This window comes from Micromonospora marina (genome assembly GCF_900091565.1).
Taxonomy (GTDB): Bacteria; Actinomycetota; Actinomycetes; order Mycobacteriales; family Micromonosporaceae; genus Micromonospora; species Micromonospora marina.
In genome coordinates this window covers 342,711-398,409 of record NZ_FMCV01000003.1, presented here as the reverse complement: position 1 = coordinate 398,409, position 55,699 = coordinate 342,711, and the positions used below count along the sequence as shown (strand labels likewise).

The 55,699-nt window shown below is 74.3% G+C and carries 55 protein-coding genes and 1 pseudogene (2 of these 56 only partly in view); 38 read left to right on the top strand and 18 right to left on the bottom strand.

From position 1 onward, the window contains the following. The 4 genes from GA0070215_RS06290 to GA0070215_RS06275 all read left to right on the top strand — a co-directional run. Window positions 1-345 carry the 3' end of a helix-hairpin-helix domain-containing protein gene (locus tag GA0070215_RS06290; protein ID WP_091042813.1) on the top strand. 660 nt of this gene lie to the left of the window's left edge, so 345 of the gene's 1,005 nt are visible here — the last part of the coding sequence; its start codon lies off the left edge, out of view; the stop codon is at window positions 343-345. A 184-nt stretch (window positions 346-529) separates the two neighbouring features. Beyond that, window positions 530-1,732 (top strand): low temperature requirement protein A, encoded by a 1,203-nt coding sequence (locus tag GA0070215_RS06285; protein ID WP_091042810.1) that lies wholly within the window; start codon window positions 530-532, stop codon window positions 1,730-1,732. Between the two features lie 109 nt (window positions 1,733-1,841). Continuing rightward, window positions 1,842-2,048, top strand: a complete 207-nt coding sequence (locus GA0070215_RS06280; RefSeq protein ID WP_018784070.1) for a hypothetical protein — start codon at window positions 1,842-1,844, stop codon at window positions 2,046-2,048. 176 nt (window positions 2,049-2,224) lie between these two features. Further along, on the top strand, window positions 2,225-3,184 hold the full coding sequence (locus GA0070215_RS06275) for a TIGR03557 family F420-dependent LLM class oxidoreductase (RefSeq protein ID WP_091042806.1): 960 nt from the start codon (window positions 2,225-2,227) through the stop codon (window positions 3,182-3,184). 25 nt (window positions 3,185-3,209) lie between these two features. Here GA0070215_RS06275 and GA0070215_RS06270 read toward each other — a convergent pair whose 3' ends face one another. From GA0070215_RS06270 to GA0070215_RS06255, 4 genes are all read right to left on the bottom strand, one after another. Beyond that, the gene (locus GA0070215_RS06270) at window positions 3,210-5,306 is read right to left on the bottom strand and encodes an APC family permease (protein WP_091042803.1); all 2,097 of its coding nucleotides are present in this window, start codon (window positions 5,304-5,306) and stop codon (window positions 3,210-3,212) included. Window positions 5,307-5,369: 63 nt separating this feature from the next. Further along, window positions 5,370-5,807, bottom strand: a complete 438-nt coding sequence (locus tag GA0070215_RS06265; RefSeq protein ID WP_091042799.1) for a hypothetical protein — start codon at window positions 5,805-5,807, stop codon at window positions 5,370-5,372. 96 nt (window positions 5,808-5,903) lie between these two features. Continuing rightward, on the bottom strand, window positions 5,904-6,674 hold the full coding sequence (locus GA0070215_RS06260; protein ID WP_018784066.1) for a DUF5995 family protein: 771 nt from the start codon (window positions 6,672-6,674) through the stop codon (window positions 5,904-5,906). 116 nt (window positions 6,675-6,790) lie between these two features. Further along, window positions 6,791-9,730 carry a helix-turn-helix transcriptional regulator gene (locus GA0070215_RS06255; protein WP_091042795.1) on the bottom strand — a complete coding sequence of 980 codons (2,940 nt, stop codon included), beginning with the start codon at window positions 9,728-9,730 and terminating at the stop codon, window positions 6,791-6,793. A 189-nt stretch (window positions 9,731-9,919) separates the two neighbouring features. Here GA0070215_RS06255 and GA0070215_RS06250 point away from each other — a divergent pair, with 189 nt between their 5' ends. Next, a complete protein-coding gene (locus tag GA0070215_RS06250; RefSeq protein WP_091042909.1) occupies window positions 9,920-11,932 on the top strand; it encodes an adenylate/guanylate cyclase domain-containing protein in 2,013 nt (670 codons plus the stop codon). Window positions 11,933-12,016: 84 nt separating this feature from the next. Here the strand turns inward: GA0070215_RS06250 and paaI are convergent, their stop codons facing one another. Continuing rightward, complete coding sequence (gene paaI, locus GA0070215_RS06245; RefSeq protein WP_091042790.1) at window positions 12,017-12,424, bottom strand: hydroxyphenylacetyl-CoA thioesterase PaaI; 408 nt, start codon at window positions 12,422-12,424, stop codon at window positions 12,017-12,019. 1 nt (window position 12,425) lies between these two features. Further along, window positions 12,426-12,632 (bottom strand): hypothetical protein, encoded by a 207-nt coding sequence (locus GA0070215_RS06240; RefSeq protein ID WP_018784062.1) that lies wholly within the window; start codon window positions 12,630-12,632, stop codon window positions 12,426-12,428. 227 nt (window positions 12,633-12,859) lie between these two features. Here GA0070215_RS06240 and GA0070215_RS06235 point away from each other — a divergent pair, with 227 nt between their 5' ends. Beyond that, the gene (locus tag GA0070215_RS06235) at window positions 12,860-13,330 is read left to right on the top strand and encodes a FluC/FEX family fluoride channel (protein ID WP_091042907.1); all 471 of its coding nucleotides are present in this window, start codon (window positions 12,860-12,862) and stop codon (window positions 13,328-13,330) included. Further along, complete coding sequence (locus tag GA0070215_RS06230) at window positions 13,327-13,689, top strand: fluoride efflux transporter FluC (protein ID WP_091042786.1); 363 nt, start codon at window positions 13,327-13,329, stop codon at window positions 13,687-13,689. Before GA0070215_RS06235 ends, GA0070215_RS06230 begins: the two co-directional genes overlap by 4 nt. Before the next feature lie 17 nt (window positions 13,690-13,706). Here the strand turns inward: GA0070215_RS06230 and GA0070215_RS06225 are convergent, their stop codons facing one another. Both GA0070215_RS06225 and GA0070215_RS06220 read right to left on the bottom strand, forming a co-directional pair. Further along, window positions 13,707-14,039, bottom strand: coding sequence for a hypothetical protein (locus GA0070215_RS06225; protein ID WP_013476546.1), 333 nt, complete (start codon window positions 14,037-14,039; stop codon window positions 13,707-13,709). Between the two features lie 87 nt (window positions 14,040-14,126). Continuing rightward, window positions 14,127-15,377, bottom strand: coding sequence for an MFS transporter (locus tag GA0070215_RS06220; RefSeq protein ID WP_018784059.1), 1,251 nt, complete (start codon window positions 15,375-15,377; stop codon window positions 14,127-14,129). A gap of 118 nt (window positions 15,378-15,495) precedes the next feature. Between GA0070215_RS06220 and GA0070215_RS06215 the strand changes: the two genes are divergently transcribed. The 18 genes from GA0070215_RS06215 to GA0070215_RS06120 all read left to right on the top strand — a co-directional run bounded on the left by GA0070215_RS06215 (window position 15,496) and on the right by GA0070215_RS06120 (window position 33,006). Then, complete coding sequence (locus GA0070215_RS06215) at window positions 15,496-16,485, top strand: LacI family DNA-binding transcriptional regulator (RefSeq protein ID WP_091042782.1); 990 nt, start codon at window positions 15,496-15,498, stop codon at window positions 16,483-16,485. Between the two features lie 580 nt (window positions 16,486-17,065). Then, on the top strand, window positions 17,066-17,908 hold the full coding sequence (locus GA0070215_RS06210) for an LppM family (lipo)protein (RefSeq protein ID WP_244166886.1): 843 nt from the start codon (window positions 17,066-17,068) through the stop codon (window positions 17,906-17,908). A gap of 134 nt (window positions 17,909-18,042) precedes the next feature. Continuing rightward, window positions 18,043-18,387 (top strand): hypothetical protein, encoded by a 345-nt coding sequence (locus GA0070215_RS06205; protein ID WP_091042776.1) that lies wholly within the window; start codon window positions 18,043-18,045, stop codon window positions 18,385-18,387. An 11-nt stretch (window positions 18,388-18,398) separates the two neighbouring features. Next, window positions 18,399-19,007: a glycine zipper family protein gene (locus tag GA0070215_RS06200; RefSeq protein WP_091042773.1), complete on the top strand. Its 609-nt coding sequence runs from the start codon at window positions 18,399-18,401 to the stop codon at window positions 19,005-19,007. Next, on the top strand, window positions 19,004-19,684 hold the full coding sequence (locus GA0070215_RS06195; RefSeq protein ID WP_091042769.1) for a carboxypeptidase-like regulatory domain-containing protein: 681 nt from the start codon (window positions 19,004-19,006) through the stop codon (window positions 19,682-19,684). Before GA0070215_RS06200 ends, GA0070215_RS06195 begins: the two co-directional genes overlap by 4 nt. A 17-nt stretch (window positions 19,685-19,701) precedes the next feature. Beyond that, a complete protein-coding gene (locus tag GA0070215_RS06190; protein WP_091042763.1) occupies window positions 19,702-20,934 on the top strand; it encodes a phage tail sheath family protein in 1,233 nt (410 codons plus the stop codon). 1 nt (window position 20,935) lies between these two features. Beyond that, window positions 20,936-21,418, top strand: coding sequence for a phage tail protein (locus GA0070215_RS06185; RefSeq protein WP_091042760.1), 483 nt, complete (start codon window positions 20,936-20,938; stop codon window positions 21,416-21,418). A gap of 1,353 nt (window positions 21,419-22,771) precedes the next feature. Next, on the top strand, window positions 22,772-23,530 hold the full coding sequence (locus tag GA0070215_RS29505; RefSeq protein WP_091042756.1) for a CIS tube protein: 759 nt from the start codon (window positions 22,772-22,774) through the stop codon (window positions 23,528-23,530). Between the two features lie 49 nt (window positions 23,531-23,579). Continuing rightward, complete coding sequence (locus GA0070215_RS06170) at window positions 23,580-25,151, top strand: phage baseplate assembly protein V (RefSeq protein WP_091042753.1); 1,572 nt, start codon at window positions 23,580-23,582, stop codon at window positions 25,149-25,151. Beyond that, window positions 25,151-25,489, top strand: coding sequence for a hypothetical protein (locus GA0070215_RS06165; RefSeq protein ID WP_018784045.1), 339 nt, complete (start codon window positions 25,151-25,153; stop codon window positions 25,487-25,489). Before GA0070215_RS06170 ends, GA0070215_RS06165 begins: the two co-directional genes overlap by 1 nt. Then, entirely contained in the window at window positions 25,486-25,926 is a 441-nt protein-coding gene (locus GA0070215_RS06160) for a GPW/gp25 family protein (RefSeq protein ID WP_091042750.1), read from the top strand. Before GA0070215_RS06165 ends, GA0070215_RS06160 begins: the two co-directional genes overlap by 4 nt. Then, a complete protein-coding gene (locus GA0070215_RS06155) occupies window positions 25,923-28,544 on the top strand; it encodes a putative baseplate assembly protein (RefSeq protein WP_091042747.1) in 2,622 nt (873 codons plus the stop codon). Before GA0070215_RS06160 ends, GA0070215_RS06155 begins: the two co-directional genes overlap by 4 nt. Next, window positions 28,525-29,232 (top strand): phage tail protein, encoded by a 708-nt coding sequence (locus GA0070215_RS06150; protein ID WP_091042746.1) that lies wholly within the window; start codon window positions 28,525-28,527, stop codon window positions 29,230-29,232. The genes GA0070215_RS06155 and GA0070215_RS06150 overlap by 20 nt, the downstream gene beginning before the upstream one ends. Beyond that, window positions 29,229-30,149: a carbohydrate-binding protein gene (locus GA0070215_RS06145; RefSeq protein ID WP_018784041.1), complete on the top strand. Its 921-nt coding sequence runs from the start codon at window positions 29,229-29,231 to the stop codon at window positions 30,147-30,149. The genes GA0070215_RS06150 and GA0070215_RS06145 overlap by 4 nt, the downstream gene beginning before the upstream one ends. After that, window positions 30,146-30,622 carry a hypothetical protein gene (locus GA0070215_RS06140; protein ID WP_091042743.1) on the top strand — a complete coding sequence of 159 codons (477 nt, stop codon included), beginning with the start codon at window positions 30,146-30,148 and terminating at the stop codon, window positions 30,620-30,622. The genes GA0070215_RS06145 and GA0070215_RS06140 overlap by 4 nt, the downstream gene beginning before the upstream one ends. Before the next feature lie 18 nt (window positions 30,623-30,640). Continuing rightward, window positions 30,641-31,405, top strand: a complete 765-nt coding sequence (locus GA0070215_RS06135; RefSeq protein WP_018784039.1) for a hypothetical protein — start codon at window positions 30,641-30,643, stop codon at window positions 31,403-31,405. Between the two features lie 409 nt (window positions 31,406-31,814). Beyond that, complete coding sequence (locus GA0070215_RS06125; RefSeq protein WP_091042741.1) at window positions 31,815-32,273, top strand: ATP-binding protein; 459 nt, start codon at window positions 31,815-31,817, stop codon at window positions 32,271-32,273. Between the two features lie 7 nt (window positions 32,274-32,280). Continuing rightward, a complete protein-coding gene (locus GA0070215_RS06120) occupies window positions 32,281-33,006 on the top strand; it encodes an HD domain-containing protein (protein ID WP_018784037.1) in 726 nt (241 codons plus the stop codon). A 232-nt stretch (window positions 33,007-33,238) separates the two neighbouring features. Here GA0070215_RS06120 and GA0070215_RS06115 read toward each other — a convergent pair whose 3' ends face one another. The 3 genes from GA0070215_RS06115 to GA0070215_RS06105 all read right to left on the bottom strand — a co-directional run bounded on the left by GA0070215_RS06115 (window position 33,239) and on the right by GA0070215_RS06105 (window position 37,341). Continuing rightward, on the bottom strand, window positions 33,239-33,721 hold the full coding sequence (locus GA0070215_RS06115) for a barstar family protein (RefSeq protein WP_018784036.1): 483 nt from the start codon (window positions 33,719-33,721) through the stop codon (window positions 33,239-33,241). Window positions 33,722-33,783: 62 nt separating this feature from the next. Next, entirely contained in the window at window positions 33,784-34,224 is a 441-nt protein-coding gene (locus GA0070215_RS06110; protein ID WP_091042904.1) for a ribonuclease domain-containing protein, read from the bottom strand. 186 nt (window positions 34,225-34,410) lie between these two features. After that, window positions 34,411-37,341, bottom strand: a complete 2,931-nt coding sequence (locus GA0070215_RS06105) for a M36 family metallopeptidase (protein WP_091042737.1) — start codon at window positions 37,339-37,341, stop codon at window positions 34,411-34,413. Window positions 37,342-38,041: 700 nt separating this feature from the next. On the opposite strand from GA0070215_RS06105, the gene GA0070215_RS06095 reads away from it, so the two are divergent. Further along, entirely contained in the window at window positions 38,042-38,812 is a 771-nt protein-coding gene (locus GA0070215_RS06095; RefSeq protein ID WP_091042732.1) for a phosphotransferase, read from the top strand. A gap of 6 nt (window positions 38,813-38,818) precedes the next feature. Here GA0070215_RS06095 and GA0070215_RS06090 read toward each other — a convergent pair whose 3' ends face one another. After that, a complete protein-coding gene (locus GA0070215_RS06090) occupies window positions 38,819-39,058 on the bottom strand; it encodes a winged helix-turn-helix domain-containing protein (RefSeq protein ID WP_018784030.1) in 240 nt (79 codons plus the stop codon). A 307-nt stretch (window positions 39,059-39,365) separates the two neighbouring features. Here GA0070215_RS06090 and GA0070215_RS06085 point away from each other — a divergent pair, with 307 nt between their 5' ends. Together GA0070215_RS06085 and GA0070215_RS06080 are read left to right on the top strand one after the other, a co-directional pair. Continuing rightward, on the top strand, window positions 39,366-39,641 hold the full coding sequence (locus tag GA0070215_RS06085; protein WP_018784029.1) for a DivIVA domain-containing protein: 276 nt from the start codon (window positions 39,366-39,368) through the stop codon (window positions 39,639-39,641). A 2-nt stretch (window positions 39,642-39,643) separates the two neighbouring features. Then, window positions 39,644-39,958, top strand: a complete 315-nt coding sequence (locus tag GA0070215_RS06080) for a hypothetical protein (RefSeq protein ID WP_036344945.1) — start codon at window positions 39,644-39,646, stop codon at window positions 39,956-39,958. Here the strand turns inward: GA0070215_RS06080 and GA0070215_RS06075 are convergent. Beyond that, window positions 39,886-40,431 (bottom strand): hypothetical protein, encoded by a 546-nt coding sequence (locus GA0070215_RS06075; RefSeq protein WP_091042728.1) that lies wholly within the window; start codon window positions 40,429-40,431, stop codon window positions 39,886-39,888. The two genes, GA0070215_RS06080 and GA0070215_RS06075, sit on opposite strands and share 73 nt — an antisense overlap. Before the next feature lie 317 nt (window positions 40,432-40,748). Between GA0070215_RS06075 and GA0070215_RS06070 the strand changes: the two genes are divergently transcribed. After that, window positions 40,749-41,561 carry a hypothetical protein gene (locus GA0070215_RS06070; RefSeq protein ID WP_091042724.1) on the top strand — a complete coding sequence of 271 codons (813 nt, stop codon included), beginning with the start codon at window positions 40,749-40,751 and terminating at the stop codon, window positions 41,559-41,561. 105 nt (window positions 41,562-41,666) lie between these two features. On the opposite strand, the gene GA0070215_RS06065 is transcribed toward GA0070215_RS06070, so the two are convergent. Beyond that, window positions 41,667-43,457: an ABC transporter ATP-binding protein gene (locus GA0070215_RS06065; protein ID WP_091042720.1), complete on the bottom strand. Its 1,791-nt coding sequence runs from the start codon at window positions 43,455-43,457 to the stop codon at window positions 41,667-41,669. 80 nt (window positions 43,458-43,537) lie between these two features. On the opposite strand from GA0070215_RS06065, the gene GA0070215_RS29500 reads away from it, so the two are divergent. The 7 genes and pseudogenes from GA0070215_RS29500 (at window position 43,538) to GA0070215_RS06030 (ending at window position 49,475) form a co-directional block, all read left to right on the top strand. Continuing rightward, entirely contained in the window at window positions 43,538-43,954 is a 417-nt protein-coding gene (locus GA0070215_RS29500) for a MarR family winged helix-turn-helix transcriptional regulator (protein ID WP_091042717.1), read from the top strand. A gap of 75 nt (window positions 43,955-44,029) precedes the next feature. Then, window positions 44,030-44,398, top strand: coding sequence for an SCP2 sterol-binding domain-containing protein (locus GA0070215_RS06055; protein ID WP_091042712.1), 369 nt, complete (start codon window positions 44,030-44,032; stop codon window positions 44,396-44,398). Beyond that, window positions 44,391-46,478 (top strand): amylo-alpha-1,6-glucosidase, encoded by a 2,088-nt coding sequence (locus GA0070215_RS06050; RefSeq protein WP_091042708.1) that lies wholly within the window; start codon window positions 44,391-44,393, stop codon window positions 46,476-46,478. The genes GA0070215_RS06055 and GA0070215_RS06050 overlap by 8 nt, the downstream gene beginning before the upstream one ends. A gap of 10 nt (window positions 46,479-46,488) precedes the next feature. After that, the gene (locus tag GA0070215_RS06045; RefSeq protein WP_018784022.1) at window positions 46,489-47,076 is read left to right on the top strand and encodes a cysteine hydrolase family protein; all 588 of its coding nucleotides are present in this window, start codon (window positions 46,489-46,491) and stop codon (window positions 47,074-47,076) included. Between the two features lie 68 nt (window positions 47,077-47,144). After that, window positions 47,145-47,515: pseudogene (locus tag GA0070215_RS06040) on the top strand (NADAR family protein); the annotation flags it as partial. A 34-nt stretch (window positions 47,516-47,549) separates the two neighbouring features. After that, window positions 47,550-48,059, top strand: a complete 510-nt coding sequence (locus GA0070215_RS06035) for an NUDIX domain-containing protein (protein ID WP_091042705.1) — start codon at window positions 47,550-47,552, stop codon at window positions 48,057-48,059. Between the two features lie 132 nt (window positions 48,060-48,191). Beyond that, window positions 48,192-49,475, top strand: a complete 1,284-nt coding sequence (locus tag GA0070215_RS06030) for a sulfite oxidase (protein ID WP_091042703.1) — start codon at window positions 48,192-48,194, stop codon at window positions 49,473-49,475. An 8-nt stretch (window positions 49,476-49,483) separates the two neighbouring features. On the opposite strand, the gene GA0070215_RS06025 is transcribed toward GA0070215_RS06030, so the two are convergent. Both GA0070215_RS06025 and GA0070215_RS06020 read right to left on the bottom strand, forming a co-directional pair. Then, a complete protein-coding gene (locus GA0070215_RS06025; protein ID WP_036344942.1) occupies window positions 49,484-50,026 on the bottom strand; it encodes an RNA 2'-phosphotransferase in 543 nt (180 codons plus the stop codon). 337 nt (window positions 50,027-50,363) lie between these two features. Next, on the bottom strand, window positions 50,364-52,322 hold the full coding sequence (locus GA0070215_RS06020) for an ABC transporter ATP-binding protein (RefSeq protein WP_091042700.1): 1,959 nt from the start codon (window positions 52,320-52,322) through the stop codon (window positions 50,364-50,366). A 245-nt stretch (window positions 52,323-52,567) separates the two neighbouring features. Here GA0070215_RS06020 and pgi point away from each other — a divergent pair, with 245 nt between their 5' ends. Next, window positions 52,568-54,202, top strand: a complete 1,635-nt coding sequence (gene pgi, locus GA0070215_RS06015; protein WP_091042902.1) for a glucose-6-phosphate isomerase — start codon at window positions 52,568-52,570, stop codon at window positions 54,200-54,202. A gap of 46 nt (window positions 54,203-54,248) precedes the next feature. Here the strand turns inward: pgi and GA0070215_RS06010 are convergent, their stop codons facing one another. Further along, window positions 54,249-54,659 (bottom strand): hypothetical protein, encoded by a 411-nt coding sequence (locus GA0070215_RS06010; protein WP_091042698.1) that lies wholly within the window; start codon window positions 54,657-54,659, stop codon window positions 54,249-54,251. A 38-nt stretch (window positions 54,660-54,697) separates the two neighbouring features. Next, window positions 54,698-55,240, bottom strand: coding sequence for a GNAT family N-acetyltransferase (locus GA0070215_RS06005; protein ID WP_018784014.1), 543 nt, complete (start codon window positions 55,238-55,240; stop codon window positions 54,698-54,700). Window positions 55,241-55,299: 59 nt separating this feature from the next. On the opposite strand from GA0070215_RS06005, the gene GA0070215_RS06000 reads away from it, so the two are divergent. Then, window positions 55,300-55,699: the 5' end (the start) of an SWIM zinc finger family protein gene (locus tag GA0070215_RS06000; protein ID WP_091042696.1), read on the top strand. 935 nt of this gene lie beyond the right edge of the window; only the first 400 of its 1,335 coding nucleotides appear in the window; its start codon is at window positions 55,300-55,302; the stop codon falls past the right edge of the window.

Genomic DNA, 55,699 nt, shown 5'->3' with positions numbered 1-55,699 from the left:
GCCGAGCCGGTCGAGCCGGTCGAGCCCGTAGCCGCCGAGCCGGCCGTCGTGCCCGCGCCGCGGGCCTCGGTCGAGAACGACGCGGCTGCGGACGCGGCCGGGGACACGCCGGACGACTTCCGGCGGATCCAGGGCATCGGGCCGAAGATGGCCGCCGCGCTCCAGGACGCCGGTATCCGGACCTACCGGCAGCTCGCCGAGCTGGACGAGGCCGCGCTGCGGCAGACCGTGAAGGCCGCCGGCCTGCGCGCCGCACCCGGGCTGGCCACCTGGCCGCAGCAGGCCAAGGTGCTGGCGGGTGCCCCCGCCGACGCCGACCGGGCGCTCCCGGCCAGCACCGAGTAGACATTCCGCCACATTCCGGGCCGGTGGTGACGATCGTCGCCACCGGCCCGGCGCCCTTCCCCACCCCGTCACCCCCGCCCGGGTCGGTATGGCGGAAAAGTGACCGTGCGCGGGCGAGCATGACTACGGTCGGTGAAGGGCCGGGACGGCCCGCCGCGCGTACCGCCACCCGCAGGAGCGTCTCGTGCCCACCGCAGCGCCGGAGCCCGCCGGCCGGCGACCGCCGGTTCGCGATCCGGAGGCGCCGCGCCGGGTCACGCTGCTGGAACTCTTCTTCGACCTGGTCTACGTGGTCGCGCTCGCGTTGATCTCGCGCAACCTGGTCGGGTCGGTGACCTGGGAACGGGCCGCCGAGTCGCTGGTCATGCTGATGGCGCTCTGGTGGACCTGGGCGATCACCACGCTGGTCACCGACGTCTACGATCCCGGGCGCACCGAGATCAAGCTGCTGATCGTGGCGGTGATGTTCGGCGCGCTGCTGATGACCACCGCCATCCCGGAGGCGTTCGGCTCCCGGGGGCTGGTGTTCGCCGGCACGTACGTGGCGATCCATCTCGGACGCGGGGTGTTCCTGATGCCCACCGTGCGCCGGGACGTGCAGACGAACCGCCGGGCCGTGCGCATCTTCGTCTGGTTCGCCCTGTCGGCGGTGCCCTGGCTGGTCGGCGCGCTGGCCGCGCACGGCACCGCCCGGTTGTGGTTCTGGGCCGGTGCCCTGGCCATCGACTATCTGGGGTTCCGGCTGGCGTACCCGGTGCCCGGGCTGGGCGCGGTGCCCGACGCTCAGCGCCGGGTCACCGCCGAGCATCTGTCCGAGCGGTACCAGCAGTTCTTCATCATCGCGCTCGGCGACGCCGTGCTGGTCGCCGGCACCGTTTTCAGCCTGCACCACGCCAAGGCGGAGAACCTGGCCGCCTTCACCGTCGCGTTCGCCACCACGCTGCTGCTCTGGCGCATCTACGTGCACAAGTCCGGTGAGCTGCTGCCGGACGCCATCGCCCGGTCGGCGCAGCCGAGCCGGTTCCTCAACACCGCCCCGTACACCCATCTGCTGATGGTGGCCGGGGTGGTGACCACCGCGGCGGGTTTCGACCTGGTCCTGCTGGAGCCGGCCGGCCACACGCCGCCGGCCTGGCTGGCGGTGATCCTCGGCGGGCCGGCGTTGTTCCTGGTCGGCCGGGGCGCCTTCGAGTACGAGGTGTTCAGCCGGGTGTCGACGTCGCGGCCCGGCGGGGTGCTGGCGCTGCTCACGATCGCCCCGGCCGGGTTGTTCCTCGCGCCGGTCTACGTCTGCGCCGGGGCGATGCTGGTGCTGGGCGGGGTGGCGTGCGCCGACTATCGCCGCAGCCGCGGCCGTCCGCCGGAGGAGCCGGTGCCACCGCACTGACGTAATCGGAATCGGCCGTGCCGGCACCGCTGCGCCGTTTGGCGGATCACCCGCACGGGGTACATGGCCTCCACCTCGAAATCCACCACGACCCCAGTGGAGGCAACTGATGCGCGGCACCTCGATAGTCGGCGTCCTGGTCGTCATCTGGCTCATCATCGGCGCCATCGCCGCCGGTCAGCGCGGCTACTACGGCAACGACGACACCAACTGCGCGGAGGCGGGCACGATCCTGGTCACCATCGTGGCCGGCCCGCTGAACTACATCGGCGCCAACCCGAAGGTGGACTGCAAGCTCCCCGAACCGTCGAAGTAGGCGTCCGCTCCCGTACCTCCGGCCCGCGCCCGCCCGGCGAGCGCGGGCCGTTCCGTGTCCGCGGTGCGGACCGCCACCACCCCTACGGCATCCTAGGAGGCTGGGTTTCGCGGAGTTTGCCCGCCGCAGCGGTGGGAACGGCAGCGGTTCGCCGACGACGGAACGGAGAACCGGGCATGCGGATCGGCTACAAGCTCGCCTCGGAGGCGTTCGGGCCCCAGGAACTCATCCGGCAGGCGGTCCGGGCCGAGGAGGCCGGGTTCGACTTCGTCGAGATGAGCGACCACTACCATCCCTGGCTGGAGGTGCAGGGCCACTCCTGCTTCACCTGGAGCGCGCTCGGCGCGATCGCCGCCCGCACCACCACCCTCGGCCTCGCCACCGGCGTCACCTGCCCGTCGGTCCGCTACCACCCGGCGATCGTCGCGCAGGCCGCCGCCACCATGGCGCTGATCTCCGACGGGCGGTTCACGCTCGGGGTGGGCGCCGGCGAGCGGCTCAACGAGCACGTCGTCGGGCAGGGGTTCCCCAGCGTCCGGGGGCGGCACGAGCGGCTGCGCGAGGCGTTGGAGATCATCCGGCTGCTCTGGCAGGGCGGCTACCGCTCCTACGACGGCCGGCACCTGCAGCTGGAGGACGCCCGGGTCTGGGACCTGCCCGAACAGCCGCCGGTGATCGCCGTGGCGGCGAGCGGCCGGCAATCGGCCGGTCTCGCCGCCGAGCTGGGCACCGGCCTGTTCGCCACCGAACCGAAGACGTCGATCGTCGACCAGTACCGCAACGCCGGCGGCCAGGGCCCGTGCTACGCCGAGGTGCCGATGGCCTGGGCCACCGACGAGGAGGCGGCGGTACGCGCGGCCCGGGAGACCAGCCGCTGGGCGGTCACCGGCTGGAAGGTGATGAGCGAACTGCCGAACCCGGTGAACTTCGACGCCGCCACCGCCTGGGTCGAGGACCACCACATCCGGCAGCAGTTCTCCGTCGGCCCGGACGCCGCGCCGCACGTGGAGCAGGCCCGGACGTACGTCGAGGCGGGCTTCGACCACATCGTGCTCCAGAACGCCGGACCGGACCCGGACGGCTTCCTGGACTTCTGCGCCCGCGACCTGCTCGCCCGCGTCCGCGCGCTCGGTTAGTCGCGCTGCCCGGCCGGACCCGCGCTCAGCCGCCCACGTGGATGCCGGGGCGGCGGGTCGGGTCCGGCTCGGACTTGCGGATGATCTCCCGCACCACGGGCGGGGTGTCGCCCCGGCCGAGGATGAGGTAGCGCAGCAGGTGCGCGATCGGGTTCCCCTCCGACCACTCGAAGTGGCAGTGCGGGCGCACGCCCGTCGCGTCGCGCAGCGCCAGCAGGATCGCGGCTATCGCGTTCGGTGCGGCCGAACTGCTCGCGCGCAGGATCCGGTGGCCGCCGGACTCCGTCCCGCGCACCCGCAGCACCTGGCTGAACTGGGACGGGTCACTCACGTCGATCTCCAGGAACAGCACGTCGGCGGCGCCCGGCACCGGGTTCATCGACCGTTGCGCTCGTTCCTTGACCCGGTACTCCTTAACCGACCCGCGCTGCCGTTTGTTGGCGATCAGGTGTAGCCGCCCGTCCCGGGCGACCGATTCGTCGACGAAGCGGCGGGCCGCCTCGTCGAACTCGATCCGCTCGGCGCGAAGCTCGGTGGTCCGGGTGACGCGGGAGATCAGCGACACCGCGATGATCCCGGCGATGAAGAACCCGGAGATGGTGATGCCGTCCGGCTTCGCCACCACGTTCTCCACCAGCGCGTACAGCAGCACGGCGGTGAGGAGCGCGAACCCGGCCGCGGCGGCGCGGCTGCGGGCACGCAGCGCCGCGATGGTCACCGCTATCGCGCCCGAGACCATCATGGCGAGGATGCCGGTGGCGTACGCCCCGGCCTGGGCGTTCACGTCGGCGGAGAAGGCGATCGTGATGGCGATGCTGATCGCGGTGTAGACCAGCACCACCGGGCGCACCGCCCGCCCCCACTCCGGCGCCATGCCGTACGACGGCAGGTAGCGGGGCACGATGTTGATCAGCCCGGCCATCGCCGACGCGCCCGCGAACCAGAGGATCAGGATGCTGCTGATGTCGTAGACGGTGCCGAACACCTCGCCCAGGTGCTCGTGGGCGAGGAACGCCAGCGCCCGGCCGTCCGCCGGGCCGCCGGGGTCGAACGCCTCGGGCGGGATCAGCAGCGTGGTGACGAACGTGGTCGCGATCAGGTAGACCGACATGATCAATGCGGCGGCGGCGAGCAGCCGGCGGGTGTTGCGGATCCGGGCGTCCAGCCGCCGTTGCGCGTCCTCGCCCTCGCCGCGCACCAGCGGCATCATGCTCACCCCGGTCTCGAACCCGGACAGGCCGAGCACCAGGAGCGGGAACGCGAGCACGCTCGTGGCCAGGACGTCGCCGGCGCCGCCGGTGTCGGCCAGCCGGCCGGTCCAGTCGCCGAGCAGACCCGGGTCGGCGGCGACCTCGGCCACGCCGGCGGCCACCACCACCGCGTTCAGCGCCAGGAACGCCGCCACCAGCGGGATGGCGACCTGCACGGCCTCGCTGAACCCGAGCAGGAACACGCCGCCGAGCACGAGCAGCAGCGCCACGGTGACCAGCACCGCCGCCGTGTCGCCGTGCGGGAACGACGCGGGCAGGACCGGGTTCTCCAGCAGGTGCACGCTGGCGTCGGCGGCGGAGAGCGTGATCGTAATGATCCACGAGGTGGCGACGAAGCCGAGCAGCACCAGCACGAAGACCTTGCCGCGCCAGAACGGCAGCAGCCGCTCCAGCATGGCCACCGACCCCTGCCCGTGCGGGCTCTCCCGGGCCACCCGGCGGTACATCGGCAGCATCCCGAGCAGCGTCAGCGCCACGATCAGCAGCGTGGCCAGCGGGCTGAGCGCGCCCGCCGCCACGGCGGCGATGCCGGGCAGGTAGGACAGCGTGGAGAAGTAGTCGACGCCGGTCAGGCACATCACCTGCCACCACGGGTGGGACCGGGTCTGGTGCTCGCGGACCTCCGGGCCGACCGGCTCGACCCGGTGCGCGAACAACCACCGGTGCAGCCGGCCCGCCGGCGGCCTCGGCCGCGCCGGCGCCGCCACCCGTTCCGGCAGCTCCGGCACGGCTCGGCCGGACCGCTCGGCGTGATCGCCGTGCCGGCCGGCCCGGGCCGCCGCGGCCGCGTGCGCCTCCCGGCGCCGCTCCCGCGTGCGCCTGGGCTGTTCCGGCCCGCCCGCCTGCCCCATCTGCTCCCCTTCGTCCCTATGAAGACGGTAGGGGTTGTCCCCGCCCCGACCCGGCCGAACCGGTCAAAGATCCGGTCCGCGGGCCAGCGCGTCGCGCACCGCCGCCGGGTCGGCCACCGTCACGGTGACCGCCGGGTGCCGCGGCCTGGGGCCGGGGGCCAGCGCCGGCACCGGATCGGCGAAACGCAGGCAGAGGCCGCCGGCCACGCTGGTGCCGAAGGTCACCCCGCCGTCGGCCGCCGACAGGTGCGGGCCGATCGCCCGCCACCAGCGGTACGGCCCGCTCAGCTCGGCCCCGGTCACGTTGCCCGGGGTGGTACGCAGCAGCCACGGCCCGAACCGGACGACGAGCGCGTCCGGGCCCCAGCCGAGCCAGGCCGTGGCGGGCCGCACCCCGAGCAGCGCCAGCGGCAGCCGGAACGCCGGGTCGAAGCGGAACGGGAAGCGGCGGACCGGGCCCGGCGGGAGCGCTCCGGGGCCGGCCGATTCGTCTGGCGGCACGACGGCGACGTACCCGGTGCGGCGGGCTCGACACCCGTGGGCGGCGTTCCCGCGTCCCGCGCCCGAACGGCGGGACGCGGGAACCCCCCGTCCCGGCTACTGCAGGAACGCCCCGAGGGGCGACAACAGCAGCCGGCCGAGCAGCGCGGCGTTGTCGTCCAGCCGCGTCCGCTCACACTCACGGGCGTCCGGGTCGTGCCGGCAGCGCCAGATCTTCTGCGCGTTGCGCCAGGCCACGTTCCGGGTGTACTCCACCAGTTCGCCCTGGTACCAGTCGTCGATGTCGCCGTTCACCATGTCGATCATGAGCTGCCAGTTGTCCAGGTAGCCACGGCGCAGCTCCGGGATCCGCTCGGCGAAGATCTTGTTGATCTCCAGGTAGTCGCGGTGCTGGTCGCTGCCGTCGATCGGCTCGGACTCCAGGCTGTCGAACGTGGTCACCAGCGCGAACGGCAGGTCGTAGTTGATGTGCGCGTTGACGCCCGCGGCGGCCGACGGCAACGGCCGGGCGTCCGGGCCGCGCATCCGCTTGAACAGGCACGACCACGCCTTCGGGGTGCTCGGGCTGGAGTCGGTCCAGAACCGCAGCGCCTCGAAGTAGCGGGCCGCGAACTCCACGTCCAGCCGCGCCAGGAAGGCCGGGTCGCAGAACCGGTCGTCGTACAGGCCGTCGAGCACCGTGCTGGTGATGACCAGGTAGAGCTTGTTGAAGTCGGCGAGCGGGCAGCTCTGCTCCAGCGGCGGCAGCCGGACCAGCAGATCCTGCAACTTCGTCAGATGGTCCACGACCGCCGGCACGTCGGCGGGATGGTCGGCGAGCAGGCCGACGATGTCCTGGTGCACAGGACCCCAGACCGGTTCGGTCATCTCTCCTCCACAACGGCCGGCGCCCCCCACGACGCCACCACCGGCGTTCCGCGGGACAGCCTGCCAGCCGCCGTCCACATCGCGGATCCGTCGAACGACGTATTGCCGGCGTACGTCTACTCCGCGCCGTTGCGCAGGAAGATGGCGCTGGCCTGCACCCGCGTGCGGACCTGGAGCTTGTCGAAGATGTGCGAGACGTGGACGCCGATGGTCCGCTCGCTGATGAACAGCCGCTGCCCGATCTCCCGGTTGGTCAGCCCCTCGGCGACGGCGGCGAGCACCTCCCGCTCCCGCGCGGTGAGCGTCGCCAGCTCGTCCACCGCCGGCCCGGCGGGCGCCGCCGCCCGCGGCCGGGGCACCGGCGCGGGATCCGGCGCGGCGTCCAGGGCCACCCGGGCCCGCGAGGCGATGGTACGGATCTCCGCGGTCAGCGGCACCGCACCGAGCGACTGGGCCATCGCGTACGCCCGGTGCAGCAGCTTGCCGGCGGTGGCCACCCGGCTGCGGCGGGCCAGCAGCGCCTCGGCCTGCCGCAACCGCGAGTACGCGGCCGGGTAGGGGTGGTTGCGCCGGTCCCACTCGAGCGCGGAGCGCTCCCACAGCGCGGGGTCGCCCCGGCCGTCGTCGAGCCGGCTCAGCTCGGCGTCGCAGAGCGCCAGGAACCCCTCGGCGACATAGCGCACCGGTGCGCCCGCCTTGGCGCTCTTGCCGGCCAACCGGTCGACCACCTCGCGCAGCCGGCGTACCGCGTTCGGGTCCACCTCGATCGTCCGGCCGGCCGCCGCCTCGGCCTCCGCCCGCAGTCCGTGCCAGGCCAGGGTGGCCAGCACGATCACGTCGTCGGAGCGGCTCTCGGTCAGGCCCCGCTGCACCGCCTGCCGGGCCAGGTCGTGTCGGCCCTGCCACATGGCCAGGCCGGCGCGCAGGATGAGCATCGGCAGCACGTGCCGGGCGCCGCCGCCGGCCAGCACCGTCGCGACCGCCTCCAGGTCGCGGTCGGACGCCTCGACGTCCCCGTACCCGACCGAGAGCCGGCACCGGGCCAGCAGCAGCTCGACCGCGTCGGCCCCGGACGGGCGGTGCCGCAGCGCCGCCGCGACGACCTTCTCCGCCTCGGCCCACTGCCCGACCCGGAACAGCCCGTTCGTCGCCACCGCCAGCAACCGGGTCTCCCAGGTGCGGCCGAGCCCCAGCTCGGCGACCCGGTCGGCGCCCCGGCGGGCCACCACCACCCCCTCCTCGAGGATGTTCAGCGGACCGGTGAGCAGCTCGGCCAGGTGCAGGTAGGCGCAGGCCACGTCCTCCGGCCGGCCGGACCGCTCGGCGGTGTCCAGCGCCCGGCGCATCACCGCCAGCCCGGCGGCCGGATCCTCCAGGAACGCCTCGCTGAACCCGAGCGCGGCGCTGGCCGTCACCACCTCGGAGGTGGTACCCGGAACGTCGGCGGCGAGCGCGAGGGCCTCCCGGGCCTGGTCGCCGGCCTCGGCGTAGCGGCCCAGGTGCAGCAGCAGCTCGGCCAGCCGGGCGGCGGCCGTGCACCGCTCCCGCGGTGTGCAGTCGGGCGCGTCCAGCACCCCCCGGTACTCCTGCTCGGCGGGGGCCGACCGACCGGCCGCGGCCAGGTAGCGGGCCCGGCGGATGCGCAGCGCGCAGACCGGCGGGCCGGACGGGTCGTCGGTCAGCTCCTCCAGCAGGGTCAGGGCGCGCGCGTGCTCCCCGCTGTGGTGCGCGGCCTCGGCGGCGTGGCTGAGCAGCTCGGCCCGGTCCACCTCGACCGGCTCGGGGCGCGCCCCGTCGGGCAGGACGGCGGCCGGCTCGGTGGCCAGGGTCAGCGCGGCGGACCAGTGGCGGTGCGCCTCGGCGTACCCGTGCAGCCGCTCCGCCTCGCGGGCGGCGGCCATCGCGGCGGGCAGCGCCCGGCCCGGCTCGCCGGCGTGCCGCCAGTGGTGGGCCAGCCGGGCCTGGTGCAGCTCGGCCGGTACGGCGGTGAGCGCCTCGGCGTAGCGGCGGTGCAGCGCGGCCCGCTCGGCGGGCAGCAGTTCGTGGGCCAGTACCTCGGCGGCCAGCCGGTGCCTCAGCCGGTAGCCGTCGTCGGCACCGACCAGCAGGCGGTGCGCGACCGCCTCGCGGACCGCGTCGAGCAGTTCCTCCTCGGGCAGCCGCACCACCTGGGCCAGCAGCCAGTGCTCGACCGGCTCGACGCCGACCGCCACCGCGTGCACCACCGCGTGCGCCGGCTGCGGCAGCGCGTCGACCCGGTCGAGGAACACCTCGCGCAGCGTGTCGGAAAGTCCGTCGCGGCCGTCACGCCGGTCGCGGGCCAGTTCCTCCACCACGAACGGGTTGCCGCCGCTGCGCTGCCAGAGCTGGTCGGCGGCCTCCGGGGGCAGCGGCGCGCCGACCACGGCGGCGGCCAGCTCGTCGGTGGCGGACCGGTCCAGCGGCAGCAGGTCGATCACCCGCACCGAGCGCAGCCGGCGCAGCTCGGTGAGCACCCGGCGCAGCGGGTGCGCACCGCGCAGCGACTCGGCCCGGATCGCGGCCAGCACGGAGAGCTGGAGGTCGCCGAGCCCGGCCAGCAGGTAGAGCAGGAGTTGCCGGGTGCTGCGGTCGACCCACTGTAGATCGTCGAGGACGAGCACCAGCGGCCGTCCACCGGCCACCACGTGCAGGCCCTGGGCGACGCGTTCCAGCAGCGCGCCGGCGCCGTCCGGGCCGGGGGTCTCCTCGTCGAAGACCTGCAGCACCCCGCGGATCGCCGACGTGGTGCGCGCCTGCGCCTGCTCGGCGTCGAGCCGGCGCAGCGCCTGCCGTACCGGGTGCAGCGGCGAGGCGTCTCCGATGTCGAGGCAGGCGCCGGTGAGCACCAGCGCGCCGGTCTGCCGCAGCTGCTCGCCGACCTCGGTCAGCAGGCGGGTCTTGCCCACCCCGCTCTCTCCGGTGAGGAACACCGCGCCGGTCTGCCCGGGCCGCAGGTCGTCGTAGAGCGCCGACCGCAGCGTCGCCATGGTCCCGGTACGGCCGACGAGAGGTGCCGTGTCCACGTCGCTGGCCATGGGACGCAGCCTAGTCACAGGTCCCCGCACCGTTCTACGGCCTCGGGGCCGGACTCGTACCTCTCGCGTCGACTACACGACTAATGGTTGCGGGTGCCCGACATACGTCGTCCTACAGATCCGCCGAGAACCCGGTGGTGAAAGTCTGCTGAGGTCATCGGGCACCACGATCGCGAAAGGGTGGGTGCGATGTTGATCACCACGCCCGCAGGGAGTCGGGAAGCCGTCGTCGCGGCGTGCCGGCCGGTGCCCGAGGAACGACGTACCGCGACCGTCCTCTTCGTCGACATCGTCGGCTCGACGCGACTGGTCGAGCGGCTCGACCCGGAGGACGTACGGGCGTTGCAGCGCGCCTACTTCGGCACCGTCGCCTCGGTGCTGCGCCGCTGGCGGGGCGTGGTGGAGAAGTACGTCGGCGACGCGGTGATGGCGCTGTTCGGCGCGTCCGGTTCGGACGGTTTCGACGCGTACCGGGCGGTGCGGGCCGGGCTGGACATCCAGGCCGCGCTCCAGCGGCGGCGACCGGCCGGCGTCCGGCTGCGTGTGCGGGTCGGTGTGGCGACCGGCGAGGTGCTGCTGGACCTGACCGGGTTCCGCGACGGCGGCCACGGCGCGGCCAGCGGCGCGGTGATCACCACGGCGGCCCGCCTCCAGGAGCACGCGCCGCCCGGCGGGGTCGTGGTCTGCCCGGTGACCCGCGCGGCGGTGGCGGGACTGGTCGAGCAACGTCCACTCGCCACCCTGGCGCTCGCCGGCAAGACGCTTCCGCTGGACGTGTGGCGGGTGACCGGGGTGGCCGGGAGCGGGCCGGCCCGGCACGGCGTCCCGCTCGTCGGCCGCGGCCGGGAGCTGGCGAGCGCGGCCGACGAGGTGGCCCGGGCGCTGCGCGAGCGCCGTCCCCGGTGGATCTCGCTGGTCGGACCGCCGGGCAGCGGCCGTAGCCGGCTGCTGCACGAGGTGACCCGCGCCGTGCCGCACGTGGACGGGGTGCCGGTGCGCCGGCGGGTGACGGCCTGCCCGCCGTACCCGTGCGGGGAACTGGCGCCGCTGGCCGACCTGGTCCGGCCACGGCCCGACGGCACTGTCGCGGACGGTCCGGGCGGCGGCGTGCTCGCCGCGTTCCTCGCCGCGCCGGACGACGACACGGTGGCGGCCCGCGCCGTGGGCGCCTGCCGTGAGGCGCTGCTCGGCCTGGCCGCCGGCACGCCGGTGGTGGTGGCCGTGGACGACCTGGACCGGGCGGCCCCGGCGCTGCGCCGGTTCCTGCACCAGCTCCACGTGGCGGCGGGTGAGCGAGGGCTGCCGCTGGCGGTGGTCACCACGTGCGGCTCCGGCTCGGCCGACCCGCTGCCCACCCCGGCGCGGCGGATCCCGGTGGAGCCGCTGGGACCGCCGGACACCGGGCGGCTGCTGCGGCACCTGCTCGACCGGGCCGGGCGGCCGGCCGCGCTCGCCGCGCGCCTGGTCGGGCTGGTCGGTGGCAGTCCGGCGCTCGCGGCCGCGTACGCGTCGGCGGACCCGGCCGGCGAGCCGGGCGGAGTGCCGGCCGCCGCGCGCCGTCTGGTGGACGCCCGGCTGGACCGGCTCGACGGTACGCACCGGGCGGTGCTGCTGGCCGGTGCCGCCGGCAGCGGCCCGGTCGTGGCCGCCTCGGTCGAGGCGATGCTCGGCTGGCCCGCCGGCCGGGCCGGGCCGGCGTTGCGGGCGCTGGCCTCGGCGGGGCTGCTGCGCCCTGCCGCGGCGGGCGGCTGGGCGATCGACGTGCTGGTGGCGCGGGTGGCCGCGCTGCGGCTGTCCCGTGCGGTACGGGCGGACTTCGCCCGCCGCCTGCGCGCCGCGAAGGACACCGCTGCCGGCCGTGCGCCGGGAGCGGGAACCGGTGTCCCGTCCCGGGACGCCGGCGGGCGGGAGGTCTGCCCGCTCGGGGCGGGGCGGTCGCGCCGGTCGGGTGGAGGGGCCCGACCGGCGCCCGACCCGCCGGACCGGCTCGATCGTCGCGGCCCGCTCCGTCGGGTGTCCGGGGATCCGGTCCTCGCACCGCCCGGACGGGCCGGTGCGCTCCGGGCGGTGCCCGGGCCGGCGGGGCAGCCGGCGCGCGCCGGACCGGCGACGGTCGGCGCTCCGGCGCAGCCCGTTCCGCTCCGGCGGGTGGGCCGGCGAAGAACCGGGCCCGGCGGGCACGCACTCGGGCCGGCCGCATGACGTCCGGGCCGGAGCGGGCACGGGGCCGCTCCGGCCCGGACGTCACCGGCCTGCGGGCCCGCGAACACGGGCCGGGCGGGCGGGTCAGTCGCGGGCGATGGTGCGGCTGCGGCCCCGGAACTCGGCCACCACCTCGTCGCCGCGCCGCACCGTCACGTCGTAGATGCCGCTGCGGCCGTGCCGGACCCGCTCGGTGGCGTACGCCTCCAGCAGGTCGCCCTCGCGTACCGGACGCAGGAAGCTGATCTCGCCGCCGGCCGCCACCGTGGCCGGGCCGTGGCTGTTGCAGGCCAGCGCGAACGCGGTGTCGGCGAGCAGGAACACGAAGCCGCCGTGCCCGATCGCGTGCCCGTTGAGCATCGCCGGAGTGACCCGCATCCGGGCCACCGCCGCACCGGCGCCGGCCGAGACAAGTTCGATGCCGAGCCCTTTCGACGCCACGTCGGCGTCGAACATGTCGTGCGCCGCGGTACGGCCGCCGTCGCCCGCCATCTCAGGACTCCCGCCGCCGGTCGACGATGCGGCGCGTCTTGCCCATCGAGCGTTCCACCCCGTCCGGCTCGATCACCCGTACCGCCACCGACACCCCGACGGTGTTCTTGACCTGCTCGACCAGCGTCGCGCCGGCCCGCTCGGCCTCGTCGACGCCGATCCGTTCGACGGGATCCAGCTCGTCCGGACGGGGCGTGCGGTCCTGCACGGGGCACCTCCTGGCACGGGAGTGGCCCGGCACCGCCGCGCCGGGCGCTGCCGCCCACCGTACGCCCGCCACCCCTCCCCCGCTCTCTCCCCCGCGATCTTGCACTTGCCGCCCCTCAGGCGCCCCCGAATGTCCGGTCCCGCCGGGGCAGAACCTGCAAGATCGCGGAGACCGGAGAGCCGGGCGCGAGGGCGGGGTTATGCTCGCGGGTGCTGGTGGGAGGTGTGGTGTCCGATCCCCGCGTCGACCCCGACGTCGACCTGCGCGTACCGGCGGACCGGGCGGAACTGTCCGCGCACCCGGCGGCGGTACTCGGCGTGATCGCCGCCGGTGGTGTGTTCGGGGCGCTCGCGCGGGCGGGCGCCCAGTCGGCGGTGCCGCACCAGGCCGGTGGCTTCCCCTGGGCCACGTTCGCCGTCAACGTCACCGGGTGCCTGCTCATCGGCGTGCTGACGGCGGCGCTCGCCGCCCGTCCGGCCCACCCGCTGACCCGGCCGTTCCTCGGCGTCGGCGTGCTCGGCGGGTTCACCACGTTCTCCGCGTACGCGGTCGACGCGCAGCGGCTGCTGGCCGACGGCGCGGCCGTCACGGCGGGCGGCTACCTGACCGCGACGGTGCTCGCCGCGCTGGCGGCGGTCGCGGCCGGGGACGCGGTGACCGCGCGAGCGCTGGCCGCCCGGGACGGGAGGCGGCGGTGACCGTCCTGCTCATCGCGCTCGGCGCCGCGATCGGCGCCCCGCTGCGCTACCTGACCGACCGGGCGGTGCAGTCCCGGCACGCCGCGCCGTTCCCGTGGGGCACGCTGACCGTCAACGTGGCCGGGTCGCTGCTGCTCGGCGGCCTGCTCGCGGCGCCCGTCGACCCGCGCGTGACCGCGCTTGTCGGCACCGGCTTCTGCGGCGCGCTTACCACCTGGTCCACGCTCGGTTACGAGACGCTGCGCCTGGCCCGCACCGGCGAGCGCCGCGTCGCGTACGCGAACATGGCGCTCAGTGTGGTCGCCGGGCTCGGCGCGGCGTTCCTCGGCTACGTTCTCGTCACCGCGCTGGCCGGCTGACCGCGCGGGTCGGCCGGTCAGCGGGCCCGGCGCTCCGGGTGGGCCCGGTTCCACGCCCGCATCCGCTCCGGGTAGCCGGTGCGGGCCGCCTCGTACAGCGGCACCGCGTGTTTCTGGGCGATCCGGCCGGCGACCCGGGGCGAGCCGGTACGGCGGCGGATCCACTCGCCGTCGTCCGCGATGGCGACGACTGTGGTGTCGGTGGCGGTGGTCTCGGGTTCCAGGTAGAACTCGACCCCGCGCCGGCTGGTGACGAACGCCTCCAGCTGCGCCAGGTCCTCCTTGTTCGCCTCGCGGTCGAGCTTCGTGGGCGTCGTCGGGTCGGCGGCCCGGCGGCTGAACCAGCCCATGCCCGCCTCCTCTCCTCGCGTTCGTTCCAGTGCAGCACGCCCGCCTGGCAGGCGGCTGGGAGCGCGGTGGGAGTCGGCTGGACCGGCTCAGCCGACCTTCGCCGCCGGGGTGCCGGCCGGCGCGGCGGGGCGCTCCCGCAGGACCGGCACCAGCGCGAGCGTGGGCAACAGGAGCAGCGGCACCACGCCGAGCGCGGACAGCACCCCGAAGTGGTCGCCGAGGAAGCCGAGCAGCGGCGGGCCGGCGAGGAAGGCGGTGTAGCCGATCACGGCGACCACACTCACCCGGGCCGGGGCCTTGTCCTCGTCGTCGGCGGCGGCGCTCATCCCGACCGGGAAGCCGAGCGAGGCGCCGAGTCCCCACAGCGCGACGCCGGCCACGGCGAGGGGGCCGGAGCCGGCCAGCACGGCGAGCGCGGCACCGGCGGACGCCATCGCGATTGTCGCGAACAGCACCGGCACCCGCCCCCACCTGTCGATGGCGACCGTGCCGACGGTGCGGCCGAGCGTCATGCCCACCACGAACACGCCGAACACGGCGGCGCCGACGGACTCGTCGACCCCGTACCCGTCCACGAAGGCGACCGCGAGCCAGTCGTTGGCGCTGCCCTCGGTGAACGCCATGACCAGCACGAGCAGCCCGATCAGCAGGGTGCGGGGCTCGCGCCAGGCGGCGAGCAGCGCCCGCCGCCGGGCCGCCGGCTCCCCGTCGCCGGCCGGGTCGGCCGGTGCGGCGAGGAACGCCCGGGCGCCGAGCAGTGTGCCGGCCAGAACGAGCACCGACAGGACCGGCAGGTGCACCCCGACGGGTACGCCGAACCGCGCGGCCGCCGCGCCCAGCCCGGCCCCGGCCACCGAGCCGAGGCTCCAGGCGGCGTGGAACCGGGGCAGGATGGTGTAGCCGAGGCGCTTCTCCACCGTCGCGCCCTCGACGTTCATCGCCACGTCGCACATGCCGGAGCCGAAGCCGAACGCGGCGAGCCCGAACCCGACTCCGACGACCGATCCGGCCAGGCCGGCGGCGAGCCCGGCGCCGGTGAGGCCGAGCATGACGAGCACCACCGACACGGCCACCGTGCGCGCGGGCCCGAGCCGCTGGGTGACCAGGCCGGCGGTCGGCATGGCCAGCAGCGCACCGGCCGAGACGCAGAGCAGCAGGAGCCCGAGCCGGCTCGGGCTGAGGTCGAGCGCCTCCCGGGCCGCCGGGACGCGGGAGAACCAGCTCGCCACCGCGAGCCCGTTGAGGGCGAAGACCACGGCGACGCCGTTGCGGGCGGTCAGCACCGCCTCTGGCGCCGGTGGCCGCTTTCCGGCCGGCGCGTCGATGGTGCTGCTCACGGTGCGTCAGTTCCTTCCCCCGTATGGATCCCGACGACAATCGCACACCTGAGAGCGCTACCACCACAAGCGCCGTTATGGCTTAGCCCGTTCGCGCCGCAGCAGGCATGATGCGGGCATGGGTTCGCCGACCGCACGTCCCGCCACGCTCGACGACGTGGCCCGCGACGCCGGGGTGTCCCGGGCCACCGCCTCCCGGGTGCTCGGCGGCTACGGGTTCACCTCGGCGGACGCCCGCACCCGGGTACGCGCCGCCGCCGAACGCCTCGACTACGTGCCGGATCTCGCGGCCCGGGCGCTGGTGCGCGGCGGCGGGGTACGCCTGGTGGTGGCGGTGGGGGGCCGCGACGACACGGTGCTGGACGACCCGTACGTGCACCGGGTGGTGAGCACGGCGTCGCGGGTGTGCGCGCCGCACGGCGTCGGCGTGGCCCTGGAGTGGCTGCCGCTGGCCGACCCGTCGGGGCTGACCCGGCTCGGCACGGACCGGGGCGTCTGCGGGGCGATCCTGGTCAACACCACCCAGGCGGCGCTGGACGCGGTGCCACCGAGGTTGCGCGGCCGGGTCGCCTCGATCGGTCAGGGCTCGGCGACGGTGCCGTCGTTCGACGTCGACAACGCCGGCGGTGCGGGTGAGGTGCTGCGCCACCTGTACGCCACCGGCCGGCGCCGCATCGTCATGGTCACCGGGCCGCGCTGGCTGAGCTGCGCCGAGCGTTCGGTCACCGCGTACCGGGAGCTGATGCGGGAGACCGGGTCGCCGGAGCGGCTGGTGACCGGCGACTTCACCGCGGCACGGGGCGGCCGGGCGGCGCTGGCGGCGCTGCGCCGGTGGCCGGACGCCGACGCGGTGTACGCGGCCAGCGACGCCACCGCGTTCGGTGTGATCGCCGCGCTGAGCGGGCGCGGTGTGCGGGTGCCGCACGACGTGGCGGTGGCCGGGTTCGACGACCTGCCGTACGCGGCGATCAGCAGCCCGCCGCTGACCACCGCGACCCATCCGGTCGACCGGATCGCCGCCGCGGCGGCCACGGCCGTGCTGGCGCGCGCGCCGGTCGCCCCGAGCACCGCCTTCCCGTCGACGCTCGTGACCCGGCAGAGCGCCTGAGCGCAGCCGTCCGCGGCCCGGCTCGCGGTCGCTGTCGTCACTTCCCGCCCGGCGCACGGCCTCGTCCCGCGGCCCGGCCGGTGGCCCGTCCGGCGGTGGTTCACGCCGCGCCGGACGTGTTCGGGCCGGTCGGCCCTGGCCGCCGCCGCGCCGCGTACGCGACGACGCCGCACCTGGGTCAGGGCGCGTCAGGCGATCGAGGACGCCGTGGTGCTGGGCGCCGTCCGCGCGAACGGCAGGGCTGACCTGGCCGGGGCGCTGGCCGCGTACGACCGGCAGCGGCGGCCGCGCAGTCGGCCGTCGCCCGCGCGACCCTGCGCACCGCCCGGTACGGCCAGCAACTGCGCCTCCCGGTGGCGGTGGCTCTGCGCGACACGACGATCCGGCTGACCCCGTCGAGGACGGCGCTGCGCGGCATGGCCCGTAGCCGACCGGCAGCCGCCGCACCGAAACGCTTCAGAATATCGATCGCTCGCATTGTCGAGGTCGTCCGAACGGGAAAGGGAGCCGGTAAGATCGGCGACAGAACGGCGACCGATCACGGACTGCACGGCGGCCGGCACCGGCTCACACTGAGCGCATGAACACGAGACTCCGCCGCAGCCGGGCACTCGGCCTCGCGGTGTGTCTCGCCCTCGTGGCGATAATGAGCGGCTGCATGCAGCTCAACCTCGGGCTGACCGTGAACGACGACGACACCGTCTCCGGTCAGCTCCTGCTCACCGCGCCGAAATCCCTGCTCAAGCAGCGGAACCCGGACCCGGCGGTGGCGTTCGCCGAACTGCGGCCGAACATTCCCTCACTTCCGCCCGGAGCGGAGACCGGGTACGAGGACGCCACCTCGTACGGCATTCAGATCACGTACCGGAAAACGCCGCTGGCGCAATTCACGAGCGAAAGCGTGAATCTTGTCCGCGACGACGACCTCTATCGCTTCTCGCTCCCGCTGGACCCGAAGAAGTACGGCGGCAAATTCGGGCAGCAGGATCCGCGCCAGCAGCAGGCCTTCATGACCTTGATGGCGTTCGAGATCTCGGTGACGTTCCCCGGCCGGGTGCTCGACACCAACGGCACGATCACCGGACGCTCGGTCAGCTGGAAGGTGGTCGCCAACCAGCCCAAGCCGGCCGAGTTGCGGGCCGTCGCCCAGGCGCCCCCGCCGCCCGCCACCAGCCCCGCCGCCGTGGTGACCGGGGACGGTTCCTTCCCCTGGCTGCCGGTCGTCGCCGGCGCGGTCGTCCTGCTGCTGGCCGTCGCCGTGGCGGTCGTGCTGCTGATACGGCGGCGCTCCCGCCACGGCGCGGGCGCAGCGGCCACCACCGGCCCGGACGCTGCCACCGGCCCGGGTGCGCCCGCCGGACCGGCACCGCCTGCCACCGGGGGCCCGGCCGCACCCGCACCGCCCGCCGGTCCGCCGGCCTGAGACCCACCGACCACCGACGGCGCCCGCGCCGGCGGCGCACCAGCACACCGGGCGGAACCCGGGCAGTGAACCCCGGGCACCGCCGCACCATCCACCCGACCGCACCACCGCACCGTGGAAAGAGGGGGATCGCCGTGAACGATCTCTTCACCTGGGCCGCCCTGGGCAGCCTCACCGGCGCCAGCGCCGCCACCCTGCTCGCCACCAACGTCATCGGCGGGCTGATCGGCCCGAGCGGCGACAAGGCGCGCAAGTGGATCGCGCTGGGCGTCGCGCTCCTGCTGTCGTACCTGACCGCCGCGTTCGCCACCGACGCCGGCCCGGAGAGGTGGGTCATCGCGTTCTTCAACGGACTGGTGATCTTCTCCGCCGCGCTCGGCGTCAACCAGCTCCCCCCGGGCAACCGGCAGGCGACGCAGGCGTCGCCGACCCAGCTCGCCCAGGGGCACGAGCCCCGCTTCGTCCGCTCCTGGGTCTGAGAGGTGACCCGATGATCTTCGGCATGCTCAGCGCGACCGTCCAGGTCGTCTTCGGCGCCGTACTCGGGCACCTCGCCGCCGGCACCGTCGGCCTGCTGGTCGGCGCGGTCGTCGGACTGCTCCTCGGCGCACCGTTCGGCTGGGCGTCCGCCTCGGCCGGCACGTACGGGGCCGATCCGAAGGGGATCTTCCTCTTCGTGGTCGACCACACCTGGAGCCTGCTCAACACGTTCGCCGGGGCGCTGTTCCTGGCGCTGCACCTGGTCTTCGGCCACCAGCTCGACCGGGTCGTCTCGGCCGGCAGCGGCCGGGTCAACGTGGTCGAGGGCGTCTCCCCCCGGTACGCGACCACCATCGGCACCGTGTGCGCCGGGTCCAGCCCCGGCATCCAGCGGCACGAGGACGTGCACGTGTTCCAGGCCCGGCTGCTCGGCCCGTTCTACCTGCCGCTGGTGGCGCTCAACTACGTGCTGTTCACCATCGCCCCGGTGTGGCTGCTCTGGCACGACCACACCAACGCGCCGATCAACCGGTTCGCCCGCTACTTCGAGATCGGCGTCTACCCGCACGTGTGGAACGAGGCCATCGCGTACCGCGTCCAGGGGACGCCACCGCGATGACCGGCGCGATCGAGGCGGCCGTCGCGGACGTCGCGAGCTGGCTGGCCGGGGCCGCGGGTGAACCCGTACCGGTCGGTCCGCCGCGCGACGGCCCCGACGGCGGCCTCACGCTCTGGCCGCTGGAGCTGCGGCCGGCCCGGCAGACCGCCACCGGCGGCGCGACGCGCGAGCCGTACCGGTTCGTGGTCCGCCTGCTGGTCTCCGGCGGCGGGCCGGCGGCGCTGCCCGCGCTGGACCGGGTGCTTGCCGCCGCCACCGCGGCGGGCCGGCCGGAGCTGGTGCTCGCCGCCGGTGACCCGGCGCTGTGGCGGGCGCTCGGCGTGGCGCCCCGGCCCGCGCTGCTGCTCGACGCGCCGGCCCGGGTGGAGCGGCCGGTCCCGGTCGCGCCGCCGGTGCGGCAGCCGCTGCGGCTGCGGCAGCTCGGCATGCGCACGCTCGACGGGCGGGTGGTCGGACCGCAGGACCAGCCGCTCGCCGCCGTCCGGGTGGAGCTGGTGGGCGCCGCCCAGGCCACCGAGACCGACGCGGCCGGCCGGTTCCGGCTGGCCGGCGTCCCGCACGACCCCGACGCGCCGGACGCCCCGGTGCGGATCCGGCTCACCGGCGCGGGGCGCGTCCACACCGCCGAGCTCGACCCGCACGGCGACGGCCTGATCGTCGTCCGCGCCCCCGACTGACGTCCCGAGGAGGACCGATGCCCACCTACTTCTCCCCCGGCATCTACGTCGAGGAGGTGCCCGGCGGGGCCCGCCCGATCGGGCCGGTCGGCATGAGCACCGCCGCGTTCGTCGGCGTCGCGCCCGACCGCGGCGCCCACGTCGGCGAGGCGCTGGCGGTGAACAGCTGGACCGAGTTCCTGCGGCTGTACGCCGACGGCGAGCAGCTGGAGAGCACCCCGCTGGCCCGCGCCGTGTTCGGCTTCCTGGACAACGGCGGTACCCGCTGCTGGGTGGTCAACGTCGGCGAGGGCGGCCGGCTCACCGGCACCGGCGGGCGGCGTGCGGGCCTGCAACTGCTGGAGGCCATCGACGAGATCTCCATCCTCGCCGCGCCCGGCTACCACGACCCGGTCTCGCACGAGGCCCTGATCAGCATGGCCGAGCGGCTGCGCACCATGGTGGCGATCTGCGACCCGCCGCCGGAGGTCACCGACGTCTCCCGGCTCACCCGCGTCGCCACGCCCGGCAAGCCCGCGTCGGCCGCGTCGGTCGGCAAGCCCGCCGAGGGTACGCCGGGCGACGGCGAGCCACCCGGCACCGGCGGCGACCGGCCCCGGCAGACGGACTACGCCACCTTCTACTTCCCGTGGATCCGGGTCCGCGACCCGCTCGGCGGCGACCTCGTGTTCACCCCGCCGAGCGGGCACGTCGCCGGTATCTGGGCCCGCACCGACGCGCTGCGCGGCGTGCACAAGGCGCCTGCGAACGAGCCGGTGCGCGGCGCGGTCGACCTCGCGTACCGGGTGACCCGGCCGGAGCACGACGTGCTCAACCCCAAGGGCGTCAACGTGATCCGCTTCTTCGCCGGGGAGGGCATCCGGCTGTGGGGCGCCCGGACGCTCGCCGCCGAGGCCAGCGAGTGGCGCTACCTGAACGTGCGGCGGCTGTCCATCTCCATCGAGCAGGCCATCGCCAATGGCACCCGGTGGATGGTGTTCGAGCCGAACGACTTCACGCTGTGGCGCTCGATCCGCCGGGACATCGGGGCGTTCCTCACCCGGGTGTGGCGCGACGGCGCGCTGCTCGGCCGTACGCCCGAGGAGGCGTTCTTCGTCAAGTGCGACGAGGAGACCAACCCGGCCGACGTCCGCGACGCCGGGATGGTGGTGGCCCACATCGGCATCGCGGTGGTCAAGCCCGCCGAGTTCGTGGTGTTCCGGCTGAGCCAGTGGGCCGGCGGCACCGAGACCGAGACGATCGGAGGCTGACATGCCCACCGCCGCGACGCCGCAGCCGGGGGCGCCCGTCGACCCGTACCGGGCGTACCACTTCAAGCTGCTGATCAACGGCATCACCAACGGGCACTTCACCGAGGTCAGCGGCTTCGAGGTGACGATACCGGCGCTGTCGTACCGGGAGGCCGGCAACGAGCGCATCCGGGCCGTGCCCGGCCAGGTCGAGTACGCCCCGGTGACCCTCCACTTCGGCCTGACCAGCTCACGCGAGCTGTGGGACTGGGTGAACGCGGCGGCGAAGGGCACCGTCAACCGGCGCAACGTGTCGGTGGTGCTGCTGGACCCGGCCGGCACCGCCGAGGTACTGCGCTGGAACATGATCAACGCTTGGCCGACCCGGTGGCGGGGCGCGCACCTGAACACGCTGTCGCAGGAGATCGCCATCGAGGCGCTGACCCTGGCGTACGAGGGCCTGGAACTGGAGGCCGGCGGTGCCGCCGCCCCGGCGACCGCGTGACCGGCTGGCCCGCGTGCTGCGGGCCACCGCCGACCGCCTGTCCGCGCCGTCCGCGCCGTCCGCACCGGAGTCGCCGGAGTCGCCGGAGTCGCCGGCCGAGGTGCCGCGCCCGCCCGGCGAGCCGCCCGAGCACTGGCGGCGTCTGGTGGCGGCGCACGCCCCGGGTCTGCTGCGCGACCTTCCCCCGCCCTCGTCCCCACCCCAGCACCTGTCCTCCGCCGACCGGCCGCCCGTCGCCTCTTCGCGTGCCGGCCGGCCAGCGGGCGGCGACGCGGACCGGCCGGGCGGCGACGACGCGGACCGGACTCAGACGCGAAGCGCTCAGGTGGGCCGGCTGCGGCGGACCGGCAAAGCGCTGTTGCTCGGTGACCCCCGATCCCGCAGAGGCCCTCTCACGCCCGATCCGTCGAGATCTTGGTACGAAAGGGCCCCCATGGGGGCCGTGTCGTACCAAGATCTCCGGCAGGTTCCGGAGGACGAGACAGGCGTCTCGGGTGGTGGGAGATCCGCGCCGGAGATGTGCGTCGACTCCGGTCATGGTGCTCCGGGGACGGAGGTCGACGCCGGGCCGGCGGAACGGGGCACGGCACCGTCCGAAACAGGATCGTCGCGGCCGGACGACGACGCGGCGCTTTCCATCGCGCCGGCGTGCCGGTCCCTGCCCGAGTCAGGCGGCCCGACGAGAACGCCGCACCTCACGGAACCGGCGCACGTGTCCGGACCAGCAGGCAGAGCCGGCCCGGTGTGCATGGTCGACACAACGGGCACTGCCGCATCGCGCGGCGGTAGACCATCCGGCGGAGCGGAACCACCCGAGCGGCGGTCCGGCCGCTCGCACCTCGCGCCGGCCGACCGCGGCCGGAAGCCGCACCCGGATGACGCGTCCGCGACGGACCTTCCGCCCGGCCGATCGGACGGACGTCCGCTCGTGTTCGCGGCCGCGCCACGGTCGTCGCCGCACGGACCGGCCACGCACACCCCGGGCAGCCCGGTCGGAGCGGCGAACGGTCGCGGCGGGACCGGGGACGGATCCGCCGGCCACTACCCGGTGCGGGCCGCCACCACGCCGTACGGGCACGCCCCCGTGCCCGATGGCGATCTCCGGTTGCGACAGGGACAGCGACACGCGCGGCCAGCGCCCGCCGGCCCGTGGCCGGCCCTGCCGGACGACGCCGCCCCGGCCCGCACGGCGATCACGGCCCCGGCCGCCGCAGGCCGAGCGGCCGGGAACGGCGGAGCACACGCGGATCCCTGGCCGTCACTGCCGGGCGAACCGGCGTGGTGGAACCCGGCGACCCGGGCCACACCGTGGAGTGACACGGCCCGGCTGGACCGGGAACAGGCGGGTGACTGATGGAGCGCGTCGCCTTCCTCGTGGACGAGTCCGGCACCCGGGTCGACTGCCTGCTCAACCCGGAGACGGTGCAGGTGACGCGGCTGGCCGGGGTACGCCCGCGCGGCGGACCGGACGGGCCGCTCACCGGCGCCGGGCTGGCCGACGACCCGCTCGTCTTCACCGGCGGCGGGCGCACCGAGCTGGTCCTCGACCTGCTCTTCGACGTCGACTTCGTGGAGTCCCCGGCCCGGCCCGAGGACGTCCGCGCGCTGACCCGGCCGCTGTGGATGCTGGCCGAGAACTCGGCGGTCGAGCACGGCTGGCTGCGCCCGCCGCTGGTCCGCCTGGTCTGGGGCAAAACCTGGAACGTACCCGGCGTGATCACCGCGATCGCGGAACGCTTCGACGCGTTCACCCTCACCGGCACGCCCCGGCGGTCCTGGCTACGGCTGAAGCTGGTCCGCGTCGCGGAGGGCGCGGAGGCGGCGCGCGCCGGTTTCGAGGAGGAACTGGCCGCGGCGAGCACGCCGAGTGTCGCGCCCGGGTCGGCGGTGGTCGCCGCGGCCGACGGGGCGGCCGAGCCGGGCTGGTCCGGGGTGCGCTTCGACCTGCTCGCCCACGACGCGCTGGGCTCGCCGCTGCGCTGGCGGCTGCTCGCCGAGCACAACCGCGTCACCGATCCGCTCACCGTGCCCGCGGGCACCGCGCTCGCCGTCCCCCCGGCCGGGGCCGCCACCGTCCCACCGGACGCCGTCACCACGGGAGGCACCCCGTGACCCACCACGCCACCAGCCCGGGGCGGCGAGCGGCCGCCGGGAGCACGCCGTGAACCGGGCCGTGCTGGTGACAGTGGACGGACGGCCGCTGGCCGACCCGGCCCGGCTGCGCGGCATCCGCGTCGCCGCCCGGCTCGACCGGCCGGCGCAGTGCGAGCTGACGCTGGCCGCCGCGCCCGGCGCGGGCCCTCTCGACCCACCGGTACGCCCCGGCGCCACGGTCGGCGTACGGCTCGACGGGCGGGCGGAGGCACTGTTCACCGGCGAGGTGACAGCGGTCGAGCGGGAGTACGCCGGCGACGGCTCAGCGCTGGCCCGGATCCGGGCGTACGACCCGCTGCACCGGCTGCGCAAGCGGCAGGAGCTGCGGGTGTTCGAGTCGGTGACGGCCGCCGAGCTGGCCGGTGAGCTGTGCGCCGGGCTGGGGTTGGGTGTGACGGCCGAGGACGACGGGCCGCGCCTGGACCGGCTGCTCCAGCACCGGCACACCGACCTGGAACTGCTGTGCGAGGTGGCCGGCCGGGCCGGGCTGCACCTGGGCGTCGACGGTGACCGGTTGCGGCTGTTCACGCTGGACGGGTACGGGGATCCGCTGCCGTTGACGCTCGGCGAGACGGTGCACGCGCTGCGGGTCACCGAGAACCTGGACCGGGCGGGTGCCCAGTGCGCCGTCCTCGGCTGGCATCCGCAGCGCGCCGAGCCGCTGGGCGAGCGGGCGGGCGAGGCGCGCAGCGGGCGGCGGATCCCGCTGCGCCCGGACCCGGGCGACGTGGGCGCGGACGGCGTGCGCACGGCTGTGGACCAGCCGGGCCGCAGCGGCGACGAGCTGGCCGCGCTGGCCCAGGCCGGGCTGGACGCCCGGGTGGCGGCGCTGGTCACCGCCGAGGGCACGGCCGAGGGCGACCCGGCGCTGCGGCCGGGCCGGCGGATCGCGCTCGCCGGTGTCCCGGAGCCGGTCGCCGGGGTGTACGTGCTCACCGAGGTGGTGCACACGGTGGACGCGGACGGGCACCTGACCCGGTTCTGCACCGCGCCGCCCGGCCCGCCGCCGTCGGCCGCGCCCCCGGCGGCGACAGTCACGCTCGGCACCGTCACCGACGTCGACGACCCGGACGGGCTCGGCCGGGCCCGGGTGACGCTGCCCGCGTACGGCGATCTGGACGCCGGCTGGCTCGCGGTGCTCTGCCCGGGCGCGGGCCGGGGCAAGGGGATCGTCGCGCTGCCCGACCCGGACGACACCGTGCTGGTGGCACTGCCCGGCGGCGAGCCCGCCTCGGGCGTGGTGCTCGGTTCGCTGTTCGGTGCGGCCGAGCCGTACGACGCGGGGATCGTCTCCGGGCGGTCGCGCCGCTGGTCGATGCGGACCGGCACCGGGCAGTCGATCGTGATCGACGACGACGGGCGGGCGCTGCGGCTGGCCACCGACGCGGGCAGCTTCGTCGAGCTGCGGCCCGAACTGACCACCGTGCACGCCGCCGGTGACCTGGTGCTCTCCGCGCCCGGCCGGGCCGTCGTGGTGCGCGGGCGCACCGTCGACTTCCTGCACGCCCCGGCGGCCGAGGACGCGGAGACCGCCGCCGCGCAGGCCCGTACGCTCGCCCGTTCCGCCGGAGGTGGCTGATGCGCTGGATCCACCGCGACTCGCTGATCACCTGCGGGCACGACGGACGGGTGCGCAACCGCCCGTCCCAGCAGTGGGTGACGGTCCAGGACGTGCCGGTGCTGGTGCGGCCCGACCCGGAGGGGCGCGACATCACCGCCTGCCCCAACTACGGCCCGACGATCAAACCGTGCCTGCACACGCTGACCGTGACTGTGGGTTACAGCACGTGGGTGCGGGTGGACCGGCAGCCGGTGGTGCTGTCGCACCTGGACGGCCGCACCGACGGCACCCCGCCGGGCACCGTGCACCACCAGGTCCGCGACGTGCGGCAGGGCTTCCTGGGGGCGGACGCATGAGGGCCTTCCGCTTCGTCGGCGCCGGCTTCGACGCCGGCCGCGCCGGTGGTCTCGCGCTCACCGCCACCGGCGGGCTCGCCATGACCGACGGCGACGAGACGGTACGCCAGGCGCTGTACCTGCTGCTGTCCACCACGCCCGGGGAGCGGCTGATGCGTCCCGGCTACGGGTCGCGGCTGCACCGGCTGGTGTTCGCGCCCAACGACGACACCACCGCCGGGCTGGCGATCCACTACGTGCGGCAGGCGATCCGCCGCTGGGAGCCCCGGGTGGAGGTGCTGGACGTGGACGCCGGCGGAGACCCGGACGACCCGTGGCGCCTGGTGATCCGGCTGGACTACCGGGTCCGGGCCAGCCTCTCCCCCGGCCACCTGGTGTTCTCCGTCGACCTGCTCCCGGCCGACGAGGAGACCGCAGACGAGGAGGGCACGTCATGACGCTGCCGGTGCCGCACCTGGACGACCGCGCCTTCCTCGACCTGGTCACCGAGGCGCGGGATCGGATCGCCCGGTCCTGCCCGGACTGGACCGACCTGTCCGCGCACGACCCGGGCATGGCGCTGGTGGAGGCGTTCGCCTATCTGACCGAGGTGATGATCTACCGGCTGAACCAGTTGCCGGAGAAGGCGTACGTGGCGTTCCTGAACCTGCTCGGCGTCACCCGGCACCCACCGGCGGCGGCCTGGGCGGACGTGCGGCTGACCCGCACCGGCCCGGACCGGGGCCCGGTGCGGGTGCCGGCCGGCACCCGCGTCGCCGCGGCGCGCGGCGCCGACCCCCGGCCGGTCGTCTTCGTGACCACCGAACCGGCGGTGCTGCCCGCCGGGGAGACCACGACGACGGTACGCGTGCACCACTGCGAACCGGTCGAGGCGGAGCTGCTGGGCACCGGAACCGGGCAGCCCGGCCAGGTGTTCCGGGCCGCCCGCGCGCCGCTGACCCGGACCACCGAGGCGCTGGACCTGCTGCTGGGGGTGGAGGTGCCGGCCGGGTCGGTGGAGCTGGGCGCGGCGGCCCGGGAGCACGAGGGGCGCACGTACGAGATCTGGCGTCCGGTGGTCAGCTTCGCCGGGGTCGGCCCGCAGGCGAAGGTCTACCTGGTGGACCGGGCCTCCGGGGTGGTCACGTTCGCCCCGGCGCTGGACCTGCGCCCGGACGTGGGGGCGCCGGCCGTCGAGGGGGCGGCCGGGGCGACCACTGTGGCGGCGGTGCCACCGGCCGGGCGGCAGGTGCGGCTCTGGTACCGCTGCGGCGGCGGGCCCGCCGGCAACGTCGCGGCGGGTGTGCTGACCAGCCTGCGCGACCCGCTGCCCGGGGTGACGGTGGACAACCCGGACCCGGCCACCGGCGGCCGGGATCTGGAGTCGCTGGAGTCGGTGCTGGCGCGCGGGCCGTACGAGTTCTTCGCCCAGCAACGCGCGGTGACCGCCCGGGACTTCGAGATCCTGGCCACCGGCTCCGGGGCGGTGGCGCGGGCGCGGGCGTTCACCCGGGCCGCCGTCTACAGCTTCGCCCGGCCCGGCGAGGTCGAGGTGGTGCTGGTGCCGTACGTGCCGGAGGCGGCCCGCCCCGGTGGGCGGCTGCCGGTAGCGGTGCTGCGGGAGCACGAGGTGGAGGAGGCCCGCCGCCGGGTCGAGGCCGACCTGGAGCACCGTCGCGCCCTGGGTACGGCGGTGCGGGCGGGCTGGGCCCGGTACAAGGCGGTGTCCATCCGGGCGCGGGTGGTGGTGCGCCGCGAGGAGGACGTGGAGGCGGTGCGCCGCCGCATCCACGACCGGCTGCACCAGACGCTCAGCCCGCTGCCGACGCCGCTGAACCCGGCCGGCTGGGCGTTCGGTGAGCCGCTGCGCGCCTCCAACGTGTACCGGATGCTGGAGCACGCCGAGCCGGGCGTGCGCTACGTCGAGTCGGTGCGGTTCGTGGTCGACGAGGCGCCCGACGCGCGGGTGCGCACCGTGGCGGTGGACCAGTACCAGGCCGGCACCTGGTACGCGGGCGGCGGCCCGGTGCTGTTCCGCTCCACCAACGCCGGTGCGGGCTGGGAACCGGCCGGCCGGTTCGACGACGAGACGGTGGTGCGGGTGGTGCCCGCGCCCGCCCCGGTACGCCCCGGCGTGGTCCCCCGGGCCGGCTCGGTGGCGGTGGTGACCACCCGCGACGCCGGTGGCTCCCGGGTCCGGCTGAGCACCGACCTGGGCGAGACGTGGACGCTGCTGACCGACCTCGACTCCGGCGTCCGCGATCTGGCCTGGATCGACCGGGACGGCACCGGCGCGCTGCTGCTGGCCACCGACACCGGCCTGTACGAGGTGCCGCTGCTGCCGGGCGCGGTGCCGTTGCAGATCCTGGTCGACCCGGCCGACGCGGACCGGGGCTTCTACGCGGTGCGCGCGTTCGTCTCCGAGCGCGGCGCACCGGGCGTGGCGGTGGCCGCGCAGGCCGGATTCGGGGTCTATCTGTCCGTCGCGGCCGGACGTCCGGGCACGTTCGCCCACGCCGGTCTCGCCAACGTGGACAACCGGGTGCTCGCCGTGCAGTACGACGGCCCGGCGACGCTGCTGTGGTGCGGCGCGGGCGAGCCGGACCCGAAGAAGCCCGGCCAGGGCTGCCACCGCACCCGGCTGTTCGAGTCGGACGTGAAGTGGCAGTCGATGGCGGCCGGCTGGATCGGCGGCACCTGCCGGGATCTGGCGTTCAGCGGTCCGCTCGCGCTGGCGGCGACGCAGAGCGGCGGCGTGGTCCGCCTCGACCCGCTCGCCGGGCAGCCGCAGTGGTCTCCGGTGATGGTCAACTGCGGCCTGCCGCTGCGGGACCGGACTCGGTTCGTCCCGGTCGACGCCATCGCCGCCACCGCGCCCACCGGCACGTCCGGTGCCGGGCGGCTGGTGCTGGCCGGCGGTGAGCGCGGCGTGTTCCGCAGCGGCGACGGCGAGGACTGGACGGCGAGCGCCAACCAGGCCACCGCCGACGTGGTCACCGTTCCCGGCACGTGGCTGCTCTGCTCCGGCGAGCACGACATCGAGGTGGTGCGGCAGGATGCGCCGAGCGGCGATTGAGCGGCTGCTGCCGGCCGCGTACCAGCGGGCCGCCGGCCCGGGCAGCGTGCTGGGCGCGCTGCTGGACGTGATGGAGGCGCTGCACGCCCCGGACGAGGCGGTGCTCGCCGACGTCGACGCGTTGTTCGGGCCGTACCGGACGCCGGACGGGTTCGTCGCCTACCTGACCCGCTGGGTGGCGATGGACCACGTGGTCGCCGCGCCCCGCGCCGACGCGCCGCTGCCGTTGCCGGTGGGCCGACTGCGCGACCTGGTGGCGCACGGCGCACTGCTGGCCCGGTGGCGCGGCACCCCGTACGGCATGCGGACCGCGCTGGAGCTGGCCACCGGCGTGACCGGGTTCGTGCTGGACGAGCCACCCGAGCGGCCGTTCCACCTGGTGGTGCGGGTGCCGCCGGCCGCCGCCGACCGGCTCGCGCTGGTCACCCGCATCGTCGAGGCGGAGAAACCGGCGGCGGTCACCGTCGAGGTCGTCGCATCTCCGGCCGCTACGGAACCGGCCGGCACGGAACCGGCCGATCCGGTTCCGGCCGATCCGGTTCCGGCCCTCCCGCGCCCGCCCTCCGATGCCGCGCCGGCCGGGCCGGACGCCGCCGAACCCGCCGCCGGGGTGGCGACGGTCCGCGCGGTCGGTCGGGCCCACGTTCCCGCACCCCTGCCCCACGATCCGCCCGAGGAGCCGTCATGACCACCGAATGGACAGTCGTCGCCGCCGCCGAGCAGTTCACACTGGACGCCCGCAACGCCGGCGAGCTGACGTTCACCGTGTCGAACCCGGGCACCGCGCCGGACACAGTCGTCTTCGACGTGGCACCCGGCGAGGGCAGCCAGCGGGCCTGGTTCACGGTGGCCGAGCCGCAGCGGGTGGTGCCCGGGCAGGGGTCGGTGTCGTTCCTGGTCCGGCTCGCGGTGCCGCCCGGCACGCCGCCCCGGCGCTACGACATGACCGGGTTCGCGTACTCGGCGAACACCGCGCCGGAGGAGAGTTCCCGGTCCAGCGGCCGGGTCACGTACGACGTGCGGGCCGTCGTACCCCCGAAGCGCGCGCCGTGGCCGTGGATCGCCGCTGCCGCGGCGCTGGTGCTGGTCGTGGCCGGGGTGGTGGCCTGGCTGGTGACCCGCGGACCGGACACCCCGCCCCCGCCGCGCGCAGACGCGGTGACGGTGGAGGCGGAGACGCTCGTCTCCGGCGCGGCGGTGCAGTCCACCACCGGCGCGAAGGCGCAGGTGGTGGCGCAGGAGAACTGCTGCGACGTGGTGTGGTCCGGCGACGCGCAACTGTTCTTCCTGGGCCGGGGCGTCGGCGACCGGGTGACGGTGCAGGTGGACGTGCCGTCCGACGGCACCTGGCGGTTCTCCACCGTGCGCACCACGTCGTTCGACTACGCGAACACGATCTGGCTGGTCGACGGCCGGCAGGTCGGCGACACGTTCTTCGGGTTCAGCCCGACTGTGGTCCGCACCGACGAGGTGGATGTGGGCACCGTGGAGCTGACCCGCGGACCGCACAGGCTGACGCTCGTGGCGGTGAGCAAGACGCAGGGCACCGACAGGTACTTCGCCGGGGTGGACCAGATCCGCCTCACGCCCGTGGTCCGGCCATGAGTACCAGGCAGAAGGTGCTGCTGGTGGCGGTGGCCGTGCTGCTGGTGGGGCTGTACGTGGTGGCGGTGGCCGGGCGGCGCGACGACAGCGGCGACCCGGCGGCCGAGCTGGGCGCGCTGGCCCGGCTCGGGCGCGGGACCGGGACGGTGGACCCGGCGACGGTGGCCGTGACGTGCCTGCCCCCGGCCGCCGAGCCCGCCGCCACCGCCGACGGGGTGACGCTGGCCTTCGGCACCGCGTGCCGGCTGCGGGTGGCCGACCCGGGCGCGCTGCGCACGCTCGTGCTGCGCGGTACGACGCCGTTCGAGGTGACCGCCCGCGCCCCCGGCGACGCGGACGTCACAGTCACCGACGAGGTCGCGCCCGGCGCGGACGGCCCGGCGGTGGCGAAGGTGGCGGTGGACCGGGTGACCGAGGTGCTCCTGCGCTGTCCGGGAGGTGGCGGATGTTCGGTCACGCTGGCCCGCTCCTGACCGGGGCGGAGGCGCGGAATGGGTGACTTGCGCAAACCGTTCCTGCTGCTGGCCCTGCTCGCGGTGGCGCTCGTGGTCGGCGTGGAACTGGGCGCGGCGGCGCTGACCGGCGGCGGGGACGCGAGCGGCGCGCTCCGCGACAACGCCGGTCGGCTCGGCGTCGAACTGGGCGACGTCGGCGCGGTGTCCGAACCGGCCGGGCGGGGCATCGGACACCTGGCGTTGATCGACGTGGTGGCGCTCTGGACCACCGGGCTGTTCTGCCTGAGCCTGGTGCTGCCGGACCGGGTGCAGGGCCGGGTGCAGGGCGTGGCCACGCTGGTCTTCTCGATCGTGCTGCTGCTGGTGTCGCTGGTCCTGCTGATCGTCGCGTTCGTCGAGCTGACGGTGATGGTGTCGCTGTTCCTGGCGCCGCCGTTCGGCACGCTGGCGTACCTCGCGGTGTGGGGGTTCTTCCCGGTCGGCGACGCGGCGGTGCTGCTCGGGCTGGTGCTGCTGCTCAAACTGGTCTGGGCCGGGCTGCTGCTCGCCGCCCAGCCCCGGTTCCTGCGCAACAAGGGCCTCGTCGCGCTGGCGCTGACCACGTTGCTGTGCACGGTGGCGCTGCAGTTCCTGCACGGCCTGGTGCCGGTGATCCTGGTCAGCATCCTCGACGACCTGGGCGCCGTGGTGTTCGCCGTGGTGGCGCTGATCTGGGCGCTGGTGCTGCTGATCGGGTCGATCCCGGCGATCGTCAAGGCGATCCGGACCACAGCCACCACGTCCGGCCGTACGGTCAGGTGACCGGCTGCCCCGGCCGGTCGACCTGCTCGCCGCGTACAACGCCGCCCACGCCCCCGACCTCGGCGGCGACGCCGGATGGACGCCCACGCTGCGGGCCCCCGGCCGCTGCCGACCCCGGTGGGCCTGTTCGTCGTTGGAAGCCTGGGCGGGCGCCGGCCGGTTGCCGCTCTGACCTGCGCCGGAGCCCTCTCCGGCGACCGGGCCGGCGTCCCTTTGCGGACGCCGGCCCGGCGCCGTCACCGGCCCGCCGGCTGACACGCCGCCCCCGATGCGCAATGATCATGTTTGACGGACACCGCCGCCGGCGGAATGAAACGGCGGCCACCGGGGACAACAGGGTGAGAACCGGGCGGTGACAGCGCGAGTGGGCGCCCAGGTCCGGGGACGGGCACGGGACGGAGGGCCGGACGTGACGGGTGGGACATCCGGCGACGTCGGCCCGGTCCTCGCCATCGACCTGCCGGCCGACCCGGCCCGGCTCGCCGACACCCGGGAGCGGCTGCGCGGCTGGCTGCACGCCCGGGGCGTGAGCGAGTGGGATGTCGACACCGTCCTCATCGCCACCGGTGAGGCGTGCGCCAACGCCATCGAGCACGGCTACCGCTTCGCCCGCGAGGGCATCACCACCCTGCGTGCCGAGCTGCGCGGCGACCGGCTGGAGATCGAGGTACGTGACCACGGCGGCTGGCGCGCGGCCGACGGCGACGACAGCGGCGACCGGGGGCGCGGGCGACTGATCATGGCACGGGTGATGGACGAGGCCACCATCGTCGGCACACCGTCGGGCACCTGCGTACGCCTGGTCAAGCGCCTGACCGGCGACGCGAGCGGCCCGGCGGGCACCGAATCGAGCGAAGATCAGCTATAAGGGACGCATGGAGTTCCCCGCCTACCTGGCCACCATGCCGATGCACGCGATCACCGAGATCCACGGTGAGCCCGGCCTGCTGGCCCGGTTCCGGCTGGAGATCGAGGCGTTCGACGAGACCGCCCGTGACCGGCTGACCGAGGCGCTCGACCTGGCGGCCGAGCTGCACCGCGACGACCGGCGGGTACGCGAGCCCTACCTCAACCACCTGCTGCGGGTGGCGATCCGGCTGATGCACCACTACCAGGTGCGGGACGTGGACGTGATCGTCGCCGGGCTGCTGCACGACGCGGTCGAGGACCACCCCGCCGAGCTGTCCGGGCTCGACAGCGATTCGGGAGCCGACGCGACAGCGGCGGCGCTCACCGCGCTGTCGGACCGGTTCGGCGCGCGGGTCGCCCGGCTGGTCGCGGCGGTCACCAATCCCGCGTACGACCCGGGCCGGGACCGCGACGAGCAGTACCGGGAACACGTGGCGGACAGCCTGGAACGGGAACCCTGGGCGCGGGTGATCAAGGTGTCCGACTTCACCGACAACGGCGTGGGCGTGATCCACACGGTGGGGCCGAAGGTGATCCGCGCCGCCACCAAGTACCGCCCGCTGGTGCCGGTCTTCCGCGACCTGGTCGCCCGGCCGGACACACCGCTGTCCCCACCGGTGAAGCAGCACATCCTCGCCCAGCTCGACCTGGCCGAGGAACGCTTCAGCGCCATCCTCGACCCGCCCGCCTGACCCCACCCGGTCCGGCACGTACCGCCCGGGCCGCCGACGCGACCCGCGCCCTCGCCCCCGGCCCACCTCACCTCGCCACGTTCCAATCCGATGACTGGCCCACCACCACCCCGAAGCAGCGGTATCCCCACCGCCAGACCCCGCCCTCTCGCCGAAGTGGCGGCAATGCTCACCGCACGAGGTCGCCGCTTCGGGGAGGTGGGGGCCACGGCGGCGGGGAAACGGCACCCGGTCAGCCGGTCGCGGGAGGCGGGGCGCCCACCCGCCCGCCGAGTACGGCGGCGACCCGGGCACGCAGGGCGGGCAGCCGGTCCGGGTGGTCGTGCAGCACCACCCGCAGCGTCTCGTGAGCACCGGCGGCGACCGCGCCGAGCACGTCGAGCAGCGTGCCGAGCTGGGCGGGCGGGTCGTCGGCGAGCAGGTCCGCCGCGTCGGTCACGACCACTGTCAGCGGACCGGCGTCGAGGCGGTCGGCAAACGCGTCGGCGAGGGCGTCCCAGTTGCGGCCGTACCAGCCGGGCAGTTCCAGCGCTCCGGCCAGCGTCTCGTGCAGCGCGGCCCGGGTGCGGCCGGCCGCGCCGGAGACGAGCACGCCACCCGGCGACGCTCCGCCACCCGCCACCGCGTCGCCGTCCGGGCCTGCCGCTGACGCGGTGGCGTCCGGCTCGGGCGGCGCGCCGTCGTACACGAGCCAGGCCGGCAGCCGCGTACCCATGATCCGTCCTTTCCCGACGGCCGCCGGCCGGGCGCGGAATGCCCGGCCGGCGCCGAGGCTGCTCAGAGCCGGTAGAAGTTGGCGTAGTGGTCGGGCGAGAACCAGGTCGCCCCGGTGCTCTTGTCGACCACGATCCGGTACGCGTCCCGGGAGGCGTTGCAGGCGCGCGGGTAGACGTCGTACTCGTGGTAGGTGGCGCCCGCGGGAAGCTGTCCCTCGTAGTTGTAGAACCGGCCGCCCGCGAAGTTGCACCGGCCGCCGCTCCACGAGTACCAGCCGCGGCTGGTCGGGAAGCTCTTCGCCGACCAGCCGGAACGGGCGGTACGCGCGTCGGCGCAGCGGGACTGGGTGCAGGAGCCGTACACGGCGGCCGCCGCGGGCTCGGCGAGGCGGGTGGACACGGTGGACGGCGCGACGAGCGCGGCGGCGGCCACGGCGGTGACCAGGGCGGACGCGGCGAGGGCGCGGTGTACGCGGGTGACGGCGGCGCGGAACGGGGTCAAGGGATCCTCCTTGAACGAGCCGGCATGCAATCGATCAGCATCGTTGGCTGGTCGCCGCTCAGTCTGTCGAGGATCCTGCCCGCGGCACAGCCCCGATCCGGCGACGACGCCCCGAACCCCGCGTGAACACCCGATGGCGGGTGCGGACGGACGACCCGAGCCGCCCGTCCGCACCCGCCGCGTGGGTCAGCGCGCGAACGCCTGGAACTCGGCGATCCGCACGTTCTGCGACTGCGGGCTGGCGGTGGCGCAGTCGGTCGCCGCCCGCGGGTCGTCGTCCTGCTCACCGGCGTAGTCCGGCGCGCCCGTGCACTGGTTGGTCAGCACCTCCACGCGCAGGTGCGTGGCCTTGGTGCGCGGGATGTCGAACGACCGCATGATCAGCTCGGGCGCCCGGGGACGTGGCGCCACCGCCGGGAACGCATCCGGCCGGCTGGTGTAGACCGGGTGGAAGTCGGCCGCGTCGGCGCAGGTCACCAGCCCCGCCGCGGTGCACGCCAGGACCCGGAACTGCCGCACCGCTGAATACCGGCTCTGGCTGCCGGCGTCCGCGTCGCCGGCCACCGCCGGGCGCAGCATGGCGCTCACCTGCACCCGGCGTACCTGCTGGACGCCGCCGGCCAGGTCGACGGTGACCTGCCGGCCGGCGACCGGCGCGCCGAGCGAGGCCCAGTTGGTGGCCTCGTCGTCGTCGGCGATCTGCGGCAGGTTGATCCCGTCGCCGGTGACCGCCGCGCCCGCCGTGGCCGAGGCCAGGTTGGGCCGCATCGCCACCGCGAGCGTCCGGTTCTGGCCCGCCCTGACCTTCACCGGGCCGATCCGGGTGTGGCCGTAGCCGGGTGCCCGCACCACGAACTCGTACGTGCCGGGCACCAGGTCCACCCGGTCGGTCAGCGGGGTGGCCACGTCGGTGTCCGCCACCGGGACCGCCCGCGCCTGGTAGCGCCCGACGAACAACTGCGCGCCGGCCACCGGCCCGCGCTCGCCCACCGGCAGGAACCGCAGCGCGCCCTCCCGCGCGTACGGCGAGGTGAAGCCCGGCGTGGGGTCGGGGTCGGTGTGGCCGACGCTGGCCGCGGTCTCACCGAGGCCACGCCCGGCGAACCCGTTCCAGAGCAGGTCCTGGTTGGCCCCGCCGAACCGGATCCGGTCGGCGGCGAGCATCGCGTCCCGGGCGTCGACCATGCTGACCTGGCTCACCGACATCAGCAGGAACGAGTCGAAGACGAGCTGGATCCAGCGCCGGTTGCCCGGGCAGGCGGTCACGTCACGGGCGCCGGTGGCGCACGCCTTCTGGACGGCCGGGGTGCCGCTGCCCCAGCGGCGCATCATCGCCGCGCGGATGTCGGTGTTGGTGGCGCTCCACAACTCGCCGGAGGCGTGCACCTGGAGGCCGGTGAGGTCGTAGTCGACCGAGCTGTAGTTGAGCGGACTGTCGCTCATGTTGTAGTTGCGGATGCCCGCCTTCGGATCCCCGGTGGTGTACTCGCCGATGGTGAAGCCGCGCCGGCCGGGTGCGGCGTACCCGTGCTCGAACAGGTACTCCATGGCGAGCTGGTCCGACCAGCTCTCACTCATGCCCTGCGGTGAGCTGACCCCGGCGCTCGGGCCGGCGATCATGCGGTTGGTGACCGCGTGACCGTACTCGTGGGCGATCACCGACATGTCGAAGTCGCCGTCCACGCAGGGCGCGTAGAACGAGCCCGCCATGGGCTGCCACAGGTACATGTTGGTGGTCGGCGCGACGCCGTCCGGCGGGGTGATCTGGTTGGCGTTGTTGCGCGCCGCGAACGTGGGCGGACCGCCGCTGACGCCGCCGGCCTGGGCGTTACCCTGCTCCGGGTCGTTACCGAGCCCACCACGACCGAGGTTGTCCTGCTGCATGTTCCAGGTCTCCTCGGTGAACCCGAGGTGGTAGGTCCAGTCGTGCATCCGGTTGTGCATCGCGAACAGGTTCGCCCGCGCCGCGTCGATGTCGTTTGCCTGCGGCGAGGTGAATACCTCCGGGTTGCAGCGCTGCTCGTGCCACTGGTTCGTCCACGGGTACGCGTACCTGCGGTCGGGGCGGGGCGCCGCAGCCTCCGTGCCGACGCTGAACGGGTCGTTGCTGTACCAGTTCTCCACCGCGATCGCGTTGTTGCCCTTGGTCGTGGTGGTGGACTGCCCGGTGGCCGGGTCCACGTCCCACGCCGGGTGCCCCGGCACGCCCACCACCTCGGCGCAGCCGCGCGCCGGCACGGCGCACCAGCGCTTGCGGGTGTCGGCGGAGGACTTGTCGACCCGCGGCGAGTTCGGGAAGACCTCCCACGAGGGGTGGTCGGCGTCGTGGTCGATCAGATCCTCACGGACCAGCACCTCGCCGTCGCGGGCGTCCACGTAGGTGGAGTAGGCGACCGGGTCCGCACCTGTGGTGTCCGCGCCGAGGACCACCTCCCACGCCGCGCGCGGCCCACGGTCCGCGGTCGGCACCGCGACCAACGAGGTACGCACGACCCGCGCGTCGGCCCGGCCGGCGTCGGCGATCGCGGCCGTGCGGGCCTGCTCCGCGCTGATCGTGGCGGGGGCCGGCGTACCGGCGTCGCGGGCGAGCGAGGAGCTGACGTGCCACACCGCTCCGTCGCGTACACCGACCGACAGCATGCCGTCGACGGCGGCCGGCAGGTCGCCGAAGCGCTGCCGGAACAGCGCTGCCGCGCCCTGCCCCATCGGCGCCACGGTGAGCAGTTCCAGCGCGGCGGCGCCCTCGGCGGTCAGGCCCAGCACGTCCCGGTTGGCGGCGACATACGCGCGCGCGGCGGCGGCCGGGTCCGCGGGCAGGCCGGTGGCGAGGGGCTTGCCGGTCGAGGTGAGCGTGGCGGGCGTACCGAAGTCGGTCCAGCGCACGCGCGCGCCGAGCGCGGCGGCGCGGTCCCGCTGGCGCTCGCTGGCGGCGACGCGGCCCTTGCGGTTGTCAGTGGCCTTGGTGTCGTGCCGGTCGCCCGGCAGGTGGTCGGGTGGCGCCTGGGTACGGGTCTGTTCCCGGGGTGCCGCCTGGCCGCCGCCAGCGGCGGTCAGGACCAGTCCGGCTGCCATCAGCAGCGCGGTGGTCCCCGTCAACGCACGGGGTGGTGTGCGCACGGTCCCTCCTGTCATCGTCGAACGGCGATGTCCGTTCCGCCATCCGACCAGCACGATCGACGCGCCAACACCATCCAAACATCCATAGTTGTTGCTACATCGATTTTTCGGCGACGCCGGGCGGGCCTTTCGAGACTCCCGCCTCACCGGGCGAGACACGAATAGATCTTGGTACGAAAGAGCCTCATGAGGGCCCTTTCGTACCAAGATCTCCACAGCGTCAGCAGCGTGCCAGGCGGAGGCGACGCCGGCTCACATGGGCGCGCCGAGGAAGGTGGTCACCGCCCGGCGAAAGTCGTGCGGGTTCTCGACCCACGGCAGATGACCGGATCCGGGGAGGCTGACCCGCTCGCACTTCGGCAGCACCTCCTCCAGCGACTGACCCGTCTCGATTGTTCGACCGCGTACCGCAGCGCCAGGCGCCTGCCCCACGAGTGGCCCAGCAGGGCCGTCCGCGGTCCGGCCAGGTGTTCGCGTACCGCGTCGAGGTCGGTGACGATACGGTCGACCGACCCGAGGTGGTCCCAGAGGCCCGGACCACCGGGACAGAGCACCAGCGGCCCTCCGGCGCCGACCTGGTCGACCCACAGGCGACAACCGTCTTCGGTACGCACGTCAGCAGCCATCGCCGACAGCATGCCGAGCCGCACGGCTGCCGGCAGGGCATGCGGCGCGACGGTCGATGTGGCACGTTTGGCGCATGGATGCCGAGGAGGTCCCGCTCTCCGGCGGGAACGTGACGGCGGGTGTGGTGCGGGTCGGTGACACCGTACGCCGGCAGGCCGGCCCCTGGACACCGGCGGTGCACGCGCTTCTCGACCACCTCTGGTCGGTCGGCTTCCGGGGCGCACCCCGGCCGCTCGGGGTCGACGAGAGCGGACGGGAGATCCTCACCTTCGCGGCGGGCGAGGTGCCGTGGCCGCTCCGCTTCGGCCTGCTCGAACCGCTGGAGCAGCTCGCCAGGGTGGGTCGATTGACGCGCGAGCTGCACGACGCGCTCGCGACGTTCACGCCACCGCCCGACGCGCGGTGGAACGTCCTGATCCCGGCTGACCGGGACGAGATGATCGTCCACCACGATCTCGCACCGTGGAACCTCGTGATCGGTGACCCCTGGGTCGTCATCGACTGGGACCACGCCGGGCCGGGATCGCGTCTGTGGGATCTCGCCTACGCGGCGCACGGCTTCATCCCCCTGTCGGCGCACCCCGACTGGCAGCGCGCCGACGCGGGGCGGCGTCTGCGGACCTTGGCGGACGCGTACGGGCTGGACGAGCGGCAGCGCCGCGACCTGGTGCCGCTGCTGACCGTGCGGACCCGGGCGATGCACGACTTCCTGCGGGACCAGGCCGCGCTCGGGATCGAGCCCTGGGCGACCCACTGGCGGACCGGGCACGGCGACGCGTGGCGCACCGACGCCGAGTACACCGAGCGCCACACGGACCACTGGTTCAAGGCACTGCTGGACTGACGCCGGTTACGGCTCTCTCATCCAGGTCTTCGGATCGGTCACGAAGATGCCTTTACCTTGGTGACGCCGGATAACGCCGAGCGCTTCGAGTCGCACGTAGACCATCTGAATGGTCGAGGTGCCGACCTTGTAGTCCGCCGCCATCTGCGCGATCGGCGGCAGCTTGTCCTCTGGCTTGAGTCGCTTACCTCGGACACCAGCAATGATGTCGTCGGCGATGCGGATGTAGTCGGGTGTCGTAGGCATGGCACTCCTTGCGTGGCATGCCAATTCGATCACGAAACGCCCATGAACGACAACAGCCGGTGGTTGACTTAAACGACTAAGCCGTTAGTCTTGTCCCGGGTCGCTCCTCGCGTGGCAACGAGTTCGGCCCATCCCCCGGTCGGGGCGGGTGCGCGTACCCGTCCCGACCCTCCCGACTGCTCCGCCTCCGTACCGCCGATCCGGGCTGCGGTGGCGGAGCGGGCGGGTCGTCCGCGGCCGGCGTGCGGACGACCCGCCCTTCCAGACCCACCGCACCTGTCCCCTGCTGCTTCCGAAAAGGACCGAGATGACGGCACATCGATCCGGCCAGCCCTACCTGACCGCCCCACCGGCCCGGCTGACCCCGCACGAGGTGCGCACCCGCGCCTTCGACGCCCGCAGGCGGGGCGTCGACCCCGATCAGGTACGCGAGTTCCAGGCCCGGGTCGCCGACGAGCTGACCGAGCTACACCGGCAGGTACGCCTGCTCGCGCAGGAGAACGACCGGTTGAAGCGTGCCCTGCGGGACTGGCAGACCATGCACGCGCGCGAGTGCCGCCCGCCGAACGACGGCCACTGGTAGCGGTGCGTCCACAACCCGGCGATCTGCTGCGGGTCGACGGCCGCGCGTCGGTGCAGTTCGGCGGCGACCGAGGGCTGACGTTCCGGGTCGTGTCGGTCGGTCCCGAGGTGCCGCACACCCACTGGATCTGGCTGACCGGATACGTGCTCAACCGCCGGGGCACCGCCACCGCGAAGCGGGACATCTTCGTCCAGACGACCGGCCTGCGCCGAGCCGGTGAGCCGATGCAGGCCCGGCGACCGAGTCAGTCCCGCGTGTCGGCGAACAGGGTCCAGGCGTCGATCTCGGTCGGCGCCAACGGCCGCGCCGGCAGATAGGACGCCAGGTCGCGGAAGTCCGCCACGGCGTTGTGCACGCACACCGCGAGCGAGAAGTGCAGCAACTCTCGCGCCGCCTGGCCGTCGGGCGCCGTGACGTCGTCGAGCAGCGGGTTGCGCACGTCGAGCGCGAACACCACGTGGCAGGCGCTCTGGTCGGACTTCACCACGCAGTAGTAGCGCCCGGCCTCGGCCAGCCGGTTTCTGATGTTCGCCCAGGCCATCGCCCCGGAGATGTCCGGCACGTCGGCGCCGGCCACGCACGCCATCCGGAAGACCCAGCGGGCCGGGTCGTCGGGCGACACCGCGCCGTAGACCAGCACCAGGCCGCCGCGGTGGAAGACGGCGAAGCCCTGCACGTCCGGGGTGAGGTGCAGGAAGTCCGGGGTCCAGACCCGGTCGTACTGCCGCTCGGCCAGAGTTCGCAGGTACTGCACGGTCCGGCCGGCGGCGTGTCGCGCGTCTACGCCCATGCGTTGTGGTCCTCCCCCGAAGGATTGCGGAGCCTCACGCTACGAAGCGCCTCGATCACGGATCAAGGCGTGCCGATCGAGTCTGGATGGTCGGTCCCGTGGACGGGACCGAAACCCCTCTGAGTCCCACGGATAGGACTACGAGGCGGCTCGTCCGATCGGTCAACACCCGACGCGCGGCTGCGCGCGTACACCGGGCGGGGTTGTTAGCGTGGTTCGCGGACCGCACGGCGGTCCGGCCACCCCTCGCCCGGCGGCCCGCGCGTCCCGGTGACGCCGCGGGACGCGGTGCTGCGATCCGGCATGGAGGGGGTGCGATGACCGCGGTGCCGGAGGGGCCCGATCCGGCCGGCGGCCGGCCGAAGCCCGGCGCGCCGGTGGACAGTCGCCGAAGGCGGTGGGCCGGACGGGCAAAGGCGCTGGGCGAGGCGGCACGCGTACGGACCCGGCGGTTCTGGGACGGCGCGCAACCGACGCTACGGCAGCTCTGGTGGAGCGAGGAGCCGGCGACGCCGGTGACCACAGTCGACCGGCGTGTGCCGGAGCCGCTCGCGGTGCCGGCGCAGGGCCAGGTGTACGTGTTCCTGGTCCGGGCCACCTACACCTGGTCCTCGGACTCGGCCCGGCCGGAGCTGTTCGGCTGGTACGTCGACTACTTCCAGCAGCAGGCCGCGCAACGCCTGCACCGGCTGGCCGTCCGGTACGCGGTGGAGGTGCCACCGCACCGCCCGCGCGACCTGCACGCCGCGCTGACCGCGGCGCTCGCCGACGACGACCCGGCACCGTGGACGTACGCGCGCGGTGAGGTGACGTTCGCCTGCGAGCCCGACGTCACGGTGCACCTGGACGAGCGGGTGCGCAAGCTGCTCCAGCCGTACTGGGAGCAGCGCATCGCGCTGGAGTGCGAGCGCGACCTGGCCCGCCGCCGCGCCGAGTACGCCGAGGAACGCGACCGGCGTGACCGCCGGGAACAAATGCCGGGAGAGGCGGGGCGGGCGCGACGTGGATCGCGGCCGGACGGACCGGTGGAGTCGTTCACCCCGCTGGAGCCGCTTCTCCCCCCGCCCGCGCCGCGCCCGGCCCCCGGACAGCGGTCCCGCCCCGGCGAGCCGGAGCCGCCCCCGGTCTGAGCCGGAGCCGCACTCGGTTCCAGCCGTGCGGTCAGCCCGGGACGGTGGCCGTGCCGGGCGGCCTGCTGGACGGCCGATGACGACGCGGGCAGAACTCTCCTACGGTCAGCCGACCAGGGCGGCGTACCGGCCGCGCCGGTCCAGCAGCGCGTCGTGGGTGCCCGACTCGACGATCCGGCCGTGGTCGAGCACGGCGATACGGTCGGCGTCGCGGACGGTGGAGAGCCGGTGCGCGATGGTCACCACCGTGCGGCCCCGGGCCAGCTCGTCCAGCGCCCGCTGGACCGCGCGTTCGGTCTCGGTGTCCAGCGCGCTCGTCGCCTCGTCCAGCACCAGGATCCGCGGGTCGCGCAGCAGCGTCCGGGCGATCGCCAGGCGCTGCTGCTCGCCGCCGGAGAACCGGTGGCCGCGCGAGCCGACCATGGTGTCGTACCCGTCGGGCAGTCCGCTGATGAGGTCGTGGATGCGGGCGGCGCGGGCGGCGGCCTCGATGTCGGCGTCGGTGGCGTCCGGGCGCGCGTACCGGAGGTTGTCCCGGACGGTGCCGTGCAGCAGGTACGTCTCCTGGCTGACCACGCCCACGACGGCCGCCAGGTCGGCCGGGCGCAGGTCGCGCAGGTCGATCCCGTCGATGGTGATCCGACCGGCATCCGGGTCGTGCAGCCGGCTGATCAGCGCGGCGAGCGTGCTCTTGCCGGAGCCGGTCTCCCCCACCAGGGCCAGGCTGGTGCCGGCGGGGACGTCCAGGCTGACGCCGGCCAGGGCGGCGGTGTCGCTGCCCGGGTAGCTGAAGGTGACGTCGTCGATCCGCAGGTGGCCGCGGGCGGTGGCCGGGTCCAGCGGGACCGGGCGGTCCGGCTCGGCCACCTCGACGGGCAGGTCGAGGTATTCGAAGATGCGGGCGAACAGCGCCAGCGACGCGGTGAGCGTGACGCCGACGTCGAGCAGGCCCATCAGCGGCCGGAACAGGTTGCCCTGGAGCGCGGTGAACGCGACGAGCGTGCCGATGGTGAGCGTGCCGGCGGTGCCGGGCAGCCCGGCGCCGAGGTAGATCACCGCGGGGATGGCGGCGAAGACGATGCTCATGGCGGCCATCCGCCAGCGTCCGGCCAGCTCGGAGCGCAGTTCCAGGTCGACCAGGCGGGCCGAGGAGGCGGTGAACCGGTCGACCAGGGCCGGGCCGGTGCCGAGCGTCTTGGCCAGCCGTACGCCGCTGACCGACAGCCCTTCCTCGATGGTCACGGTGAGGTCTGCCAGTTCGCGCTGGCGCTGGGCGGTGATCTCCCGGCGCAGCCGGGCGACCCGGCGGGTGAGCCAGAGCGCGGGCGGCAGCACGACCACCGAGACGAGCGTGAGGCGCCAGCTCAGCGCCAGCATGGCGACGGTCGTGGCCACGACCGTGGTGAGGTTGGCGGCGATCGAGGTGGCGGTGGAGGTGACCACCGACTGCATGCCGCCGATGTCGTTGGTGATGCGGGACTGGACCTCGCCGGTGCGGGTGCGTACGAAGAAGCCGATCGACTGCCGCTGAAGGTGGGCGAAGACGTCGGCGCGCAGCCGGTGCATGACCTCCTGACCGACGCGGGTGGAGATCAAGGTCTGGGCGACGCCGAGCACGGCGGTCACGGCGGCGACCGCGACCATGCCCGTGACCAGCCAGGCCAGCAGCGTCAGGTCACGCTCGGGCAGGGCCCTGTCGATCACCGTACGCAGGAGGAACGGCGTGGCCATCGCGATGATCGAGGACGCCACGATGATCGCCACGACGGCGGCGAGCGGGCCTCGGTGGGCGGTGAACAGGCGGCCGATCCGGCGCAGGGACACTGCACGGGCCTGGGCCTTCTCGGCGGGGGAAACGGTTCGGCCGGCACGGCGGCCGTCGGGGATGCGATCCAACTGTGCTCCTCATGCAGGGAATAATGCTGAGGTTACCTCAACATGAGGGAGCAACACGAAAGCCTGTTACCGTATTCCCCGTGAGCGGCGGCGACGAGAGCCTGGCCGAGATGTTCTGGGCGGTGGCCCGGCGGCTGCGGCACCAGACCAAGCGCGCGCTCGCGCCGTGGGACATCAGCCCCGGGCACGCGCGGGCGCTCGGCGTGCTGATGCGTCACGGCGCGCTACGGCCCGGCGCGCTCGCCGAGCACCTGCGCATCGCCCCGCGCTCGGCCACCGAGGTCATCGACGGGTTGCAGGAACGGGGTCTGGTGCAGCGGCGGCCCGACCCGGGCGACCGGCGGGCCACGCTGGTCACCCCCACCGCCGAGGGCGAGCGGGTGGGCACCGCGATCCGGCAGGCCCGGGCCACCGAGGCGGAACGGTTCTTCGGCGCGCTCTCACCGGACGACCGGGCCGACCTGGCCCGCATCCTGCGCCTGCTGCGCGCGGAATAGCTCCGCCGCTTTCACCCGTTCCGGGTGAGAAGACGGGCTCCGTTGCGGGGAACAATGCCATCGGGAGGGGGTCCGATGGTCGACGCCACCGAAGAGTTCTTCCGGAGCCTGGGCCAGCGCAGGCAGCGCGGGCTGACAGCGCTGCACGAAGGCACCGTCCGGTTCGACATCGCCGCTGGCGGATCGGTCGACCACTGGCTGGTCTCCATCGCCCGGGGCGAGGTCACCGCGGCACGGCAGGCCACCGGCGGGGACGCCGTCGTCCGGGCGGACCGGGCCGTCTTCGACCGGATCGCCCGGGGCGAGGCGTACTTCCTCACCACCGTCCTGCGCGGCGAGGCCGAAGTGGAGGGCAGCCCCCGGCTGTTCGCGACCGTACGCCGGCTGTTCCCAGCCCCGCCCGGCCCACGTCCGGAACGACACCGGGGAGACGACGATGCGTGACAGCCACGTCGGCATCTTCGACGGGACGGTCTTCCTGGTCTGCGACCGGGCGGGCGACATCACCCCGGCGGCCGACGCCACCCACGGCCTGTTCGCCCACGACACCCGTCTGCTGTCCCGGTGGCAGCTCACCATCGACGGCGAGCGGCTCAGCACGCTGTCCATCGACGACATCCAGTACTTCGAGAACCGGTTCTACCTGGTTCCGGGCAGTCAGGACGTCTACGTCAACAGCACACTCGCGGTACGCCGGACCCACAGGCTGGACAGCGGACTCCAGGAAGACCTGCTCCTGGTCAACCACGACCGGCGGCCCGTCGACCTGACCGTGCGGATCGAGGCGGACGCGGACTTCGCGGACCTCTTCGCGGTCAAGGAGGGCACGACCGACCGCGCGGGGCGGCACTACCGGCGGGTCGACGGCCCGCGGCTCGTCCTGGGCTACCAGCGCGAACGCTACCGCCGCGAGACGATCGTGTCCGCGACGACTCCGGCGGAGGTGGACGAGAACGGCCTGACGCTGCGCGTACACATCGAACCGCACGGCCGGTGGCAGACCCGGCTGACCGCCGAGCCGGACCTGGCCATGCCCCGCGGGCTGGAGCGGCTCAGCCTGCCCGGGCGGGCCGAGGGCCACACCCGGGACAAGCCCGCCGAGCTGCGGGAGTGGCTGGACCGGGCACCGCGCCTGGAGACCAGCTGGGAACCGCTGCAGAACACCTACCGGCAGAGTCTCATCGACCTGGCCGCGCTGCGGTTCAGTCCGTTCCTCGCCGGAGCTGGGTGCGTCCTGGCCGCCGGGTTGCCCTGGTTCATGTGCCTGTTCGGCCGCGACAGCATCCTCACCAGCCTCCAGGCGCTGCCGTTCGCACCCGAACTCGCCGCCACCACGCTGACAGTGCTCGCCTTCCGCCAGGGCAGCCGGATCGACGACTTCCGGGAGGAGGAGCCGGGCCGGATCCTGCACGAGATGCGCTACGGCGAACTGACCGCCTTCGACGAGACACCGCACAGCCCCTACTTCGGCAGCGCCGATGCCACTCCCCTGTTCCTCGTGCTGCTCGACGAGTACGAGCGGTGGACGGGCGACGCCGCCCTCGTACGCGCGGTGGAGCAGGAGGCGCGGGCGGCTGTCGACTGGATCGACCACTACGCCGACCGGGCCGGCAACGGCTATGTCTCCTACGAGCGGCGCAACCCGGTGAACGGCCTGGAGAACCAGTGCTGGAAGGACTCCTGGGACAGCATCTCCTACCGCGACGGCCGGCTGCCGGGCTTCCCGCGCGCCACCTGTGAACTCCAGGGGTACGCGTACGACGCCAAGGTGCGCACCGCGCGGCTCGCGCGCGAGATCTGGCACGACCCGGCGTACGCGGACCGGCTGGAGCAGGACGCCGCCGACCTCAAGCGCCGCTTCAACCAGGACTTCTGGATCGACGACGGCGAGTACATGGCGCTGGCGCTGGACGGCGACGGCCGCCGGGTGGACGCCCTGTCGTCGAACGTCGGCCACCTGCTGTGGAGCGGCATCGTCGAGGAGCCGAAGGCCGAGGCCCTGGTGCGGCACCTGATGTCACCGGCGATGTTCAGCGGCTGGGGTGTCCGCACGCTGGCCGAGGGCGAGGCCCGGTACAACCCGGTCGGCTACCACGTCGGGACCATCTGGCCGTTCGACAACTCGTTCATCGCCTGGGGCCTGCGGCGCTACGGGTACGCCGACGAGGCGGCCCGCATCGCGGCCGGCATCCTGGACGCGGCGGCCTTCTACGACGGCCGACTGCCGGAGGCGTTCGCCGGGCACGCCCGGTCCGATACCCGCTTCCCGATCCGGTATCCGACCGCGTGCAGCCCGCAGGCGTGGTCGGCCGGGGCACCGCTGCTGCTCCTGCGGACGATGCTCGGCCTCCGGCCGGTCGGCGACGATCTCGTGGCCCGGCCCGCCCTGCCTGCTAGCCTCGACTACGTGGCCCTGCTCGACGTCATCGGCCGCTGGGGACGCCTGGACGCCTTCGGCAGGAGCACCGCCGCCAGCGGCCCGAGACGTTACGAGCTGGCGCCGCAGCAGCTCTCCGCACCATGACGGGATCGACATGCAGCGCATCGACTGGGCACACACCGCGGTCGTGGGCGTCCACTGGCAATACGAGGTGGTCAGCCCGGACGGCGTCTTCGGCCCGTTCTTCGCCGACCAGGTGGCCCGGCACGACGTGGCGGCGAACGCGGCCCGGGTCGCCGCCGCCGCGCGGGCCGCTGGTGGTCTCGTCGTCTTCACCCGCGTCGCCTACCGGCCCGGCTATCCGGACCTGATCGCCAACACGCCGAGCTTCGCCATGGTCGCGGAGCGCGGGGCGTTCCTGGAGGGCGACCCGAAGACCGAGATCGTCGACGAGGTCATGCTGCAGCCCGGCGACGTCGTCGTCACCTCCACCCGGCTCGGTGGATTCTCCGGCACCGACCTGGACCTGATCCTGCGTGGCCGGGGCGTGCGGACCGTGGTGTTCACCGGCGTCGCGACGAACCTGGCCGTCGCGTCCACCGCCTACCAGGCGGTCGACAACGGGTATCGCATCGTCACCGTCTCCGACGCGTGCACGGCGGCCACCGACGAACTGCACGACACGTACCTGAGCACGCTGGGCCAGCTCGGCGAGATCGCCACCACCGGCGAGATCGCCTGACCGGCCGCCGGGGGCGCTCAGCGCAGGCCGGCGCCGATCGCGTCGACCAGCAGCGCGCCGAACGGCACAAGGCCACGCTCTTCGGTGACCACGCGATCGCCGAGCGGGTGCTCACGGCCGGGCATCCGCACCGGGCCAAGGCGCTCGGCCGGCAGGTCCGCGACTTCGACGAGGCGACCCGGGTGGCCCGCCGCTACGAGATCGTGGTGGCCGGCAGCGTCGCCAAGTTCTCCCGGCACGAACCGTTGCGGCGGTTCCTGTTCGGCACCGGCGGCCGGGTGCTCGTCGAGGCCAGCCCGACCGACCGGATCTGGGGCATCGGCCTGACCGCCGACGACCCGCGCGCCGCCGACCCGTCGACGTGGCGGGGCGGGAACCTGCTCGGTTCGCCCTGATGGAGGCACGCGCCACGCTCGCCGGCCGGCGGGGTGACGCCTGATCTCGCGCCTGGGGTGCGGGTAACGTGCTGCGGCGTGACCGCGTACTCGCACTGCTCGTTCTGCGGCGCGGCCTACCCGGCGGACGCCGGGTGGCCGCGCGTCTGTTCCTCCTGCGGCGAGACGGTGTGGCGCAATCCGCTGCCGGTGGCGGTCGCGGTCCTGCCGGTCCGCACGCCGGAAGGACTGGGCGTGGTGGTGGTGCGCCGCGACATCGAACCGGCCCGGGGGCAGCTCGCGCTCCCGGGCGGCTTCATCGAGTACGGCGAGGAGTGGTCCGAGGCGCTCGTCCGTGAGCTGCGCGAGGAGACCGGGCTGCGGGCCGAGGCGGGCGAGGCGCGGCTGTTCGCGGTGCACGGCGCCCCGGCGGGCGGCACGATGATGGTCTTCGGCGTGCTGCCCGAGCGGCCGATCGGTGACCTGCCGCCGTCGGCGCCGACCGAGGAGGCCACCGAATGGCTGGTGCTCACCGGTCCGGTCGAGCTGGCCTTCTCCACGCACACCCGGGTGCTCGCCGACTTCCTCACCGGTCAGCGCCCGCTCTGACCACATCCGGATCCGGCTTACCGGCGCGGCGAGACCTCCTGCCCGTCGCGGGAGCCGCCACCTGCGATGAATCGACGAAAAGTCCTACTGATTGAATAGGAAAGGCAGCGTCGCCCAACACGGAGGTCAGCCGTGAGTCAGTCCCCGTCCCCCGCCGAAGCCGTCCACGACGCCGACCGGAGCCGGCAGTGGCTCGCCGGGCACGCCCACGGGCCGGGCGTCGACCGCGACCGGCTGCTGGAGGTGGGTGCGGCGATGGCCGCGGTGACCGCCGCCGCCGCGGAGCGCGAGCCGGTCGCGGTGGCGTCCGCGCCGGTCGGCGTCGACCCCGGCGCGCCGATCGTCAAGCCGCTGCCGCCGGAGTTGCTGCGCCCGCTGGACACCAACGCCGAGATGCGCTGGCCGTCGATGGCCGGCCAGGGGTACGTGGTCCCGGTCGACCGCTTCTTCGTCCGCAACCACACGCTCACCCCGCAGCTGGACCCCGCCACCTGGCGGCTGCGGCTGTTCGGCGACGGCCTGCGCGGCGCGCCCACCCGCGACAACCCGGTCGAGTTCGACCTCGACGAGCTACGCCGGCTGCCCGCCGAGGAGCACGCCGCGCTGCTGGAGTGCGCCGGCAACGGGCGGCGCTACTTCGCCGAACAGCAGGACGAGCCCACGCCGGGCGTGGTGTGGGGGCTGGGTAGCGTCGGCGTGGCCCGGTGGCGGGGTGTCCGGCTCGGCACGGTCCTGCGTCTGGCGGGGCTACGTGACGACGCGGTCGACGTGATGCCCGAGGGCCTCGACCCGGACTACGTCAGCGGCGGGGTGAACCTCGGCCGGGTACGCCGCCCGATGCCGGTCGCGAAGGCGCTGGACGACGTGCTGCTGGCGTACGAGATGAACGGCGAGCCGCTGCCCGCCGACCACGGTTTCCCGGTACGGGTCGTGGTGCCCGGCTGGGTCGGCATCTCCTCGATCAAGTGGGTGGGCGCGATCGAGGTCTCCACCACTGCCCTGTTCTCGCCGTGGAACACGCAGTTCTACCGGATGTTCGGCCCCGGCCAGCCGGCCGACGGCACCGTGCTCACCGCCCAGCCGGTCCGCAGCGCCTTCGAGCTGGCCTGGGACGCCCGGGTGCCGGTCGGCGAGGAGGTGCTGCTGACCGGCCGTTCCTGGTCCGGCAACGGCCCGATCGCGCACGTCGAGGTGGACTCCGGCGACGGGTGGCGCCCGGCCGACCTGGTCGCCGCCGACCGGGGCGGCGCCTGGCAGCGCTGGACGGCACGCTGGCGCCCGCCCACCCCGGGCCGGCACGTCCTGCGCGCCCGCGCCACCGACTGCACCGGCGCCGTCCAGCCCGACCGAGCCGCCGTCAACGACCTCGCGTACCTCTTCGACGCCGTGGTGGCCCACCCGGTGACCGCCTGCTGACCGCCGCGTCAGGTGGTGCCGAGGTAGGCCGGCGGCACGGTGTCGGTGAGCCACACCCCGTTCGCCGAGCGGTAGAACAGGTACCCGGCCTCGGCCATCGCCGCGGCGTCCACGGTCAGCACGACCACCGCGCCGCCCCGGCGCGCGCCGACGCGCCGGGCCGTCGCCACATCAGGCGACAGGTGTACGTGGTGGCGCCCGCCCCGGCGCAGCCCCTGCGCCCGGATCGCGTCCAGCACGGCCTCGCCGGTGCCGTGGAACAGCCGGGGCGGCGGCGCGGCCGGGGTCAGGCCGAGGTCGACCGGAACCGAGTGCCCCTGGCTGGCTCGGATCCGGTCGGCCCCGTCCGGGCCGGTCTCCACCGCGAAGCGCTGCTTGTCGTTGCCCGCGACCACGGCGTCCAGGTGGGCGCGGCTGATCCCCAGCCCGGCGAGCACGTCGGCGACCGGCACCCAGCCGGCCCGGTCGAGCCGCAGCCCGAACGCGTCGGGCCGGTGCCGCAACGCCAGCGACAGCCGCTTGCTCACCCGAACAAGATCGCGATGTTCCACCCGCCCAGTGTGATTCCGCAGCCGTCCCCTGTCGACGCAGTTCCCCACCCGCCCTCCCTCACCCCGCCGCGCCCCGCCGCGCCCCGCCGATCTTGCGGTTTCGGCCCCTCGAATGCCCGGTTCGCGCTATTTGCCGGGGCCGGAACCTCTCGATCGGCGAGCTGGGCTGTCCCGCTAACGCTGTTTCCGGCGATCTTGGAGCTGAGGGCGGGCGGCGTGGCCCCGGAGAGGGACGGAAGCGCGAGGACGCGATAGCGCATGTGAGCTTCCTGGTTCGCGCCGCGCCGGCCGGGTGGCGCGCGGTCCGGACACGGTAGGAGTTCGAGTGCGCTGGAGGTCAACCGTCGGCGGCGGGCTCCGCGCTGCCGGCGAGGTAACCGGCCGCCTGCAACTCGAACAGCTCCCGGTAGAGACCGCCCTCGGCCATCAACGTGTCGTGGTCGCCGGACTGCACGAGCCGGCCGTGGTCCATCACGAAGATCCGGTCGGCGTGCCGGACGTTCGCCAGGCGGTGGGTGATCAGCACGACGGCCCGGTCCGGGTGCCGCCGCAGGTGCTGAAAGAGGGCGTGTTCGGCACGCGCGTCCAGCGCGGCGGACGGCTCGTCGCAGATCAGCAGCCGGGCGTCGCGGTAGAGACCGCGTGCGGCCACCAGTCGCTGCCACTGCCCGCCGGACAGGTCCTGACCGTCCTTGAACTGCCGGTCCAGCAGCGTGTCGTACCCGAACGGCAGCTCGCTGATCATGTCGTGCGCGGCGGCGTCCCGGGCGGCGGTCTCCACGCTGGGGCCGGGCCCGTCGGCGCGGTCGTGGCGGCCGACCCGGATGTTCTGCCGGGCGGTGAACGGGAACTTCCACCAGTCCTGGCTCATCACCGCGACCTGCGCGGCGGTCTGCCGTGGGTCCAGCTCGGCGGCGTCCACGCCGTCCCAGCGGATCGTGCCGCCGGTGGGGCGGTACAGGCCGGCGATCAGCTTCGCCAGTGTCGTCTTCCCGGATCCGTTCTCCCCCACCAGCGCGACCACCTCTCCACGCCGGACCGTGAGGCTGACCTCGTCGACCGCCGCGGTGTCGGTGTCCGGGTAACGCAGGCTGACGCGCTCGACGTCGATCCGCGTGAACCCGTCGACCGGCAGGTGACCGCCGGCCGGGATCCGCCGGGTGGCACGGTCGAGGAAGTCTCGGTAGTCCTGGTAGTAGAGCGCGTCCTCGTAGAGCGAGTTGGTGGCGAAGATCGCCGTGCGCAGGCTCGTACGCGCGGACTGGAGCGCGAGCAGCGCGGTGGCCGCCGCCGCCAGCGCCACCACACCGCCCAGCAGCAGCCCGCCCAGTACGGCGTAGACCGCGAACGCGGCCACGCCGGTCACCGACAGGCCGAGCCCCCGGGTGACGGTCTGCGAGCGGGCCAGCCGGAGCTGGGCCTGTGTCTCCACGGTCATCATCCGGTGGTACTCGGCGAGCAGGAAGTCCCGCATCTGGTAGGCACGGATCTCGGCGGCGGTGTGCCGGTCGGCCATCAACCGGGCCAGCATGAACATCCGGCGGCGACGGGTGATCCAGGCGAGCAGCGCCAGATACTGCCGACGCGCCAGCTTGACCGCGGTGACGGCCTCGGGCACGGCGGCGAGCAGCAGGCACGGCAGCAGGACGGGCTGGATGACGGTGACCGCGGCGGCGGTGGCCAGTACACCGACGACACCGGTCACGAGGTTCACGGTGTGGTCCACAATCGACGCGGCCTCGGCCATGCCCCGATCCCGGGCACGGTCCATCTCCTCGGCGAACCCGGCGTCGTCGAACGCGGCGAGCTCCACGGCGGTGGTCGCCTCGAAGAGCCGGAGTTCCACCTGGTAGTTGATCTGCGGGATGAGCCGGGCCTGCGCCCACCCGGCGGCGACCGTCAGCGCTCCCCGGGCCGTCACGGCGGCGGCCGCGAGCAGGAGCGCGGGCAGGGCGGCGCGGATCCGGTCCGGTGTGGGCCCGGCGGCGAAGAGCTGCCGGAGTACGCCGGTGGTGGCGAGCAGGCCGAATGTGGTGAGCAGCCCGGCGACCACGTTGAGCCCGATCGAGGCGAGCGTGTCCCGCCGGCTGGTCGCCCAGGCCAGGCCGATGGCCTCGCGGACGAGGGCCGGCAGCCGGCGCGCCACCGACCAGAAGCTGGTGTGGGCGAACTCGGTGGCGCGGTTCATCCAGTGCCCGTCCGCCAGCTCCGGCAGCGGCGAGTCGTCGGCCGTCGCAGCGGGCTCATCCGGCGAGTTCTCGTCCAAGGGGCGCCGAAGACCGAAAACCGCTGCCATACGCGCCCTCCTCCGCTACACCGACGACTCTGGAGCTTACGTTCCGCAATCGAAAGATGTCAGTGTGTGATCGGCGTGTCGTACAAATGTCCCAACGGCGTGTCCAGCGGCGGCGGACGGAAAGAACCGCCCGCGCGGTGGTCGCCGCCGGGTCGCGTCGCGCGCGACCGGTCCGGGTGGCAGGCTTGTGGGGTTCGCCGGCGCGCGCCGGCCGACCGCCCGTCGCGAAGGAGAAGATCGACCCGATGGCTGTGGACGTCACCACCACCGACGAATGGCAGGCGCTGCGCAAGCACGCCGAGGCGATGCGCGGCACGCACCTGCGCGACCTGTTCGCCGCCGACGGGCAGCGGGGTGAGCGGCTCACCGGCGAGGTCGCCGACCTGCACGTGGACTACAGCAAGAACCTGGTCACCGACGAGACGATCGCGCTGCTCGTCGCGCTCGCCGAGCGGGTCGGGCTGACCGGCCGGATCGCGGCCATGGTCGCCGGACGGCACATCAACGTGACCGAGGACCGGGCCGTGCTGCACACCGCGTTGCGCCTGCCGCCGGACGCGTCACTCACCGTGGACGGCCAGGACGTGGTCGCCGACGTGCACTCCGTCCTGGACCGCATGTCGGCGTTCGCGCAGCGGGTGCGCTCCGGCTCGTGGCGCGGCCACACCGGTGAGCGGATCACCACAGTGGTCAACATCGGCATCGGCGGCTCCGACCTCGGGCCGGTGATGGCGTACGAGGCGCTCAAGGCGTACCGGGACGCGGGCATCAGCTGCCGGTTCGTGTCGAACATCGACCCGACCGACATCCACGACAAGACCGCCGACCTGGACCCGGCGAGCACGCTGTTCGTCGTGGTGTCCAAGACGTTCTCCACCCAGGAGACGCTCGCCAACGCCGACCAGGCGCGGCGCTGGCTGCTCGCCGGACTGGACGCGGACGACGACGCCGTGGCCCGGCACTTCGTCGCGGTCAGCACCAACGAGCAGCGGGTCCGCGACTTCGGCATCGACCCGGAGAACATGTTCGGCTTCTGGGACTGGGTGGGCGGACGCTACTCGCTGCCGTCGGCGGTCGGCCTGTCGGTGATGCTGGCGATCGGGCCGGACCGGTTCCGCGAGATGCTGGCCGGCTACCACGCGGTCGACGAGCACTTCCGGTCCGCGCCGGTGGAGCGCAACGTGCCGGCACTGCTCGGCCTGCTCAACGTCTGGTACACCGACTTCCTCGGCGCGGAGACCCACGCGGTGCTGCCCTACTCGCAGTACCTGCACCGGTTCCCGGCCTACCTCCAGCAGCTCACCATGGAGAGCAACGGCAAGTCGGTACGCGTCGACGGCTCGCCCGTCACGTACCCGACCGGGGAGATCTTCTGGGGCGAGCCCGGCACCAACGGGCAGCACGCCTTCTACCAGCTCATCCACCAGGGCACCCGGCTGATCCCGGCGGACTTCATCGCGTTCAGCCGGCCCAACCACGACCTGGGCGACATGCACGACCTGTTCATGTCGAACTTCTTCGCCCAGACCGCCGCGCTGGCGTTCGGGCGGACCCGGGAGCAGGTGGAGGCCGAGGGCACCGCGCCCGAGGTGGTGCCGCACCGGGTGATGACGGGCAACCACCCGACCACGTCGATCCTGGCGCCGAAGCTCACCCCGGCGACGCTGGGCCAGCTGATCGCGCTCTACGAGCACATCACGTTCACCGAGGCCGCGATCTGGGACATCAACGCGTTCGACCAGTGGGGCGTGGAGCTGGGCAAGGTGATGGCCAACCAGCTCGCGCCGAAGCTCACCGGGCCGGACCCGGACCTGGCCGACGTGGACACCTCGACCGCCGAGCTGATCCGCCGCTACCGGGCCGAGCGCGGCCGGAGCTGACCGCACACCCGTGGCGTCCCGCGCACTCCGGGCGGGCCGCCACGGGTCAGCGGCGCAGCAGGTCGGCGTGCGCGGCGCGCAGCCGGGTCAGCGCCGGGTCGCCGGCCGGGGCGCGGCGATCCAGTTCGGCCCACGCCTCGGCGAGCGCGTCGGCCAGCACCCGCAGCTCGGCGGCGTGCCGCCGGCCGGACTGCCGGTGCAACTCCTCCAGGCGGCGGGCCCAGCCGGCGCTGATCGCGGCGACGCGTTCGGCGTCGGCACGTGCCTGGGCGCCGGTGCGGGCGGCGGTCGCGGGCACGATCGCGGCGACCGGCCGGGGATCGCCGTCGCGGGTGACGAGCGTGACGGTGTCGGTCAGCTCGGCCAGGGAGACGAGCTGGGTGAGCCGGGTGCGGACCTCGCGCAGCGGCAGGGCGCGCGGCTGGGGGGACCGGTCGGCCAGTGCGGGGACTGCCATGGACACATGTTCACGTCCGGGTACGACAATTTCGGCGGTCAGGCGGTCCACTCCGGCGCCAGCACCGACCAGACCTCCAGGTCGGCGCGGCCGTCCGGCACCGGGGCGGCCCCGCGCATGACGCCGTCGCGGCTCATGCCGAGCCGCCGCGCGACGGCGACACTGCGCTCGTTGCCCGCCTTCGTGACCCACTCGACCCGGTGGATGCCGCGCTCCCGCACCGCCCAGTCGATGACGAAGCGGGCCGCGCGGGTGACCAGGCCCTGCCCCTCGGCGCCCGGTTCCAGCCAGCAGCCGGCCTCGCACACCCCGCGTTCGGTGCTCAGCGACACGAGCAGCACGCCGCCGACGAGCGTGCCGCGCTGCCAGATGCCCCAGATGCCGCCGTCGTCGCGGGCCCACCGGTCGGCGTACGCCTGCAGGACCTTGCGGGCCGACTCGGCGTCGGTGGCGACGAAGGACGCGCCGACCCACGGCGCGATGTGCTCGCGGCAGCGGTCGAGGTTGGCCAGGAACTCGTCGGCGTGCCAGGGCGACAGTGGACGCAGCTCGGCGTCGTCGGTGAGGGCATGGGCGAACATCCGAGGACGCTAGCAGGACCGTCGCGGTTTTGTCGGTCGGTCGCTCTACGGTCTGCGCCGTGAACGCCGTCCAGACGTACCGATACCTTCAGCCGTCCGCGCTGCGCTCCGCCGGTCTCGATCTGCAGACCTGCGGCGGCCCGGCGGCCAACCCGCGCTTCTTCACCGGGTTCCTCACCGCCCCGGCCGCCGCGGCGGCCGGGCTGCTCGCCGTCGCCGAGGTGGCCCGCACCCGCTACCACCAGCCGGTCAGCCCGGCCAGCCTGGACCCGGTGGTGACCGGCAGCCGGGGCCGACTGCGCTTCGAGTCGTTCTCGGGCTGCTGCGGGGTGTACGCGCGGATGGACGTGCTGCCGGACGGGCTGAACGGGGAGATCAGCGGCCACGGCACCACGAACGTGGACGTGAACCCGCCGCTGCGGGAGGCGCTGGCCCGGGTGGGCGGCATCGAGCCGCTGC

What these genes read in the sequence shown, in the direction of transcription:
- GA0070215_RS06190 (WP_091042763.1), top strand. Translation starts at nt 19,702, where the DNA reads ATGCCCACCTACTTCTCCCCCGGCATCTACGTCGAGGAGGTGCCCGGC.
- GA0070215_RS06070 (WP_091042724.1), top strand. Translation starts at nt 40,749, where the DNA reads ATGACCGCGGTGCCGGAGGGGCCCGATCCGGCCGGCGGCCGGCCGAAG.
- GA0070215_RS06010 (WP_091042698.1), bottom strand. Translation starts at nt 54,659, where the DNA reads ATGGCAGTCCCCGCACTGGCCGACCGGTCCCCCCAGCCGCGCGCCCTG.
- GA0070215_RS06185 (WP_091042760.1), top strand. Translation starts at nt 20,936, where the DNA reads ATGCCCACCGCCGCGACGCCGCAGCCGGGGGCGCCCGTCGACCCGTAC.
- GA0070215_RS06150 (WP_091042746.1), top strand. Translation starts at nt 28,525, where the DNA reads ATGCGCCGAGCGGCGATTGAGCGGCTGCTGCCGGCCGCGTACCAGCGG.
- GA0070215_RS06075 (WP_091042728.1), bottom strand. Translation starts at nt 40,431, where the DNA reads ATGGGCGTAGACGCGCGACACGCCGCCGGCCGGACCGTGCAGTACCTG.
- GA0070215_RS06050 (WP_091042708.1), top strand. Translation starts at nt 44,391, where the DNA reads ATGCGTGACAGCCACGTCGGCATCTTCGACGGGACGGTCTTCCTGGTC.
- GA0070215_RS06255 (WP_091042795.1), bottom strand. Translation starts at nt 9,730, where the DNA reads ATGGCCAGCGACGTGGACACGGCACCTCTCGTCGGCCGTACCGGGACC.
- paaI (WP_091042790.1), bottom strand. Translation starts at nt 12,424, where the DNA reads ATGGCGGGCGACGGCGGCCGTACCGCGGCGCACGACATGTTCGACGCC.
- GA0070215_RS06135 (WP_018784039.1), top strand. Translation starts at nt 30,641, where the DNA reads ATGGGTGACTTGCGCAAACCGTTCCTGCTGCTGGCCCTGCTCGCGGTG.
- GA0070215_RS06215 (WP_091042782.1), top strand. Translation starts at nt 15,496, where the DNA reads ATGGGTTCGCCGACCGCACGTCCCGCCACGCTCGACGACGTGGCCCGC.
- GA0070215_RS06045 (WP_018784022.1), top strand. Translation starts at nt 46,489, where the DNA reads ATGCAGCGCATCGACTGGGCACACACCGCGGTCGTGGGCGTCCACTGG.
- GA0070215_RS06225 (WP_013476546.1), bottom strand. Translation starts at nt 14,039, where the DNA reads ATGGGCTGGTTCAGCCGCCGGGCCGCCGACCCGACGACGCCCACGAAG.
- GA0070215_RS06145 (WP_018784041.1), top strand. Translation starts at nt 29,229, where the DNA reads ATGACCACCGAATGGACAGTCGTCGCCGCCGCCGAGCAGTTCACACTG.
- GA0070215_RS06160 (WP_091042750.1), top strand. Translation starts at nt 25,486, where the DNA reads ATGAGGGCCTTCCGCTTCGTCGGCGCCGGCTTCGACGCCGGCCGCGCC.
- GA0070215_RS29505 (WP_091042756.1), top strand. Translation starts at nt 22,772, where the DNA reads ATGGAGCGCGTCGCCTTCCTCGTGGACGAGTCCGGCACCCGGGTCGAC.
- GA0070215_RS06140 (WP_091042743.1), top strand. Translation starts at nt 30,146, where the DNA reads ATGAGTACCAGGCAGAAGGTGCTGCTGGTGGCGGTGGCCGTGCTGCTG.
- pgi (WP_091042902.1), top strand. Translation starts at nt 52,568, where the DNA reads ATGGCTGTGGACGTCACCACCACCGACGAATGGCAGGCGCTGCGCAAG.
- GA0070215_RS06085 (WP_018784029.1), top strand. Translation starts at nt 39,366, where the DNA reads ATGACGGCACATCGATCCGGCCAGCCCTACCTGACCGCCCCACCGGCC.
- GA0070215_RS06020 (WP_091042700.1), bottom strand. Translation starts at nt 52,322, where the DNA reads ATGGCAGCGGTTTTCGGTCTTCGGCGCCCCTTGGACGAGAACTCGCCG.
- GA0070215_RS06250 (WP_091042909.1), top strand. Translation starts at nt 9,920, where the DNA reads ATGTTGATCACCACGCCCGCAGGGAGTCGGGAAGCCGTCGTCGCGGCG.
- GA0070215_RS06210 (WP_244166886.1), top strand. Translation starts at nt 17,066, where the DNA reads ATGAACACGAGACTCCGCCGCAGCCGGGCACTCGGCCTCGCGGTGTGT.
- GA0070215_RS06165 (WP_018784045.1), top strand. Translation starts at nt 25,151, where the DNA reads ATGCGCTGGATCCACCGCGACTCGCTGATCACCTGCGGGCACGACGGA.
- GA0070215_RS06275 (WP_091042806.1), top strand. Translation starts at nt 2,225, where the DNA reads ATGCGGATCGGCTACAAGCTCGCCTCGGAGGCGTTCGGGCCCCAGGAA.
- GA0070215_RS06195 (WP_091042769.1), top strand. Translation starts at nt 19,004, where the DNA reads ATGACCGGCGCGATCGAGGCGGCCGTCGCGGACGTCGCGAGCTGGCTG.
- GA0070215_RS06280 (WP_018784070.1), top strand. Translation starts at nt 1,842, where the DNA reads ATGCGCGGCACCTCGATAGTCGGCGTCCTGGTCGTCATCTGGCTCATC.
- GA0070215_RS06270 (WP_091042803.1), bottom strand. Translation starts at nt 5,306, where the DNA reads ATGGGGCAGGCGGGCGGGCCGGAACAGCCCAGGCGCACGCGGGAGCGG.
- GA0070215_RS06200 (WP_091042773.1), top strand. Translation starts at nt 18,399, where the DNA reads ATGATCTTCGGCATGCTCAGCGCGACCGTCCAGGTCGTCTTCGGCGCC.
- GA0070215_RS06155 (WP_091042747.1), top strand. Translation starts at nt 25,923, where the DNA reads ATGACGCTGCCGGTGCCGCACCTGGACGACCGCGCCTTCCTCGACCTG.
- GA0070215_RS06120 (WP_018784037.1), top strand. Translation starts at nt 32,281, where the DNA reads ATGGAGTTCCCCGCCTACCTGGCCACCATGCCGATGCACGCGATCACC.
- GA0070215_RS06115 (WP_018784036.1), bottom strand. Translation starts at nt 33,721, where the DNA reads ATGGGTACGCGGCTGCCGGCCTGGCTCGTGTACGACGGCGCGCCGCCC.
- GA0070215_RS06090 (WP_018784030.1), bottom strand. Translation starts at nt 39,058, where the DNA reads ATGCCTACGACACCCGACTACATCCGCATCGCCGACGACATCATTGCT.
- GA0070215_RS06095 (WP_091042732.1), top strand. Translation starts at nt 38,042, where the DNA reads ATGGATGCCGAGGAGGTCCCGCTCTCCGGCGGGAACGTGACGGCGGGT.
- GA0070215_RS06005 (WP_018784014.1), bottom strand. Translation starts at nt 55,240, where the DNA reads ATGTTCGCCCATGCCCTCACCGACGACGCCGAGCTGCGTCCACTGTCG.
- GA0070215_RS06055 (WP_091042712.1), top strand. Translation starts at nt 44,030, where the DNA reads ATGGTCGACGCCACCGAAGAGTTCTTCCGGAGCCTGGGCCAGCGCAGG.
- GA0070215_RS06260 (WP_018784066.1), bottom strand. Translation starts at nt 6,674, where the DNA reads ATGACCGAACCGGTCTGGGGTCCTGTGCACCAGGACATCGTCGGCCTG.